This window comes from Enterococcus larvae (assembly GCF_017830045.1).
Taxonomy (GTDB): Bacteria; Bacillota; Bacilli; order Lactobacillales; family Enterococcaceae; genus Enterococcus_L; species Enterococcus_L larvae.
Genome location: NZ_JAEDXU010000001.1, coordinates 576,716 through 634,386, shown reverse-complemented (window position 1 = coordinate 634,386; position 57,671 = coordinate 576,716). Strand labels below are relative to the sequence as shown.

The following is a 57,671-nucleotide window of genomic DNA, read 5'->3' as shown; positions in this document are numbered from 1 at the left end:
TAAAAATGTGGGATAACGTTCATTGGCGTTATCCCACATTTTTAATCTGAATAAAGGGTTGCCCCTTGAAATAAGCCGAAGTATACTTCGGCTTATTTCGTGTAGTGTTCTGCTGTGTACAGCTAAATCTGTTTTTTTATTCCATTGATTTATGACTCAAGAATAGTCAGGTGAGCTGTATCATAAACAACTTTTGCATAGTTGGATTTGATCAGTTCTTTTTTTAGGGTATTTCCAGTCCGTTTTTCAATGGTACTGCGATAGATATTTCCCTTTCGGTAGACGATACCCTGTTCACGACTGAAATGCTCATCTTCTACTTTTATATGGTAACTATAAGGCTGTTCATTTTCTGCGTAGAGTCTTCCATACAAATAGGCTTCATCTGTGTAAGTAATCAGCTGGTAAGTTTGATTTGTCGTATTCTTAAATCGATAATCCAAGTAATTATAAACAATAGATGTTCCTGTTCCAAAGGGAATCACACGGCCAAAATCGGGAAAAAGATCTAAGCCATCATGATGGTGATGTTCGATGATCTCAAATGGAGTGTGTAGAATGATCCAGTGAATTAAGTTGGTAAACTGACACATACCTCCCCCGACACCGCTGATGGATTCTTCTTTGCCTAGCATCAATCCTTCTTTATAACCATCTTTCTCTCGGCAGGGACCAACAAGTTGCCAGAAAGAAAAAACTTCCCTAGGCTTGATTAAAATACCTGAAATTTTTGGTGTTGAAATCGCTAAATTTATTGCTTTATTATTTTGTAAATGCAGATCGACATTTCCCAGCTTTCTTCGAATCAATGATTGGTGCTTATAAATAAGAACAGGTAATTTTGACTCTCTTTTTTCAAAAGCAAATGTATGATTGCTATATTTATCTTGCAGCGTTCTCTGTACTCTATTTTTGAACAGTGAAATTCGATAAGTAGTTGGTGAAATCTCGCAAAATAATTTTCTTCCCATGGTAAAACCCTCCAATTAACCTTTTCCATTTTCAACAACAGTATTACATTTCATTACGAATAAGTCAATTATATTACGAGAATATTTCTGGGAGAATATATTCAGTATAATAATTGTTTACTTGAATCTTCTTTTAGAAGCTAGTTTACTTTTACCGACGTCATCCATATTAAAGTAAAACACCGGCAGGACAGGGCTGAGGAGTGATTTTTCTTAAATTGAAAACAAAAACAAAATGGGGTACTTTTGTTCGGCTTCTTTTTTAGGTATAATGGAAGTTATCGGAAAGAAAAAGGGAGAGCCATTTCCCTTTTACCAAGAATGCTAGGGAACTGGCCATCGGACCACTGGAAAAAAGAAACAAGGAAGTTACCTGACTTGTTTCCTCAAAAGAAAAAAGGAGAACCATTACTCTGGCGTAAACAAGAACCTAGAAGTAGTGGCTATCGGACCACTGGAAAAAAGAAACAAGGAAGTTACCTGACTTGTTTCCTCAAAAGAAAGAGGGAGAACCATTACTCTGTCATAAACAAGAACCTAGAAGTAATGGCTATCGGACCATCAAAATAAGGAAACAAGGAAATCATTTGACTTGTTTCTTCAATAGAAAGAGGGAGAACAATGGCGCAGAAAAAGAAAACAAAAAAGCAACTAAAGCAGCAAGAACAGCTGCGTTATATTTTTATCGGTATCTTCTTCGTATTTTTTGGATTATTTGGGATACTGAAATTAGGGTTTTTAGGCATTTTGATTGCTAATGGGCTACGTTTGATTGTGGGGAATACTTTTTCTGCAGCAGCGATCCTACTGATGTTATATGGATTTTCTCTGATTCTGTTCGGCGATAACTTTCCTGTCAAATCGCCTCGAAAAGTTATCGGAGGAGGCTTGATTTATCTAGGAATATTATTGTTTATTCATGCTTATTGGTTTAGAAATATCGGCAGCAGCAATCCAGATATCTTCAATACTACGTGGGATTTTCTGAAGATGGATTTGACCAGAAATGTAGTTAGAGAAAATGTTGGTGGAGGTATGGTGGGCGCAACTCTTTATACGATGACTCACTTCCTTGTTGCTCAGTTCGGCAGCTATTTAGTCGCAGTCTTGTTGATTGCATTAGGTGGATATATGATCAGTATGCTTGATTTTCAGCAGATTCTTAACGGTATCCAGTGGTTCCGTCAAGCGTTGGGGAATCTGTTCGCAAAAAGTGATGAACGTTTGTCGGCACAATCTGAAAAGCGTGCAGAGAAAAGGAAGTTGAAGGAAGCGGAGAAACAAGAACGAGCTAAGGAAATGGCGGAGCAGTGGATAGAGAAGAATCAGGTCAGACCTCATACTCCAGGCGAACAGCTTGCGAAATCTGAGAGAGAGCAGTATGAAGTACCGGAACAAGAACCGGAGCAGCTGACCCTTGTACCAATCGACAGCTTTCAACAGCAGGAGCAGGGATTCTATGAAGAGCAGTATGATGAGTCCCATCATCCGGCAGATATGGAAGAGCCGCTTGAATATGAAGACAACACAGATTTAGAGTTTGAAATTGCCGCCGAAACAGAGGACAGAGACTATCAGCTGCCGTCTCCGGATTTACTGGATTCGATTCCAGCGGCAGATCAAAGTGATGAATACCAGAAAATCGAGAAAAATATTTCTGTTCTTGAGCAAACCTTCCGCAGTTTTAGCGTGGATGCAAAAGTAGTAAAAGCAAGCCTTGGGCCTTCTGTAACGAAGTTTGAGATTCAACCGGCAGTGGGTGTCAAGGTCAGTAAAATCGTTGGTTTAACAGACGATATCGCATTGGCTCTGGCTGCGAAGGATGTACGGATGGAGGCCCCGATCCCTGGTAAATCACTGATTGGGATCGAGGTACCAAATAGCACAGTAAGTACGGTTTCATTTAGAGATATTGTTGAAGCGCAACCGAGTCATCCAGATAAATTGTTGGAGGTTCCATTGGGAAGAGATATTTCCGGAATGGTTCAATCCGCAGATTTAACGAAAATGCCTCATATGCTGATTGCAGGATCAACAGGAAGTGGTAAGTCCGTTGCGATCAATGGAATCATCACCAGTATCTTGATGCGGGCGAAGCCCCATGAAGTGAAGATGATGATGATCGATCCGAAAATGGTAGAACTAAATGTATATAACGGTATTCCGCATTTGCTGACACCTGTTGTGACAAATCCGAGAAAAGCTGCTCAAGCCTTGCAGAAGGTCGTACAGGAAATGGAATTCCGGTATGAAAAATTTGCAGCAGCAGGCGTCCGAAATATTTCCGGATATAATAATTTGGTTATTCAAAAAAATCTGGAGGATGGTGATAATCGTCCGATTTTACCGTTTATTGTGGTAATCGTTGACGAGCTGGCTGACTTGATGATGGTTGCCAGCAACGAAGTGGAAGATGCTATTATTCGTCTGGCACAGATGGCTCGTGCTGCTGGTATTCATATGATTCTTGCGACACAGCGTCCAAGTGTAGATGTTATTACAGGAATTATTAAGGCCAATGTCCCTTCACGAATGGCTTTTGCAGTCTCCAGCGGGACTGACTCACGAACAATTATCGATAGTAATGGTGCAGAAAAGCTGTTAGGAAGAGGGGATATGCTGTTTCTTCCTATGGGAGAAAACAAGCCGATACGTGTTCAAGGTGCTTTCATTTCTGATCAGGAAGTCGAGCGTGTCGTTGCCTTTGTTACTGAGCAGCAAGAGGCAGAATATCAGGAAAGCATGATGCCGACAGAAGAAGCTGTTGTAAGCGGGAGCAGTGATAATCCACAGGATGAGCTGTATGGAGAAGCTAAAGCATTAGTTATTGAAATGCAGACTGCAAGCATTTCACTACTGCAGCGAAGATTCCGAATCGGCTATAATCGGGCAGCACGTCTGATTGACGAGCTGGAAGAAAATCATGTGATTGGGCCATCAGAGGGAAGTAAACCGAGAAAAGTTTTTGTTGAGGCAGAGCCTGAAGAAGAGCTTCCGGAAAATGATCCGGAGCAGCTGTAACAGTGATGGAAAAGAATAAATGAGAAATGACTGAGAGATGTAATGACACTTTCAGTTATTTTTTTTTGATATTTTGCGATTGCTCATTTATTGAAAAGGGTTGTTTTTTTGTTGCTGTTACTAGGCTAACGAAAAATATTTTATAAGAGGAATTGTTGAATGAATGTTATTCTTTACTTTTGGATAAGCGAAATGAGCAATAGCTTCTATTTTCCAGAAAAAATATATTTAACGGAATTGCAATCCTTCTCATTTATTGTATGATTAGTATAAGAGCACAAAAACACATTTTGGTTGGTAGTCCAAAAGCAGTTTCTGTCAGTAACCTTCCCTCCTGGGTCGTCCATTGTTCTTTTTTTATCATGTGAATGCTGTAAAAGATTTTATTATACGAGAAGCGACTGTTGCCTTGAAACACAGGTAAAGGTATTACCGTATAAGCTCATTTCTTTAACAGGATTTATCTATAAGGAGGAAGCACCATGGATTTAACAATTTATTTTGATGGGCAGTATTGGAGTGGGTTGGTAGAATATCGAGATGCACAGGAACATTTAAGAGTATATCGGCATGTTTTTGGCAGAAAGCCAAGTAATCAGGATATCTACACGTTTATTTATGAGACATTGCCGAATATACTAGAAAAAGATTGGCATAGTGAAATCAAGTCCGAGAAGGATGAGAGGAAAAGAATCAGTCCTAAACGAATGCAGCGAATAGTACAGAAACAGAAAAATAAGCCTGTATTGTCAACAAAAGCTCAGCAAGCGATGACGGAGCAACGAGAGGCAATGAAGCTGGAACGAAAACAGAGGCACAAAAGAAGAAAGCTTGAAGAAAAGCAAGTCATTTTTGAAAAGAAGCAGCAAAAGCGGCATGAGAAGAAAAAAGGACATTGATTAAGTAGTTATTGATGTTCAAATGGCTGTTTGCTTGATTTTTTTATAAAGGTAAAGAGAGTCTTGAGAAGCAAGGGTATGGGGACCGAAAAAATTTTAACAAGTAATGTGTGTAGTCTAAAGAATACGCGGACCAAGTAAAAATTGAGGTGGAAGATAGTGAGAAGAAAAAGTGTACTGTACATGGATGTAGCAGAGCAAATAAAAGCGGATATTCTGAGCGGAAAGTATCCGGTGGGTTCTTTGCTGCCGACAGAGTCTGAACTTGAAGAGATTTTTGAGGTTAGTAAAATCACAGTTCGTCGTGCGATAGAAATTTTGGCAGATGAAGAGTTGCTGGAGAAAAAGAGTGGAAAGGGTACGACCGTTTTAAGCAATAAGCCATACAATAAGCTGTCTAAGGCTGGAACCTTTACGGAGTATCTGCATGATTCAGGACTCAATATTGTTAAGAAAAATATCCAGTTGGAGCATGTGACTTTGGAAAAAGGGACACCGATCTATGAATGCTTAGGAGAAACAGCAGTCAAGTTTTCACGGTTATATTTATTGGATGAGCAGCCATATATTTATTTTGAGTATTTTCTTCCGAAAGAGCTTTCTGATGTATCAATAGAAAAGTTCGATAAAGAATCATTGTACCGGATACTTGATCAGCATCATATTGAGATTTTCCGATTTGAAGACAGCTTTCAAATTGTTCAGCTGACACCAAAACAGCAGGAGCTGCTGCAAACAACAGAAACAATGGCGATGAAACGGATTCGTCGTTCCTTTGGGAAAAAGAATCAAGTTGTTGAGTTTTCAGAAGCGCTATACAATACTGCAATGCATCCATATGTGATAGAGTACGAGGCATAGTCTGAAGCTGAAAAACAATTTATTGAAGAATCATTCTTTATTGGTTTTTATGTAAAAATCAAAATAGAACCTTGAGCAATCGTCAACAGCTCAAGGTTCTATTTTTGCATGAAATGGATTTGGAAAAGATTGCCATTCATTTCGATTGTATAAATAACTATAAATGATGGCAGCAGAAAAGTAAGTCCAGCCTGGTGCAGTCATTTAAGCAATTATAGAGTCAGTAAATCATTAGGAGTTAAGTGAACGTTACGAAAATTCGAAGGCTGATTTCATGAATTTCCCCTTACTTCTCGAAGCAGAGTACTTTTGTCGCAACCTTATTGTGACGTGACAAAACTGTAAGTCATCTGTTATCTATATCAATTGTTCTCAGTTGGTGTTTATCTTAGAATGAACGAGAAAAGAAATGGAGTGGAAAGAAATGCTGAAAATTGAAAATTTAACAAAGACCTATGGGGATGAAATAAAATATCAGGCCTTGAAAGGTCTTAACCTTACCGTAAATGACGGTGAATTTATCGGAATTATGGGACCTTCTGGAAGTGGGAAAAGTACATTTTTGAATTTAGTCGCAACCATCGACCAGCCAACATCTGGAGAAATTATTCTGAATGAAAAGAATCCTCATAAGATGGATCAGGAAACTATTGCGAAATTTCGAAGAAGAGAACTGGGCTTTATATTCCAGAACTTCAATTTGATGCCGACCTTGACTGTGGAAGAAAATATCATTCTGCCATTGACTTTGGATGGTGAGAAAATCCCAGTAATGAAGCGAAAACTACAAGCACTTGCAGATCGTCTTGGGATAGCACCACTACTGAAAAAAAGAATTGCGGAGATTTCAGGTGGTCAGGCACAACGTGTGGCAGTTGCTCGTGCGATGATCCATCAGCCTCAGCTGCTTTTAGCAGATGAACCAACAGGAAACCTTGATACAAAATCTTCTAAGGATGTTATGGGACTTTTACAGCAATTGAATCGAGGCGAACAAGCAACGATTTTGATGGTCACTCATGATCCACTAGCAGCAAGCTATTGTCAACGAATTGTTTTCATCAAGGACGGCCAACTGGTTAAGGAAATCAGACAGACAAACGGTCAAAAGCAGTTTTATGATGAAATCATGGGAAATCTGTCAGAGATTGAAGGTGTCGGCAATGAATTTTAGACAGTTCGTCATTCGAAATACGATGAGGAACAAGCGATTGTATATGGCCTATTTCCTTAGTACATTGTTTGCGGTCATGGTGTTCTTCACGTTTACCGGCTTTGCCTTTCATCCAGCGCTATCTGATGGCTTGAATGCTAGTGCTCAAAAAGGGATGTTGGCAGCGGCAATTATTATTTACGGTTTTTCATTTTTCTTTGTTCTATATTCTATGGATGTATTTATCCAGTCAAGGAAAAAGGAGTTCGGCTTGTTGATGATTCAAGGGATGAGTCCTAGACAGTTGAAGCGAATGGTATTTATTGAAAATCTGGTTATTGGTTTTTTTGCAACGATTGTCGGCAGTATTGCCGGGATATTTTTCTCCCAGTTTATCCTGTTCATCAGTAACAAGCTGATTCATGTGAGTCTCGCGTTTTATTTTCCTTTGCAGGCGCTGCTGATAACAATCGCTTCATTTACGCTGCTGTTTCTATCGATCTCTTTCTTTATCCAGTTCCGTTTACCAAAGCTTAGTCTACAGACTCTGTTGAAGGCAGGTGATTTAGGTAAAGGGTCACTTAAAGGATCATTCGTCAAAGGAATACTAGCTATTCTATTGATCGGAGCAGGCTACGGTGTTGCCTTACTTGTTCCTGGTCAGTTGGTACCAATTGTGATGATCCCTGTTATCTTCTTAGTGGTAGTTGGGACAAGATTCTTGTTTAATCAGTTAAGTGTTTGGAGTATTGAAAAGCTGAAGAACAACCAAAAGATTTTCTGGAAGAAAACAAATATGGTGGTTTTTTCTGATTTAGCTTTTCGTATGAAGGATAATGCCCGTTCCTTCTTTCTGGTTTCAATCATTTCAACAGTTGCTTTTGCAGCAATCGGTACACTTTACAGCTTCCAACAGATGGTTCTTGAATCAACAAATGCGATGCCCTATGAGTTCCAATTATCAGGAGAAGAAGGCGAGACAGCTCCGATTCTAACAGAATTTTCTACCTTACTGGAGCAAAAGGGGATTCAAACAGAACGAGGCGATTACAAGATCTATACCGATCAAAACCAAGTCAGCTTTATCAAAGAAAGTGAATACAATCGATTGGCTGAAATTGCAGGAGAACCAAAGGTGGAAACTGATGGACAAGCTGTCCAATTGGTTTTTGACACTCAATACAACGATGGAGTTGATGTTGGAAAAATTAATCAGGTTGTGCTTCCTGATCAGCAAACATTAGCAGTAGCTAAATCTGAAAAAGAGAAAGTCCTGGCTGTTTTCGGAACGACGGTTCTTGTTCCTGATTCAGTGAACCTAGAAGGAATTCCCTATACTGTTGGAACAGTGTGGGAGCCGAAAGATGTGTCTCGTGAGCAGTTGATTGCATTAGGAAAGACACAGGAGGGCAACTATCAGCTGTCAGCTAAAACCTATATGACACAAACGATCATAGACAGCTATAAACCCATTCTATTTGTCGGCGTGTTCATCGGCATCGTCTTCTTCGTTTCAGCAGGAAGCTTCTTGTATTTCCGTTTATACAGCGACATGGATGTGGATGTAGAAAAATTCAAGATGATTTATAAGCTGGGACTGACAAAGAAAGAGCTGAAAAAAATGATCAATCAACAAGTCGGTATCCTTTTCTTTACACCAATCATCGTTTCAGTGATTCATGGAATTGTCGCATTGACAGCGATGTATCATATATTCAATCAGACGATGCAGCTGGCAGGCTGGCAGGTGTTGGGTGCATTCATTCTGATACAGGTGGCATATTACTTGATTGCCAGAGTATTTTATTTCAAAAAGGTGTATCAAATGGTACAGGCATAAGACAAGTTGATTTGTATCGATTTTAGAGAAGCTCTTTTGATATCGTAAATAAAGGAAGTATTGATTTTAATAAATACGGCTCAGAACAATTTTCAGTTTGATGATTGTTTTGGGCTTTTTTATTTTATGAAAACTCTATGAAAATTTAACATACCGCCTGTTGCATTGCCTGAGAGAATACGTTATAGTAATGAAACGAAGTCTTGAGGAAAAGAGGAAAACAAGTGGAAAAGATCTCCATCTATGGATTAACAAAGGAAGAATTGATCAACTGGTTTATTGAGCATGGTGAAAAGAAATTTCGTGCTACACAAGTATGGGAATGGCTGTATATCCAGCGTGTTCGAGCATTCAGCGACATGACCAACCTGTCAAAACAGCTGATTGCTGTTTTGGAAGAGAATTTCATCATCAACCCGTTAAAGCAAGTGATCATTCAAGAATCACAGGATGGAACGGTAAAATATCTTTTTGAACTTCCTGACAAAAACATGATTGAAACAGTATTGATGCGTCAAGAATACGGTCTCTCTGTTTGTGTGACTACACAGGTCGGCTGTAATATTGGCTGTACCTTCTGTGCCAGTGGCCTATTGACGAAGCAACGTGATTTAACTGCCGGAGAAATTGTCGCTCAAATCATGGAAGTACAGCACTACTTTGATGAACGTCAAAAAGAAGAACGTGTCAGTCACGTTGTGGTTATGGGGATTGGCGAGCCGTTTGACAACTATGATAATTTGATGGATTTTCTGCATATCATCAATGATGCAAAAGGATTGGCTATTGGAGCTCGTCATATTACAGTTTCTACTAGCGGGTTGGTTCCAAAAATCAATGAGTTTGCGGACAACGGACTACAGGTAAACCTAGCTATTTCACTTCATGCGCCGAACAATGAAGTGAGAACATCAATGATGCGGATCAATCGGAGCTTCCCAATAGAAAAACTGATGGCTGCAGTCGATAACTATCTGGAAAAGACAAATCGACGTATTACGTTTGAATATATTATGCTGAACAATGTCAATGATCGTCCAGAGCATGCACAACAGCTGGCGGACTTACTGAAGAACAAGAAAAAGCTGACGTATGTCAACTTGATTCCATATAATCCAGTTAGTGAACATGACCAGTATAGTCGTAGTGCAAAGGCAGACGTACTGAAGTTCTATGATATCTTGAAGAAAAACGGTATCAACTGTGTGATACGTAAGGAACATGGAACAGATATTGATGCCGCTTGCGGACAGTTGAGAAGTAAACAAATCAAAAAGAAGGTCACTGCAAAGTAATTAAATAATCAGCAAAGCAGAAACAGCTGTCTAGGTATTCTCAGGATTTTGGAATACTTAGATAGCTGTTTCTTTAGTTTTTACAATTGTTTTTCGCATCCATAAATCCTATTAGAGGAACGGCAATCATATATTTTTTGAACAAAGGTCATTTTTTTTTGTGATGATTTGTTAATAGTATTCATATAATTTGAAGGCATCCAATCCGTACATGCCAAGCCCCAAATCTACTGTAGTGATATAATCGAAACCACATTTTTCGTACAAACGAATCGCAGGAAGGTTGTTTTCATAGACATCCAGCCGTATGGCTTTCATATTCTGTTTATGAGCTAGGTCTATGGCTGCTTTCAGCATTTTTTCTCCAATCCCTTGACCTGAACAGCTCGGATGAACAACAAAGGTATGTATGATAAATACTTCGTCCTTCTTTGCTGGAATTCCCCATCTGGCCTCCTGATAGGCTGGCTCAGGCTTGTGGTTCAGAATGATCGTTCCAGCGATTCTATTTTTTTGTCTGATGACATAAAGCGTTCCGGCAGTAATCCCATCAGCAGCTGTTTCTCTGACAGGATAGTTTCCCTTGATCCAGCCTGGATAGTTGATGTTCTCATTGAGAGAATCAATCGTGGCATTATAAAGCTGCTCTAGTTCATCAAGGTCATTTAAGTTAGCCTGTTCCAATTTGAAGGTCATAAGCATCTCCTTTCTGCTATTTTAGATAAAGTATACAGAAAGATAGAGACTATCGAAAGGGGAATTAGCAGGCCCTATGAAAATAATAGAAGAGTTCGGACATAAAAAAGAGGCTGTGCCAAAAGTGAGATGCCCTGAGAATTAAGAAGAAGTATACGAAAATAGCTTTTCCTATTTTCAGTATCCAAGTAGGTACTTTGCCACATCAGAACTACTGCAGTAGTTCTGATGTGTTAAAGCAATTTCGGCTTAATTCCGAAGGAACAGTTTTTGGCTCGTCATTTATTCGTGTTTAGGGTGTGAGATAATTTCTATTTCGATTATTGTCTTGCGCTCCAAAGCCCCTGCGTGCTTCGAGGATCGGAACAACGTGTAGTCCTTCAATTAAATTTCAATCTGAATCACGTGTACACCGGCCTTCTCAAAGGCTTTGATTGCTTCCGGCGGCGCAAAGCTGTCTGTGATCAAGTAGTCGATATCCTTGATACTGCCGCTGGTAAAGTTTGAAGAAAAGCCGATTTTTCGATAATCAGCAACAACAATAACAGGTCCCTTTGTCCGTTCAATAATCAGAGAATTGATTTTCGCTTCATGGAGTACAGGGGTCGTAATGCCGTTTTCAAGACTCAAACCGGAACAGCCAATGATTGAGATATCCGAAGACATCTTAGAAAATGACTCGATAGCAATATCACCCACAAGGGCTTCTTTAGGGAAACGAATCTCTCCACCGGAAAGAATGACTGTTGAATTTGGGTGGTGATCGATATTAGCAATTTTGACATTATTGGTGACGATCGTGACACGCTTTTCTTCCAGCTTTTTGATTGCAGATAGAGCAGTGGAACTAGTGTTGATAAACAACGTGTCACCTTCATTGACAAATGCAGCAGCTCGTTGAGCAATCGTGCATTTGAGCACCTCCAGCTCTTTATTATAGATTTCACCATTCTCTTTCTGGATGATCTGAGCTTTTCCGTGTTCCCTGAGAATCAATCCCATCTTTTCCAAAGCAGTCAAATCTCGTCGTATGGTGATTTCCGACACGCCTAATGTTTCGCTGATTTCCTTGACTGATACAGTCAGCCTTTCTTTTAGAAGATCCATTATTTGGTCTCGCCTGTCATGGATCACTTTGTAAGAACTTTTCATCGATTTTCTCTCCTTACCTTCAAGCCGTTTTTATATGTAACGTCTGCCCAATGGAGCGGGCTTCTTTTATGCGTCTGTTTCCCTCTGATGGATTACCGGCACCAATTTGACTGCGCCCTATCATATAAAAGAGATACGCCTGTTCCCGATTATTCAAGAGACTGATATCCACCTGCTCAAAGGATTCAATGCTCTTTCTATTTCTTCCTTGCAGGTATAACTTGATTCCTTCGATTTCATACCAAGAGTATAGCCCGCTTAACTGCTTTTTCTTCAAACCTTTTAATTTGACCATAGCATTCAGTGTTTTCTCTGCTTGTTTCTTTTCATTTAAAAAATAATAGCAATGCAGTTGGGTATGATAGTAGATAAATAGATAATCATAGGTAGATCGGAAAAAAGCTTCATGAGCAGCCAAATGATCCAAACAAGCCAGATACTCACCTTTATCCAATAGTAAAAGCGCATCGAAAATATATAAGGAACGAGTGAAGCCGTGGAAAAAATCCTTTTCCTGCAGCTGCTGTTTTAGAACTTCAGCTTGAGGGATCGAACAATCGATCGTTAAGGCATAGATCATATGATCGTATTTTCTCTTTAAGTACTCGAACAAAAGGACAACACTTAGAACCATTCCTCCAATGACAGCAAAAATCACTTTTGTACCAATCTGTTCAGTTGTAATGATTAAGTTAACAATATATCCGGCAAAAATCAAATAAACACACCATAGCATAATTTTTTTCCCACTATAAATACCAGTCCATAATAGTTTTTTCATTTTCCTCACCTCAAGTGTAATAATAGCATAAAACAATCCTAAAATGTTATAACGTTAATTAAATGATCTAAAAACATATGATAAAATATATAAACGATCTTAAAAAGATTCAACGATCTTATAAAAAGATTGAAAACGGTTCATTTTATTGTAGAATAAAGCTGTAAACGAAATATGAACAGAAAGAAAATAATGGAGGTAGCATATGGCAACGATTCATGATGTAACAAAAGAGAGCTGGATTTTAAGTACATTTCCGGAATGGGGAACATACCTGAATGAAGAGATTGAACGAGAAGAAGTTCAAAAGGGAACCGTCGCAATGTGGTGGCTGGGCTGTACAGGTATTTGGTTGAAATCCCATGAAGGAACAAACATTCTTTGTGATTTATGGTGCGGTACTGGAAAGCAAAGTCATGGAAACGGCAAAATGAAAAAGGGACATCAGATGATGCGTATGAGCGGTTGCGAAAATATGCAGCCTAATTTGCGAACACAGCCTTTTGTGATCGATCCATTTGCGGTTAAGGACGTAGATGCCTTGGTTGTAACACATATTCATTCCGACCACTTAGATATCAATACAGCTGCGGCTGTTCATCAAAACTGTCCTGAGGCACGTTTCATCGGACCGCAGGAAGTAGTGAATACTTGGTTGAAGTGGGGAATCCCAGAAGAGAAAACATTGGTTGTCAGACCAGGGGATCGTGTTGCTGTTAAGGATATTGAAATCGTAGCATTGGAAGCCTTCGATCGGACTGCTTTAGTTACTTGTGAAAATCCGGAAGTAACATTGAAAGGAAAAATGCCTCAGGACATGGACGAGATTGCTGTCAACTATCTATTTAAGACATCTGGCGGGAATATTTATCATGCAGGTGATTCACATTATTCCAATATGTTTGCCAAGCATGGCAATGAGCATACGATTGATGTATGTTTGGGTGCTTATGGAGAAAACCCTCGTGGAATCACAGATAAAGTAACCTCTGTTGATATGCTGAGAATGGCGGAATCTTTAAATGCCAAAGTTGTGATCCCTGTGCATTATGATATCTGGGCAAATTTCATGGCTGATCCCAAAGAAATCACTGAGATTTGGAAATTTAAGAAAGATCGCTTGGATTATCAATTTAAGCCATTTATCTGGCAGGTTGGCGGTAAATTCACTTACCCGAATGATAAAGATAAAATGGAATTCAATTTCTATCGTGGTTTTGATGATGTCTTTACAGTAGAAAACGATACACCGTTCCCATCTTTCCTATAAGAAAGAAGAAGCAATGCGGATTGTTGGATGTTAGTTGGACGACGGAGATAAGAACGGCTTGCAAGTGATTGCAGTCGTTCTGGTTTCCAATAAAAAATGGAAGGGGATTCACAATGCTGAAGTATTTTTATGAGAATGATTTGATACGTTTTAGCGACAGAGTACCGGAAAACTGGGAAGATGCAGTGAAGATCAGCTGCGAAAATTTCTTGGAAAAGGAAATCATCAACCAGACATATGTAGATGAAATTATTGCCTGTGTGAAAGAATTTGGGCCGTACATCGTTATCGTACCTGGGGTAGCAATGCCGCATTCATCAGAAAAAAGTGAAGGTGTTTTTGGAACGGGTATCGCATTTACTAAAATGCCGGAGGACGTTGTTTTTGAAGAAGGCAATCCAGAGAAAAATGCCAAGCTGTTTTTTACTTTAGCAGCGAAAAACGGGGAAGAGCATGTGCAGAACATCGCGAATCTTTCCGAGATGTTGATGGTGGATGGACTGATCGAAGACTTATCAGCAATAGAGACGATGGAAGATTATAAGCAGGTCATGGGGAAATATCAATTATAAGAAAGAAGGGGTAAAATGAATCAGGTTTTAGATTTTTTATTAGGCATTTGGGATTATTTTGCTGCGAACATTCTGACGCAGCCGGCATTTTTGATTGGATTTATTGTATTATTGGGCTACATGTTGTTGAAAAAGCCATTTTATGAGAGTGTTGCAGGATTTTTGAAAGCCACTGTTGGTTACCTGATTTTAAGTGTTGGTTCTGGCGGATTAGTTAATAATTTCCGACCAATTTTAGTAGGACTGAAAGAGCGATTCAATTTGGACGCAATGGTTATCGATCCATATTTTGGTCAGAACGCGGTGACTGCAGGGATTGAAGAGACATTTGGAAGAACCTTCAGTGACACGATGATCTTGTTATTGATTGCATTTGTCATGAATATCCTTTTGGTTCGCTTCAAAAAATATACAAAGCTGCGGGCTGTTTTTACAACAGGGAATGTTCAGATTCAACAGGCGGCAACGGCATTCTGGCTGCTGCTATTCTGTTTCCCTGATTTAGGACGTGTAGAGATTCTCTTAGTTATGGGTCTGATCCTTGGCTGTTATTGGGCAGTGGGATCAAATCTGACAGTTGGCATCACGCAAGAATTGACCGAGGGCGCTGGTTTTGCAATTGCCCATCAACAAATGTTTGGTATTTATATTTTTGCCCGCTTAGCTGAGAAGATGAAGAAGGGAAAGAACAACAAACGAATCGAAGATATCAATTTCCCAGGATTTCTTTCTATATTTAATGAGAATATGGTGTCCACTTCTATCCTGATGCTGTTCTTCTTCGGTGTCATCATGCTTGTTTTGGGACAGGATTACCTGATTAGTGCCGAATTTATGGTTGAAGGACAAAGCTTCTTCTTCTATATTCTGCAAACATCGTTATACTTTGCTGTGTATCTGGCGATTTTGCAATTGGGTGTACGAACCTTCGTTGATGAACTGACAGCTTCCTTCCAAGGGATTTCTAATACGCTGCTTCCAGGTGCTGTACCGGGAATCGATGTATCTGCTTCTTTGGCCTTTGGGTCTTCAAATGCAGTAACGATTGGCTTCCTGTTTGGTGCATTGGGTCAATTCTTGACTATTGGATTACTGATTCTATTTAAGTCTCCAGTCATCGTGATTGCCGGCTTTATTCCGTTGTTCTTTGATAATGCTGCAATTGCATTGTTTGCAAATAATCGTGGTGGGGTCAAGGCGGCTTGTATTTTCCCATTCCTTTCGGGGATCATTCAAGTAATCGGTTCAGCATTGATTGCTTCCTTTGTCGGTTTGGCACAATATGGCGGCTATCTGGGAATGTTCGACTGGGCAACAGTTTGGCCGTTAGCGACTGTCATCATGAAATTCTTGGGTTATGCGGGAATTGCTGTTGTTGTCTTAGCTTTCCTTGCGATTCCTCAACTGCAGTATCGAGCAAATCCAGAGGGTTACTTCTTGATTGTTGATGACTACGATGAGTATGTTAAAAAAATGGCTGCTTGATGCAGCTGATAAATAAAAAATAATTTTTAGGAGGATTTTATAATGAGAGTATTAGTATCATGTGCAAATGGATCTGGAACGAGCTTGATGATGATGAGAAGTGTGGAAAAAGGATTAACGGAAATGGGCTTTAAGATTACTAAAATCCACCATTGTTCGATTGCAGAGGGAAAAAGTTCAGCAGCACAATATGATGTTGTATTCACACCAATGAATTTTCTGAATATGTTTGATGCAGTCAAAGAAAAGGGCATCACGGTTATTGGTATTCGAAATGTAATGTCTGCAAAAGAAGTGCAGGAAAAAGTAAAAGAAACAGAGCTTGAGGCAAAATACAAATAGAAAAAATATAACGAATGGGCGTGGGACAATGAGTGAAATGACAACTGTCCTACGCTCTAAAAATTAAATAGTTGCGCATTCAAAAAGCATGAGCTTAGCTGTAATGCTTATATGCTGCGGATAGAAAACAGATCCATTTTAAAACAGTAGAAAACTCAGGAGGATGATTTAATGGGATTACCAAATTTGCAAGTAGCGTTAGACCACTCTGATTTACCAAGTGCATTGGCGGATGTAAAAAATGTCGGAGATATTGTTGATATTCTTGAGGTGGGAACAATTTTGTGCCTACAGGCTGGTGAGGAAGCGATTCGTTGTGTACGGGCGCTGTACCCGGAGAAAAAAATCATTGCAGATACGAAATGTGCAGATGCAGGCGGGACGGTAGCGAAGAACTGTGCAGATGCTGGTGCAGACTGGATGACAGTGATTTGTTGTGCAACCATTCCTACAATGGCTGCCGCTGCGAAAGAAGTAGAAGAGGTTCAGGTTGAGCTGTATGGTGATTGGACCTATGAACAGGCACAAAAATGGTTGGATGCAGGAATTTCTCAGGCTATTTATCATCAAAGCCGTGATGCACTTTTTGCCGGGGAAACGTGGGGCGAAAAGGACCTGTCTAAGGTCAAAAAGCTGATTGAAATGGGCTTTAGGGTTTCAGTAACAGGTGGATTGGATGTAGATACGTTGAAGCTGTTTACAGGTGTGGACGTGTATACCTTCATTACAGGCCGTGGGATCACTGCGGCAGAAAATCCGAAAGCTGCTGCACAAGCCTTTAAAAATGAAATCAGCCGTATTTGGGGGTGATGGAATGGCAACGTTAGGAATTTATGAAAAGGCTCTTCCTAAAGGGATCAGTTGGGAAGAACGACTGGTGTTAGCAAAGAAGCTGGGTTTTGACTTTGTAGAAATGTCGATTGATGAAACGGATGAAAGATTGTCCCGATTGGAATGGAGCAAGGAAGAACGAAAACAGATCATTGATGCAATCCATGAAACGGGTGTAAAAATCCTATCCATTTGTTTGAGCGGTCATCGGCGCTTTCCTTTTGGATCAAAAGATGAGGCCGTTCGTGAACAAGCATTGGAAATTATGAAGCAGGCAATCGATTTGGCTTCTGATCTGGGGGTTCGAACAATCCAGCTTGCCGGATATGATGTGTACTATGAAGAGAAAACAATTGCTTCGAGAAACTATTTTATCGAAAATTTGAAAAAAGCTGTAGGGATGGCTGCTTCTAAAGAGGTAGTTTTATCCATTGAGATCATGGATGATGCTTTCATCAATTCGATTTCAAAATTTTTGAAAATAAAAGAGCAGATACCCTCGCCCTATTTGCAAGTTTATCCGGATTTGGGCAACCTATCTGCCTGGCCGGAAAATGATATCGGCTATGAGCTGGAGCAGGGGATCAGTCAGATTTCAGCAATTCATTTGAAGGATACCCTAGCTGTAACTGATGAATTTGGCGGGAAGTTTAAAGAAGTACCATTTGGAGATGGCTGTGTGGATTTTGCCGGTTGTTTGAAAACCTTGAAACGATTGGATTATAATGGGCCGTTTTTGATTGAAATGTGGAGTGAAACTAGTGAGATGCCTGAGCTGGAAATAGAAAGAGCGAAAAACTTTCTTTTCCCATTTTTAAAGGAGGCCGGATATTTTGAATGATGAACAGATAAGAAAAATGAAAGAACGTGTATTCATAGCTAATCTGGCGTTGCCAAAAGCGGGACTTGTAAAGCTGACTTGGGGAAATGTCAGTGAAATCGATCGGGATCTAGGTGTAATCGTCATCAAGCCTAGCGGTGTTCCTTATAGTAAAATGAAAGCAGAAGACATGGTTGTGACGGATTTGGATGGCAAGCTGCTGGAAGAAGGTATGAAGGCTTCGTCAGATCTTTCGACACATGTGATTCTCTACAAAGCCTTTAAAGACATTGGCTCTGTTGTGCATACCCATTCTAAATATGCTGTGATGTGGGCTCAAGCTGGAAGAGGGCTTCCAGCTTATGGAACGACTCATGCAGACACATTCTATGGTTCAGTTCCCTGTACGCGGCAGTTGACAGCAGAAGAGGTGAATAGAGCCTATGAAATAGAAACAGGGCATGTTATTGTGGAAACTTTCCAAGAGCAGAAACTCGATCCTCTGGCAGTACCAGGTGTTCTTGTTTATGGGCATGGTCCATTTACTTGGGGAGCAAATCCTCAAAAAGCAGTTGAGAACAGCATCGTTTTAGATGAAATTGCGGAAATGGCATTGCAGACAGAAGGAATCAATAGCAAGATCAAACCAATCCCACAGTACCTTTTAGACAAGCATTATTTCAGAAAGCATGGAAAAAATGCTTATTATGGTCAATAAAATCACAAAAAATAACTTTCGTTTTATCAAAAATATATGACTTATGTGTAAAAGTTTGAGAAAATGGATTTTTGAATATCTGCTATAATGTAGGAGATCTAGTGCTTTGTCTTAGTATAAAGCCTGAGCTTTTATCTGACCCTTTCAGATAAAAGCTCTTTTCTCAAAAATTTCAATAAATCAAACAATTTTTGAAAGTTACAAACATAAAATTTCTAGTATAATATAAATATAAAAGCAATAAACTATTTTGGGGAAGATAGTGCATTAAAACTCTTAGTAATATGGCAGACGTCATTTCGATGGCGTCTGCCATATTACTTTTTCCAGAAGTATCAACTTTTTGATTGAAAAAATATGCAGAGGTTTTAATAATAAGATAATTGAAGTATTAAGTTTTAAATGGAACTATCTTATTTTTCTCTTAATCAAATAAGTAGTTTTGAGGAGCATATTTTTCGATTACAGATAAGAAGCTATATAGAATAGATGAGCGAGTCATTTGAGGGATTGGAAACAATTTTTAGCGATTGAATTATCGAAAAGCGTGAGGCAGATATTGTCTCACGTTTTTTTGTTGGAATCAGCTTTTTTTTACGTATCTTACTTTAAGGAGGAAGCGATGGATATAAAAGATTTTTCCAAAGAGCTCATTGAGTGGGGCGTTCATAATCAGGCACAGGATTTATATATCCTACCTGATCGTGATGGGTATGATGTCTTGTTCAGGATCGCTCATCACAAAAAAAAGTACAAGCAGTTATCGAAGGAATATGGAGAGAAGCTGATTTTTCACTTTAAGTTTATCGGACAGATGGATGTTGGAGAAAAAAGAAAGGCTCAAGTGGGAGCTGTTACTTATCTGATCGATGAGCAAGAGAGAAGGCTGCGGCTTTCCACAGTAGGAGATTTCAAACAACGTGAAAGTCTGGTCATCCGTTTTCTGCATTTCTTTGGGGATAGTCAAGAAAGGTATTTACTGCCTTATCAGCTCTCAGAAATCAGAAATGGTGTAAAGAAAATGGGGCTGCATCTATTTTGCGGACCTGTAGGCTCAGGGAAAACGACATTGATGTACAAGCTAGCTAAGGAGAATCGACGTAATAGCCAGGTGATTTGTATTGAAGATCCAGTTGAAATTGAAGAATATTCATTTTTACAGCTGCAGACAAATACAAAAATCGACCTGACTTATGATGTGTTGATCAAGGCGTGTCTCAGACATCGACCAGATATCTTGATCATCGGAGAAATCAGAGATGCTTTGACTGCTCAGGCGGCAATCAGAGCAGCTTTGACAGGGCATACAGTTTTCGCAACAATCCATAGTAGAGGGATCAACGGTGTGACAGAACGATTGATTGAATTAGGTGTGAAGGAACGAGAGTTGGAGGAATGCTTGAAAAGTGTTGTTTATCAGCGCTTGATTTCATTTTCATTGAAAGAAAATAATGAAACGGCGCTGTTGATGGAGTATTCACTTTCAAGAGCAGATAGCCCTTCATGGAATGAACTGCTAAGAAAGGTATGGGCGTATGGGTTTATTGACAAGAATACATTTTTCCAAGAGCAAAGGAATTAGTTTATCTAAAAAACAGTCAGCTGATTTTTTCAAGCTATTAGCAGAGCTGCTTAAAAATGGCTTTTCTGTAAATCAAAGCTTCTCATTTATGAAGAAAGCAAAAATATTCCCACAAAGTATCATTGAGTTTCTGATTACTGAGCTGGAAAAAGGGGAGGAGTTGACACAATCGTTGATGACTCTTGGTATTTCCTCGGAGATCATCACACAGATCGAGTTTGCGCAAAGCCACGGGAATCTGTCTGGCACGCTGCAGGGGATAGAGAAGCACCTTATTACGCTTCAAAAGCAACGGGAGAATATGGGGAAAATCCTAGTTTACCCTTTGATTTTATTGATGTTTCTTTTTTCTGCATTACTGGGTATGCGTCAATTTTTATTACCTCAGCTGCAAATGAGCGGATTGACGGCTACCGATAATTTTGGTGTGCAGATTGTTCAGGGGAGCCCCTATTATATAGGCGGTTTTGTTTTGACGATGGTCGTACTTTCCTTCAGCACACAGCAATTCCTTAAAGGAAAAACAGCTTTTGACCGAGCGATTCTTCTAGCTAGGGTTCCTTGGTTTCGTTCTTATTATGTACAATATCTTTCCGGCTTCTTTGCATTAGAATGGGGAAAGCTTTTTGATCAGGGGATGGAGATCAAGCATATCATTGAGCTGATGAAAAACCTGGTGAATGACTCATTGATGAAGGAACTGTCTGAAATCATTGAAGCAAAGCTGACAGAGGGAGAAGCATTTTACCAGCAACTTGAAGGATTCCCCTTTTTTGCAGATGAGTTGGCGCTGATCATTCAGCAAGGAGAAATGAAAGGGAATTTAGGAAAAGAGCTGTTGATTTACAGCGGTATTTGCCGACGCAGTTTCTTTACAAGAATCGAGAAGCTGATCCAATGGTTTCAACCAATCATTTTTTTGATTATTGCAATAGCTGTCGTAGGAATCTATGCAGCAATGCTATTGCCGATATATGGAGGGATAGAAAATTTATGAAGAAAAAACGAGCACTAACAAAAGGACAAGAAAAATGTTTGACATTAATTAAACGGCCGTTGAAAGGCTTCACACTATTAGAAATGTTGATTGTTTTATTAATCATTTCTGTATTGATTCTTCTCTTTGCACCAAATCTGTCGAAGCAAAAGGATAGCATTGATAAGAAGGGAAATGCAGCAATCGTTAAAGTTGTCGAAACGCAGATGGATGTTTATCGATTAGAAAATGATCAGGTTCCAACCGTCGAGACGCTTCTTTCAGAAGGCTATATCACACAGGAGCAGTATGATAAATACAAAGCAAATAAATGATTATAAGGGATTTACCATGGTAGAAACACTTCTGGTTTTATTAGTAACAACCTTTTTAATTGGTCTGCCTTCGCTGTTGATTGAAAAGAGTCAAAAGAATATCGTGGTAAATCAATTTTTTGCAAGCTTTGAAAAGCATCTGCTTCATACACAGCAGCTGGCAATTACAGGAGAACAAGACACATCCATTATCTTTTCAGAGGGAAGCGATGAGGTGTTGTTTTACTTTGATCAAACCAAGGAAACCTTACGAATACCAGAAGAACTGAAAGCAGCAGGGCCGGAGAAAATCGTCTTTAAGCAAGGGACAGGAAACAATGGCCGGTTGTCCAAATACAGTTTTGAATGGAAAGACAAAAAGAAACGAATAGACTATCAGTTTCAGATGGGGAGCGGGCGATATGTTAAAAAGATCATTGCGCTTTAAAGGATATGTTTTTGCGGAGAGCTTGATTGCTTTATCGATGCTGACAACAGTAATTGGCGGACTTCTTTCTGCCAACAGTTTTCTTTTTGGAAAGGCGACAGCATTGAATGAACGTCTGGCTATGCGACGGGTTCTCTATGAAGAAGTAAGATATTACGAGAGATATGAAGGAGCGTCGGAGCAAAGAATCACTCGTGAAGGGAAGCATTACGTGGTAATGATTATTCAAAACGAGAATAAACTGATAAAAGCGGAGATAAGAAATGAAGCAGAGACCTTTATTATTGAACTCAAATAACCGTAATAATAGTTACGCAGGCTTCACACTTCTTGAATGTTTGCTGGCTCTTTTTCTTTTTTCGGTCATATGTTTACTTGGGTACGGCTATATCAAAAATGCGCAAATAATAGGAAGACAGCTTCAGAATACCTCTGAAAAGGAATGGCATATTTTCCTGATCCAGTTGGAGAACGAAATTAGGGGGTATGATCTTGTGTCGGTACACTCGGACTACTTGACACTTTACGATACAGAGAAGGAGTACGCAGTTCTTATAGAAATGAAGCAGAATAAAATCATTAAATCGGCAAATGGCGGTTACCAACCGCTATTGACTAGAGTTGAAGCGGCGACATTTAGGCAGGAGGAAGGAGGCATTGTCCTTCAATTAAGTTTTGAAAACGGAAAAAATAAAGAAGCAGTACTGATTCTATGAAAGGAGGATTGTCTGTGAAAAAAAATCAGGGGAGCGTCCTTCTTGCGGTTCTCCTTTTTTTCTATTTATTCAGCTTGTTTTTCTTATTGATGGTCATTGACTATCGCCTGACTCACTCCTATTCAGAGAGCACGCAAAATTTTTACACAGCAGCAATCATTAAAGCGATGTTTCTGTCTGATTTTACAGATGAGGGAGAATCTGCAGGCAGGCAAAGTTATTCAGAAGGGACAGTTGAATATTGGAGAGAAGAAGAAGTCGTAAAATTGATAATAACTGTAGCGGGAAAGCACTATACCTTTCATGAAAAATTAGAGGGGCAGTCATCAGACTAAGAGTTTGTGAAATGTGTATCAAACAGGATGAGAAAATAACTAATACAGACTGGCAGATTACCTTAAAATAATGAGGATTTCTTTATGAAACCTGTATTTACAATGCGAAAAAACTGAATTTACAAATATTGCCATAAAATTGATTGATTATTATGCGTTTTTTAGATAAAATAGAACAGGTATAAAAGTTGTTATATTTTTCTAGAAGTTGAGGTGTTTTTTTGTTTTCTGAGAAAATGGAAAAGGCTTTCGAATTGATGGAGCAGGCAATACAGTTATTGAAGAAATCTTTGGATACTTCTTACCTGGATGCTTATATTGAAAACGGAGATAATCTGCTGGATGATTTCCAGATTCGTGTTCTTGATGGGAAACCTGATGAAGAAACAATATTAAAATTAAAAGAAATTTACAAAGAACTTCAGCAAATTGATTTGGAGCCTGAAGAATTTCGTCGCCTTACTCAGTTGTTGCTGCTGAAAGGAAACAAAGAGGAACCTGTACAGGCGAATCATCAGCTGACACCTGACAGCATCGGTTTTCTATTTGTCTATTTGATGGAGCAGTTTTTTTCACAAACTAGCCAATTACAGATTTTGGATATTTCCTCCGGAATGGGGAACTTACTGCTGACAGTTTTGCTGAATTTGAAGCTATCCAAAAAAGCAGTTATTGGTTATGGTGTGGATGTTGACGATACCTTATTATCCATTGCTTCAGTAAATAGCGGATTAACAAGTGTTGATATGAAGCTCTACCATCAGGATGGACTTCAAGAATTATTGATCGATCCTGTAGATGCTGCAATCAGTGATTTGCCGATCGGCTATTATCCTAATGATGAAAAAGCTGCAGGATTTACAGTTGCTGCGCCAGAAGGTCATACCTATGCCCACCATCTGTTGATGGAGCAAGCAATGAAATATGTGAAGCCGGATGGTTTCGGTCTTTTTCTGGTACCAGCTAATATTTTTGAAACCGAGCAAAGTGATAACCTGAAGAAATGGATTCAGGAAAATGTGTTTTTACAAGGTGTGATCCAGTTGCCGGATGCGATGTTCCAGACAGAGCATTCAAGAAAAAGTATCCTGATCATCCAGAATAAGGGTGAAAACAGTGCCCAAGTGAAGGAAGTTTTACTTGCTAAGCTTGCATCATTGAAAGAACCGGAAAAGGTCACTCAATTTTTTCAACAATTTGAAGCTTGGAAATCTTCAAATTTGAAATAAACTACTTACAATAAACTTAAAAGAGGAGAGTATCATGTCTAAAACAATTGCAATCAATGCCGGAAGTTCAAGTTTGAAATGGCAATTATACATTATGCCTAGTGAAGAAGTTATCGCAAAAGGGATCGTTGAACGAATTGGTTTGAACGACTCTATTTTTACAATCAAATACGGTGAAGATCAAAAGTATGAAGAAATCATCGACATCAACGACCATGATGTAGCTGTAAAAATGCTGTTGGACAAATTGATCGAATTGAACATCTTGGCTTCTTATGATGAAATTACCGGCGTAGGTCACCGTGTAGTAGCTGGTGGGGAAGACTTTAAAGACTCAGCTATTATCGATGATGAAGCATTGGCTAAAATCGAAGCTCTGGCTGATTTAGCTCCTCTTCATAATCCAGCTAACGCAATGGGAATCAAAGCATTCAAAAAAATCCTGCCTGATATCATCAGTGTAGCTGTTTTTGATACTGCATTCCATACAACAATGCCTAAGCATAACTACCTATATAGTATTCCAACTGAATATTATGAAAAATACTCAGCTCGTAAATACGGCGCACACGGAACAAGTCATATGTATGTTTCTCAGCGTGCTGCTGAAATGCTGGGTAAACCAATCGAAGAATTGAAAATCATTACTTGTCACTTAGGTAATGGAGCTTCTATCACAGCAGTTGACGGAGGAAAATCTGTAGACACTTCTATGGGCTTCACTCCTTTAGCAGGTGTAACAATGGGTACTCGTTCCGGCGATATCGACCCTTCATTGCTTCCATACTTGATGGATAAATTAGGCTTGACAGATGTGAAAGATATGATCGATATTCTAAACAAAAAATCTGGACTGTTTGGCTTAACTGGCATTTCAAGCGACATGCGTGATTTGGAAGCCAACATGGATAAAGAAGAAGTTCAGGTTGCTTATGATGTGTTTACTGACCGTATCCGTAAATATATCGGAAGTTATGTGACTGTATTGAACGGTGTAGATGCAATCGTATTTACTGCCGGTATCGGTGAAAATGACTCTCATGTCCGCAGCGAAGTAATCAAAGGAATGACTTGGTTCGGCTGTGAAATCGATCCAGAGAAAAATAATGTACGTGGAAAAGAAACAGTGATTTCAACAGATGATTCAAAAGTGAAAGTTCTGTTGATCCCAACTGATGAAGAATTAGTAATTGCTCGTGACGTTGAGCGTTTGCGTGGATAATAACCAAAAGAACAAGGCGACTGCTTCAGAAGCAGTCGCCTTGTTCTTTTGGTTAAATGATTCCTCTTTTCTTATAACAGCTATGAAGAAAATGAAAAATCGACTCTTGAACAAGTTCAAAATCAAGCAATTCAAATCTTAATACCCAAGAGAGGGAAGTCAAAAAACGATTCCAACAAATGTTGCGATTATTTTGATTTAAGACCGTTTGATTATTTTGTTGAATCCAATGATTCAGCTCATCCTGAGACAGTAGTTCTTTCTTTATTAGTACAATAATAGCAGGAACCATTCGACTTTCCTCTTCCCAAAGAAAATCATCGATATCGAATATGGCGCGTGTGAGGATGCTCAGGATTTGTTGGGCTATCGTTTCTGTTGCTTGCTTAGAGCGTGCGACAGCTGCCAGTAAATCAGCACCGTGGGCAAAAGCATGTGCCCAGCCTTTGACAGGTACTAATCCACGATTATCCTTCTCTATCTCCATGTAATTCAATGATTCTGCAATGAGCTGTTTCTCCATCTCAATTTTCAGCCAGTTGTTCTTATAATGATCATCCAATAGCTGTACAAGAAGTAGTGCGGTGAAGCTTCTTGTAAATGTATCATCTGTCTGTTCCTGTTCAATTCCTTGATAAAGGAGTTTTCTAGCAAAAATTTCATCCAGCAGCCACTGCTTTTGATTGTTCGTCATTCGATTATTCTCTAAGAGTATGCACCACCCGCTGTAGATGGTTTCCCGCAGCTCCTCAGAGAGTGAGCCTATATGCTGAAGCATAAAGTGAATTAGCTTATCAGAAGCAGGTTGATTACTTTCCAATTGTTTAGTGACAAAAATTTGTTCATCCATGTGTGTGGTCCTCCGTTATTCCTACTACTGATAGTATATCAAATGAAAAACAGTAAGGGACTGAATAATGAGGAAAAAACGGCCAAAAACACTTAATTTTCGATAATAAGCCAGTTTTGAATACCTATTAGAAGTATGTGTTACATAATAAAGCATAAAAAAGAAGGGCCCCATTTCGGAAACCTTCTTTTTCAAATGAATCAGATTATTCTTTCTCTTCTTTTGGTACGTTGTTTTCTAAATCTGTTCGAACGACTAACACATCACAAGTTGAGTGACGGATAACATATTCAGAAACAGAACCGATAAACAGACGTTCCACCGCATTCAGACCAGTTGCTCCGATCATGATCAAATCAACATTGTGATCTTCCGGCAGTTGTTTCGCAATGATCACTTTAGGCGATCCATATTCAATAACTGTTGATACTTTTTCACAGCCATGCTCTTCAGCCTGTTTTTTGTAGTCTGCTAAAGTTTGTTTGGCCATTTCAGTTGCTTGCTCAGCCAACATTCCATCAAATGAAGAAATAGACTGGAACGCACGTGTATCGATAACGTGAGCTAATAATAGTTCAGCATCGTTTCGCATAGCAACATTTACAGCTTTTTGATACGCAAGTTCAGCTTCAGCAGACCCATCGACAGCAACCATGATTTTATTATAATTTTGTAACAAGGGGATCACTCCTTTTCTATTAAATAACTATTTTTCTTGCCTCACTTTTATTGTAGAACAAAACTTTAAAAATTCAAACCAAAAAGAGAAGAACAATCAAATTTTTTTTGCAAAGGACAAGCCGAAAATCGTTGAAAGAATCATTAATATCATGATGTAAAGCAAAGAAAAGTAGAAATGATTGAACACAGCAACCGGTATCCCGATAAGCCCTATGATCAGGAACAAGCGACTAAAGGAGTGGAAATAGTCTGCTGGAATCTCCTTGTTGAAGGCCGAAGCCAGCTTTGGAAAGCTTTTCTTGATATAAAAGCTGACAAAAATTGAAAGCAGAGCAGCTGCAAAAATCAGTAGTTGAATAGCCATGATCATCCTCCAAAAGATAATAAAAAAAGGTGCAACATCAATCATCTGATAAATGCTGCACCTATAATAATTTCAAAAAAAGGAAAATCCGTCGATGCCGTTATTTGTCCTATAGTATTGATCCCGCACTTAGCAGGTGGGTTCCACGATCCATGACTTCGAGCTACCAAATGAAAAGGCTTGCTACCTGTCTAGATACTAGTCGGATCCCGAGATATCAATAAAATGTTCGGTCAACACACAAAAAAGACAACACGCACATCACAGATTAACCATCTTTATAATAGCATAGCTTTTTATAATGGGCAATGAGATTGCCTTTATAAAATTTAGGATTTTTTCTTCCAGTTTTTGATATTATTGTATTGCTGATGTAGTGCTTGTTCGTACTTTCCAGTATCGATCGGTTCATAGTAATGAGCGTGTTTCAACTTATCTGGCAGGTACTGCTGATTCACCCAAGCATTCTCAAAATCATGTGGGTACTGATAGCCGATCCCTCTACCTAGCTCCTTGGCTCCTGAGTAATGACTGTCTCGTAAATGATCTGGAACTTCCCCGGCATTGCCAGCTTCTATATCAGCGATAGCACGACTCAGTGCGGAGTTGGCAGAATTAGACTTCGGTGAAAGACAAAGCTCTACAACAGTCATTGAAAGAGGCATGATTGCTTCTGGAAAGCCCAATTTTTCAGCAGCCTGCACAGCAGTAACAGCTCTGGCTGCAGCCGCTGGATTACCCAGCCCGATATCTTCATAGGCAACGACCATCAGTCTTCTGCAAATGATTGGCAGATCCCCTGCAACAACCAAACGACCTAGATAGTGTAATGCAGCATCAACATCACTGCCGCGAATGGATTTTTGAAAAGCTGAAATCACATCATAATGTGCATCGCCATTTTTGTCATGAGTAAGAGCTTTCCTCTGGACGCATTCTTCAATGATCGACAGCGTGATGAAAATTTTCCCTTCTTCATTTTCTTTCGTTGATCTGACAGCCAGTTCCAAACCATTGAGTGCGCTTCGTAAATCACCGTTGGTTGCTCTGGAAAGGTGTTGTAACGCTTTAGGATCGAGGACAGCAGGATAATCACCCAGACCGCGTTCCGTGTCTGTTAGGGCCTTCTCAATGGCAATTTGGATATCTGTCTCACTGAGCGGCTTTACTTCAAAAATCTGAGTTCGACTGCGAATCGCAGGATTGATCGTAATATAAGGGTTCTCAGTAGTAGCACCAATCATAATGATTCGACCGCTTTCCAAGTGGGGAAGAAGGAAGTCCTGTTTGGTTTTGTCCAGTCGATGAACTTCATCAAGTAGAAGAATGACAGTACCGCTCATTTTCGCTTCCTCTGCTACGATCTGCAAGTCCTTTTTCGTATCAGTCGCAGCGTTCAGCATGCGAAAAGCATAGTTAGTGGAGCCGGCAATCGCACTGGCAATACTTGTTTTTCCTGTGCCGGGAGGACCATATAGAATCATGGAGGAAAGCATACGAGCTTCAACCATTCGTCGAATGATTTTCCCTTCCCCGACTAAGTGGGTCTGACCGACCACTTCATCTATATTTCTAGGTCGCATCCGATAAGCAAGTGGTTTTTGCATAGATAAACTTCCTTTCTGAGAAGTAGTATTGGGCATATTTGACAATGCCTTGATGTAATTTCGTTTGATAATAAGTCAATGCTCGTTTAGCATGACTACTTATGTAAGAATCTGACTGCTGAACAGCTGCTTTCAAATAGGGAATAGCAGGAAGGTATTGATGGAAAGCAAACAAGTAAGAGATTTCCTGTAAAATATACATATTATCTGTTTCAAAGAAGCTCAACAGCTCATCAAGATACTGCACTGGCATCAGATACCATGCTTGAAAAGCTGTTTGCGCATAAAGCTCTTCATCTGTGATCAAATCAAGTGATTCGAGTAATTCTATTGCAGCTGCATAATTCGCTTTTAAAGCTTTATCGGTTTGGACTTTTAATGGGTAATCCGCTTTATAGGGTTCTAAATGATCGACCGGACAAAGTCGTGGAATTTCCAGCTCATCAATCGTTTCGTTTTTGATTTTACTGATAAAAGATGTGACATCAATATATAAAGGAGCATAGAAGGTTTCGCCGTGATTCAAAATCATTACTCTACCTCTCATAGGGCCACGAAAAAATAATCCAGCATAATTACTGCTCTCATCAGTCCATAAAAAACAAACATCCGGCAGCCATTCACTCATGTAATTTAAAGCTGAATGCTCTTCCTTTGTTATCGGATGGATCGAATAACGCTCGTGAACAGTAAGAAATTCAGAAAAACAGCTGATTTCCTTATTGCTGAGTCCATAGCGCGTTAAAGTGTCCAAATCAATAAATGAATGACTTTCTGATGATGATTCCAACGATGAACTTGAATGATCCTTTGGTGACACGGTCTCAATCAATGTCTTGAAAAAGCGCATGATACAATCCTTTCATATAGGAAATATTCCTAATAAATGTACTTTTCTTCAGTATACCATGTTTTTGTAAAAGAACATATATTCGTATTTGCAAATATGATACAATGTAAAAGAAAATTTAATGACACAGCAAAAACTTGCCGAATCATGTGCGGAATGATTTAATGCGTTCAAAACGTTGATAAACATGCTGTTTTCATGGCTTATTTGCTGAGGATTGTGTATGATAGAGAGTGGTAGAAAATGAATGAATTGATCAATTATTTTAGAAATCATAAAACGGAAGAAATCGCCCAATATCTTCTTGGCATGTATCTTGAGCATGAGACAGAAGAAGGGCTTCTGGCTGGCTATATTGTTGATGCAGAGGCCTATTTGGGACCGGAGGATGAAGCGGCGCACAGCTTTGGAATGAGGGACACACCACGCTTGAAGGCGATGTATGATATCCCCGGAACGATTTATCTATATACGATGCATACGCATTTGATTTTGAATATGGTAACTGGTGAGAAAGGGCATCCGCAAGGGGTCATGATTCGAGGGCTTCAACCAGTCAAAGGTCTTGAAGAGATGTCGAGAAGACGTGGCGGAAAAGCTGGATTGGATCTATCCAATGGTCCGGGGAAATTAGTTGCGGCTTTAGGAATCGAAAGGGATCTGTACGGACAGTCTATTTTCAACAGCTCGCTGCATCTGGTTCCTGAGAAAAGAAAGCATCCAAAAAAAATTCTTGCGCTGCCTCGGATCGGTATCCCGAATAAGGGAATCTGGACGGAGAAGCCTTTACGGTATGCAGTAGCAGGGAACCCATATATATCTTTACAGAGAAAAAGTGAAATCGATAAGCATTCATTCGGTTGGAAGGAAGGTCAATGATGAAAAAAGAAACAATACTAGATTATTTAGACAAACAGCTTAATGAAAAAATCAGCGAGTTTGATACAGCAATTGATTGGGATACTCGTAATCATACGATCGAGGTCATCGTGCGGTTATTTGCAGAAAACAAGGATGGAGAAGCAATCGATGATGCTGAGGGTGTTTTGTCAGAAGAAGAAGTGATCGAGTTTGAAGATGGTGTGATCTTTTATAATGAGCAAAAGACGAAACAGCAGCCAGATCCAGAGGACTACTTAGCGATTATTCCTTTTGATGGGAAAAAGGGACTGCATAAATCAGTGATCGATGGTATGCTGTCTTATTTGAATGAGGTCTTGATCGATGGACAGGATGAACTGTTTGACTTTCTGACCGACCCGGAAAAGGACAGCTTTGAGCTCGTTTGGGAAACAGAAAAATTCAATCAGGCAGTGGAACATGCGGCTTCAGAAAATGATCCGTATCTACCTTATCCTAGTTATTAAGAAGGCGGTATAGAAGATGAAATGGACTGAAGTAAAAGTTGAAACAGCCAGCGAAGCAGTTGAAGCAGTTTCCAATATCATGATGGAAGCAGGAGCTAGCGGTGTGGCGATCGAAGATTCACTAGATGTAGATAATTTTGAAAGTGATCGATATGGAGAAATCCTGGATAAGGACCAGTTTACTCATATCAAGGATGGCGCGTTGGTTATGGCATATTTTCCTGAGACGACATTTTTACCGGAAATCCTTCCCTTTATCAAAGAAGAGATTGCTCGATTACCGGAATTCGGCTTGATGATTGGAAAAAATGAGATAACTGTTAGTGAGGTTGCCGAAAATGACTGGGCGACTGCCTGGAAAAAATATTATCATCCGGTAAGAGTGACGCGTTATTTGACGATCGTACCAAGTTGGGAAAAATATGAGGCTGTGAATAAAGATGAAAGCATCATCACTTTAGATCCTGGAATGGCATTTGGGACAGGAACACATCCAACCACTCGCTTGACTTTACAAGCGATGGAGACAGTGTTGAGAGGTGGAGAGACGCTTCTTGATGTAGGGACCGGATCAGGCGTATTGAGTATTGCTGGGAAATATTTGGGAGCTGAAGCTGTTCATGCCTTCGATCTTGATGAAGTGGCAGTGACGGCGGCAAAAGAAAACATGGCCATGAATCCAGTTGCAGCAGATGTTCAGGTGTCTGCGAACAATCTGTTGACGAATGTTGCTATTGAAGCAGATGTGATCGTTGCCAATATTTTGGCAGATATTATTGTTTTGATGATCAAAGACGCATATCGGTTGCTTAAGGAAAAAGGGACATTTATTGTTTCAGGAATCATTCATGAAAAGAAAGACATGGTACTTGCCAAGATGACAGAAACAGGATTTATTGTCGATCAGATTTTTCAGCAAGGCGACTGGTATGCAATCATATTAAAAAAATCAGAGGACGAGTAAGATGCAGCGTTATTTTATAAAGGAAACATATGAAGCTAAATCAGAATATTCTGTTGCAGGAGAGAATTACCACCATATCGTTCGTGTGATGCGGATGAAGCCGGAGGATCAGTTGTTTTTGGTTTTTGATAATGGTGTGGTGATTCTAGGTGAAATCAGTTCTATTGATGAACAGGAGGTACTGATTCGAGAGCTCTCCAAGGAAGACGGAGATAAGGAGCTTCCTGTTAATGTGACGATTGCCTGCGGTTTGCCGAAAGGGGACAAGCTGGAGTGGATCATACAAAAAGGAACAGAGCTTGGCGGTCATGGTTTTATCGGATTTCCAGCTAAAAATTCGATTGTGAAATGGGATCATAAAAAGCGTGGAAACAAGGTGAAACGTCTGGAGAAAATTGCTCAGGAAGCAGCAGAGCAGTCTCATCGCCAGTTGATGCCTGAAGTCCGTTTATTGGAGAAAGAGCAAGAACTGATCGATAGTTTTTCTACTTATGAGAAGGTTCTTATTGCTTATGAAGAATCAGCAAAGCAAGGGGAGCAGAGTCTGCTTGCAGAAACCTTGAAAACGTTAAAACCCGGTGGGAATTTATTGATCATTTTTGGTCCTGAAGGAGGATTTGCTCCGGAGGAAATAGATGTGTTTAAAGAAAATGGAGGAGTCAGTTGTGGACTTGGTCCGCGTATTTTACGGGCAGAAACTGCACCACTGTATGCGTTGAGTGCTGTGAGTTATCAATTGGAAATGTTGTTATAGGGGGTTGTTATGGGGATAGATTTGAATCGAATATCTGTGATGCTGTTGGACCCAACTATGACAGATCAACAGTTGAAGGAAGAAATATTATTTATACGGAATTATCAGGTGCGGATGGTCATTGTTCTTCCATGTAACGTGGCAAGAGTAAAACAGCTTTTATCAGGAACAGCTATTCATGTTGGCAGTATCGCGGACTATCCATTAGGTGCGGGTACGTTAGGAAAGCAAGCATTTGAAACTGGTGAGCTGTATAAGAATGGTGCTACAGAGGTTCATATTACCGCTACTTTGGAAAACCTGGCAGTAATCAAGCAGACTTATCAAATGCTGGCGCCGTTGGCTTTTGGAAAAGGAGCTTTGGGATTCTTTATAGACATAGAGGAAATGACCGAAGAGGAACGAGGTAAAATTGCCTTTCAAATGAGCAGAGTGAATGTCAAGGTTCTTTCATTGGGTTATGCTCTATCTGTGGAAAAAGCTCTATTTTACACAGGAATATTCAGAGCTGTAAAAGAAAGACCGCTTCACATACAACTCAACGTCGATTCGCCAACCTTGTTGGAGATGGAGATTTTACTTCAAGGCGGAGCGAATACGATCGGTGTAAACAATCCTAGAGAAATCCTGCCTTTATTTGATTGAGCCGTTGAAATCAAGGAATTGAAAATCTGAGAATTTCAGGTATAATAAAAGTGTTGAAAGTGCTGCTGCTTCAAGTAGTACTTTTCTTTTTTATCAAAAATCATTTTTTCGATAAATCGTTTTTGTACATATTGAAGAAGTTGCGATAGAAGTAGAGGATAACGAATCAAGGGAATGAAGAATCAGAAAAAATTTGACCGGTTTCCTCCCCAGCAATAAAGGAGTACCATTACTCTAGTGTAGGAACCTCTAGAAGTAATGGCTAACGGACCACCAAAATGAAGAAATCGGGAAGTTACCTGACCGGTTTCCTCCAAAGTAATAAAGGAGTACCATTACTCTAGTGTAGGAACCTCTAGAAGCAATGGCTAACGGACCACCAAAATGAAGAATCAGGGAAAACTTTGACCTGATTCCTCCCCAGTTATAAAGGAGTGAGAATTTTGCCAAAGGAAGATATTTTAACGGGTCCTGAAGTCATCGGGATCGTATCGAAGTATATGTCGAAGGAACATACGGCTTTTGTTGCAAAGGCCTATAAATATGCTGAAAGAGCGCATGAGGGACAAGTCAGAAAATCAGGAGAGCCGTACATCATCCATCCAATCCAAGTAGCGGGTATCCTTGCAGAGCTTCATATGGACCCTCATACGGTAGCGACTGGATTTCTTCATGATGTTGTAGAAGATACAGAAGTGACCTTAGAAGATCTGAAAAATGATTTCGGTGAAGATGTTGCCATGCTGGTCGATGGAGTAACAAAGCTTGGGAAAATCAAGTATAAATCTCATGAAGAACAGTTAGCTGAGAATCACCGGAAGATGCTGCTGGCAATGGCCCAGGATTTACGTGTCATCATGGTGAAGCTAGCTGATAGACTCCACAATATGCGTACGTTGAAGCATCTGCGTGATGACAAGCAGCGTCGAATTGCACAGGAAACTTTGGAAATCTATGCACCGCTTGCTCATCGCTTAGGGATGAGCAGAATCAAATGGGAACTGGAGGATACAGCATTACGCTATATCAACCCGAAGCAATACTATCGAATCGTCCATTTGATGCAGACGAAAAGAGAAGAGCGGGAAGAATACATCACAGAAGCGGTAGGTGATATCAAAAAGGCTACCGAAGATCTGGAAATCTATGCAGAAATATACGGCAGACCCAAACATATTTATTCGATCTATCGGAAAATGAAGGATCAGAAAAAGCAGTTTACAGAGATTTATGATTTGCTTGCGATTCGAGTGATCGTTGATTCAATCAAGGATTGTTATGCGGTGTTAGGTGCGATCCACACGAAATGGACACCAATGCCCGGACGCTTCAAGGATTATATTGCCATGCCGAAAGCCAACATGTACCAATCGATCCATACTACGGTCATTGGACCAAAAGGAAACCCTGTAGAAGTGCAGATCAGAACACATGAGATGCATCAAATCGCTGAATTCGGGGTTGCTGCGCATTGGGCGTATAAAGAAGGTAAGACAGATAAGGTTGAAGAGGATGAAGACAGTAGACAACTGAGCTGGTTCCACGAAATTTTGGAGCTTCAGGATGAAAGCTTCGATGCTTCAGACTTTATGGAGAGTGTCAAAGGCGATATTTTTAGTGATAAAGTATATGTGTTTACACCAACAGGCGATGTGACCGAGTTGCCGAAGGGATCAGGACCACTTGATTTTGCCTACAGCGTGCATACGGAAATTGGAAATAAAACGACAGGTGCCAAGGTCAATGGGAAAATGGTCCAGTTGGATTATACGTTGAAAAATGGAGATATCATCGAGGTTCTGACGTCTCCAAATTCCTTTGGACCAAGTCGTGACTGGCTGAAGATGGTAAAAACAAGCAAAGCCAGAAACAAAATCAAACGTTTCTTTAAGGTCCAAGATAGAGAAGTTAATATTATCAAGGGGCATGATGCCATCAGTAAGTTTTTAACTGAGCATGGTTTTACACCAAAGGAATTTTTAAGCAAGTCAAAAATCGCTGAAGCAATTGAACGCTTCAACTATCAGACAGAGGATGATCTATATGCTGCTGTAGGATATGGAGAAATCAGCGCACAAGTTGTTTCAAATCGCTTGACTGAGAAAGAACGAAAAGAACAGGAGTTGGAACGTCAGAAGCAAGAAGCGGAAGAATTGATGAGCCAGCCTGTCAAAAAGGAATCCGAAAAGGTCAAAGTTCGCCATGAAGGCGGGATCGTCATCCAAGGGATCGATAACCTTTTGGTTCGCTTAAGCCGCTGTTGTAATCCGGTGCCGGGAGATAAAATCGTCGGGTATATCACGAAAGGTCGCGGTGTTTCTATTCACCGAGCGGATTGTCCGAATGTGCAGCACCAAGAAGAGCTTGCAGAGCGAATGATTGAGGTAGAGTGGGAAGACACTAATAATATTAAACAAGAGTATGATGCTGATCTGGAAATTTATGGGTACAATCGCAGCGGACTGCTGAATGATGTGTTGTTGGCTGTCAGCACTATGACCAAGAACCTTGTAAGTGTGGAAGCGAAGCCGACTAAGGATAAAATGGCTGTGATCCATATTACTGTAAAAATTCAGAATCTGTCTCATTTGAAGACGATTGTCGATAAAATCAAAAATGTACCGGATGTTCATAGTGTTCGACGTACAAATGGCTAGGAGGAAAACATGAAGGCTGTGATTCAACGTGTTTCTCATGCAAAGGTCGAAATCGATGGGGAAATGATCGGGCAGATCGACTCAGGCTTTATGATCTTACTGGGAATCCATACAGAAGATACATTGGAAGATGTGGCGTATTTGGTACGAAAAATCAGTAAGCTGCGTGTTTTTGAAGACTCCGAAGGAAAGATGAATGAAGATATTCAATCTGCCGACGGGAAAATATTGAGTATCTCACAGTTTACGTTATATGCGGATACCAAAAAGGGAAATCGTCCCAGCTTTATTTCAGCAGCAAGACCTGAACAGGCAATTCCGTTATATGAAGCGTTCAATCAACAGCTTCGAGAAGCTGGAATCGCTGTTGAAACCGGTGAATTTGGCGGTGACATGGACGTTACACTGACAAATGACGGACCAGTAACAATTGTGATCGATACAAGAGAAAAATAGACGACTGCCTTCTGCTCACGAGGATTCGTGGGTAGAGGGTGGTTTTTATTTTTGAAGGAGTTCTATTTTAATCACGATGAATCAGGTATAATAAACTATCGGGTAAACGGTTACAAAAATGGAGGTTGTTAAATGAAACAATACAAAGAGGATTTATTGCCGTTATTGGATAAACTGCCAATACCGGAATTGACACATACAATGAGTGAGGTTATAGAGTGGGTAGAGCCATTTCTGACAGCCTCTGAGTTGGTGGAGTTCCAACAGCTTACTGAGCGTTTTGAAGCAGAGGAAGGAAAGAAGCTTCAAGAGGATCTTCAGCGTCATGAGCAGGAAACAGAGGGAAGTTGGTTGGCTGGCTTTTGGCAGGAAAGCTATTTGAGTGGTTGCGGCTGTGTTCAGAGTGAGACGAATTTTGGCTTGACGATCAGAAATGAACTGCACGAACATCTCGCTTCTCATGCCGAAAAGGCGACACAGCTGATTTATCAGTTGACGAAGATCTACCTTGCTTTAGCTGAAGGAACGTACCCGTTAGAATATACGAATAAGCAGAAAAACATAGATATGTCCTATTATGGGAACCTTTTTGGCAGCTGTAGAAATCCGGGAGAGAATAGGGATTTCTTTTTTAAAAGCAGCATAGCGAATAGACATATGATTGTAGTGAATAAGGGTAATTATTATCAGTTAGAGGTCATTGATTCAACAGGAAAACAATATTCACCGGAGAAAATTATTGAAACAATTGAGCATATCCTGACGGAAAAACATATTGCTCAAAAGGGAGAAGAAAATCTGGCGTATATGACAGGTGTCGAAAGAAAGACTGCATATGCCGTTTATCAACAATTGAAGGCTGTTGGACATAATAGCCAAAATTGCGATTTGATTGAAAATGCTCTTTTTGTCTTGAGCTTTACAGATGGTAAGGATGGATCTATTGAAGAACGGATAGCAACGATGCTGTTGGATGGACAGGATCAGATTTTTACCAAAACATTGCAGGCAATCATTACAAGAAGTGGATCGATTGGGTTTAATGTAGAGCATACGGCAGTTGATGGTGTACCAACCATGAATATATTGACAAAGGCATTTGATGCGATCAAGGATCAGAAACCAATCAATAGGAGAGAAGGATCGACAACGCTGGCAAAAAGACTTTCCTGGCAGTTTACCCCTGAGCTGCTGACAGCTTTAGAGGAATGTCGCGTGAGGGTGGAGGAAGAAGCTCAGACATATCGAATCCACCATCGATTGATAGAGAGTATTGGAAAAAATCGTATCAAAGAATTGAAAGTAAGTCCGGATGCTTATTTCCATATGGCTTTGGCAGTAGCGCAAATGGCTGTTTTTGGTCGTTTGGAATCAGTTTATGAGCCTGTGGCAATGCGCAGCTTTTATGAAGGCAGAACAGAGTGTGCCCGCTCGCTGAGTAAGGAGAAGAAGGGTTTTGCAGAAGCCTATCTGAACACAGAAGAATTACTGGAAAGAGATATACTGGCGGAGCTATTCTTACAGGGAGTTTCTGCCCACTCTGAGCGAATTTTCAAGTGTCAAAGCGGGCTAGGGGTTGAGCGTCATTTATTTGGTCTACAGAAAATGGTTGGTGAGAAAGTTGAAGCAAGTTACTTTTTTGAGTCAGAGCCTGTAAAAAAACTCACACGCAACTTTATTTCAACAACAGGGATTCCAAGTGACTTATTGGAGGCCTTCGGTTTTTGTCCGGTAGAGGAAGATGGGTTCGGTCTGTATTATGGGATACTTGATGATCGAATCGTGTTGACTGTTTCTTCAAAACAAGAGCTGGCAGAAGAAGGAAAACAGCTGCTTCAAAAACTGGAAGAGTGCTTGTTAGAGCTACCAGGATTACTTAATGGATAGAGAGGCTCTACAAAAAAACGAAGCAGTAAGAAAGACCACAAAGAATAGTGGTTGTTCTTACTGCTTCGTTTTATTTTATTTTTTCCACATGCAAAGCGAGATCTTTTGCTAAGAAAAATGGACGTAGATAGGCAACGGTGTTGGATAAGGGCAGAACATCCTTGCTTAAATGGATACCGATTTCCTCTTCTAAATATGCCCGTCGCAAACTGATTCGTTTCCACAACTCAGGATACTGTTGTTGAATGTCCCTTTGTAACTGTTCATCGGCTAAGGCAACACACTCTTCTGCGCTGACACCGGTATAGCCTGCAACAGAAGGAATGATATCAATCTGTAACAGCATCCCGCTTTTCAACGTTTGTCTTGACTCAGGATAGATGGGCGATGACATCCATTCTTCGTCAGCAACCAAGTGTCCGGGATTCAGGTGCCAATGATACCTTTCTTTAGGGAAAACGTCTTCGATTTGATGGTAAAATTCTCCACCGACAGCTCCTATCTGGATGTTTTCCAGCCAATAGACGACAGTATTAAAATAAGGTTTAGCCAATCTATCCAAATAATCTTGTTGATTTGACGGCAGCTGTGCTTCTGATTCGATCACAAAACCGGTACGACTGGAAAGCCCACCCTTGAAGGCAGTTGTCAGAGATAAAGAGTCTCCTAATGTTGTCTGTTTACCTGTGGGGTAAATATTAGCCTTTTCAAAGCGTTGACCAGCTGCAGCAATTGTTACCACCGTGTTCGGTTGTCCTTGAGCAGTCAATAGATTTCCTAAGGCTATTTCGCTGACACCAATCTCAACTGTGTCCATGGTCTGCAGTATACAGGAAGAGGATAGATTTGCACCATATTCATAATGAGCGATCTCATTTGCATTGTTGGTGCTTCGAATACCAGTCTCGCCATCAATAAATAAATGAGCGCTGTTAACTAGCTGAGTTTGATCGGATACCGTATTTTTGATTGCTTCAACGATGAAATAAGGAAGATCAAAATATTGAGAAGGAACACTATTTTTAGGTGTAAACATTTTCCAACCAACCAAACCTATTTTATTCTTTTTATCAACGTCTAAATCTTTAAAAAGCTCTTCGAGCGGCTGTTCGTTATCCATTGGCTGGTTTGGTAAAGAGAAGAGAGGAGAGTGCTTCAACTCGGCCGGGATTCGAGAAAATTTAGCCATTTTCAAATTTTCATTTCCTAAAATCAGTGTGCAGCCTCCTGAACGCTCTACCAACAGTAATCCTTCTTCAAAACGAGGAATAAATCCAGTTAAATATTCAAAATTACCGCCATGTTCTTTATCCGCATAGATGATCAACAAATCAAAATTTTCATTAGCCATAACTTTCAATAGCTTCTCTTTTCGGCTTGTCATAGTCTCATCAGTTAGTAATGTAGGTGAAACTTCAGGGAAAATAGTTGGACTTTTAACGTTTCCTAATGTAATAGTTTTTTCAGTCATGGTGTGCGTTCTCCTTTGATTGATCTGTTACGATCAGCCTTATATTATTTGATTCCAATGCTTTCAGTAATGTATCCTCAGGTGCTTTATCAGTGATGAGTATATCGATTTCTGCTAGAGAACAAACTTTAAAAAAGCCAATTTTATCCAGCTTTGTATGATCAGCTAAAGCAATCACTGTTTTTCCTTGCTTGACCATCTGTCTTTTGGCTAGACCTTCTTCTTGCGTATGGATAAATACGCCGTCTGACGAAAGGGCAAAGACGCCCAGTAAGGTGTAATCTGTTATATATTGTTGGATGCCGATTACTGTTTCAGCACCTGACAGGAAAAGCTGCTCCTTGTGTAGATTACCGGGAAGAAGGCTGACTCCTGCTTTATCATTTTTTGCCAGCAGTGCTGCGTGTGTCAGTGAGTTAGTGATAGCAGTGATTTTCTTACTTTGTAAGGGCTGAATTGCAGCTTCCACAGTTGTTGATGAATCAAAGAGTATCGATGAGCTCTCTTCGATAAGCTCAGCTGCCTGCTGTCCAATCATCTGTTTCACTGCGTTTGACATATGTGAACGTTCATTATAATCGAAAATAACTGCTTCTTTTTTTGTAGAGATAACCCCGCCGTGGATACGACGCACCAAGTTCTGCTGCTCCAGACGAATCAAATCTCTTCGAATGGTATCCTTTGATACCTGTATTGCTTCAACCAATTCATCGATTGTTGCACGCTGGTCATCTTCAAGGATTTTCATAATGCGCTCTAATCGTTCTTCAATCAACATAGACATTCCTCCTCAGAAATAAGTTAACATGATTTGCATTATTTTGCAAGTTCGTTTTGTTATAAATGCAAAATATTGCATATAGGCTATAAAAAAAGATTTGGACAAACGATCATGTCCAAATCTCTAATTTTCGATTCGTATTGTTATTGAATCAAGCTTCCATTTCTTCCAGTTCAAGACTCAGCTCTTCCCACTCATTCAACTGCTCTTCTTGTTCTGCTCGTTTTTCTTCCAGTTCTTTATTCAGTGCCATCAGCTGAACGTGATCTTCTACCATTTCAGGGCGACTCATTTCTGCTTCCAGCTCATCGATACGTTCATCCAGCACTGCAAGATTCTCTTCGATTTGAGTAATCTTTCTTTTTAGATTCCGCAGAAGCTTTTGGGCTTCCTTATTCAGGTAAAAATCATTTTTAGTAGTGACAGCCGTTTGTTCTTGTTGTTGATCTGCTGCTGCCAGTGCAGCCAATTCTTCTTCTTCTTTTTTCTTCTCTAGGTAATAGTCATAATCGCCTAGATAGAGTTTACTGCCGTTTTCAGAAAGCTCAATGACCTTTGTTGCGATTCGATTGATAAAGTAACGGTCATGGGAAACAAAGAGCAGCGTACCTTCGTAATCGATCAGAGCATTTTCCAATACTTCCTTGTTGTCAATATCAAGGTGGTTCGTGGGCTCATCAAGAATCAGAAAATTTTCTTTATCCATAGATAGTTTGGCTAATGCAACACGGGCCTTTTCGCCGCCACTCAACAGAGGAATCGTTTTTTCAACATCATTACCGCTAAAGAGAAAGCTGCCTAGTACATTGCGGATATCCTTTTCAGGAATCGTCGGATGCTCGTCCCATAGTTCAGCAAGCACCGTTTTATTTCCATGAAGATTCGCCTGTTCCTGATCGTAATAACCAATCGATACATTTGTCCCCAATGAAATAGAGCCTTCAATAAAAGGAAGCTTACCAATGATCGACTTCAGCAGTGTTGATTTGCCGATTCCGTTGGGTCCGACTAAAGCAATTGCTTCCTGCCGACGAATATCCATATTGATTGGAGAGGAAAGGACCGTTTCATCATAGCCAATGGCACCGTCCTCTAATTGCAAGACAACATTTCCTGATGTCTTTTCAATACCAAAAAGAAAATTAGCAGACTTTTCATCTCCTTGTGGTCGATCCAGCCGATCCATTTTTTCTAATGTTTTTCTACGACTTTGTGCGCGTTTAGTTGTAGAAGCACGTACAAGGTTACGAGCAACGAAGTCTTCCAGCTTTTGGATCTCCGTTTGCTGTTTTTCAAAGGCCTTCCATTCACTCGCCAGCTGTTCTGCTTTGAGCTTCAGGTATTTAGAGTAATTTCCTTTGTAATAATGCATTTTTCTTCTGCTTAGCTCGTAAATCTCTGTCACTACCTTATCCAGGAAGTAACGATCATGAGAAACAATCAGCAGAGCACCGGAGTAATTAGGCAAATAGCCTTCCAGCCAAGAAAGTGTTTCGATATCCAAGTGATTGGTAGGCTCATCCAGAATTAAAATATCTGGTTTTTGCAACAGCATACGTGCAAGTGCCAGTCGTGTTTTTTGTCCACCGGACAGGGCGTTGATTGGGCGATCATAAAAGCTTTCATCAAAGCCAAAACCATGCAAGACAGAACGAATTTCATTTTCCATACCATAGCCGTTATTATCAGCGAATTCCTGCTGCAGTCGATCATATTCCTTCATCAAATTTGGATACTCCATTGCTTCAGGATCAGCCTGACTGATCAGCTGTTCCAATTCCCGCATTCGGTTTTCCATCGCAATAAGCGAGGAGAAGGCTTGAAGCATTTCATCCCAGACATTCTTATCAGATGCTAGTCCAGTGTCCTGAGCCAAATAGCCAAGGGTAGCTGTTTTACTTTTTGCGATTGTTCCGGCATCTGTTGGATCGATGCCTGCAATGATTTTTAGGAGCGTTGATTTTCCAGCTCCATTTCGACCGACCAGTGCAATTCTGCTGTTGTCGGCAATTTCCATTTGTATGTTTTCAAACAAAGTCTCAGCCCCGAAATAGCGGGCGATTTGATTTGCCTGTAGTAAAATCATAATTATATCCTCATTTCATCTTGATCCTTCTCAGTTTAGCATAAAATATAGAAAAATTCAGGTCTGTAAAATGATACAGTCTGAGAATATGTTTCATTTTGGAAATAAAACTGATTTTATGAGCAGTAACGTTGCTTTTTCTCTTGTAGAACTGCTATTATTAGAGATGGAGATATAGAATAGTTGGAGGTATGAATGTGAAAGAACAAACGATACCAAAAGCCACTGCTCGGCGGCTTCCTTTATATTATAGGTATTTACGTATTTTATACGATGCAGGTAAAAGTAAAGTTTCCTCAACGGAATTGAGTGAAGCTGTTCAAGTAGATAGTGCGACGATCCGTCGGGATTTCTCGTATTTTGGTGAGCTTGGAAAACGTGGTTATGGTTACGATGTTGAGAACCTGATGAACTTTTTTGGAAAAACTTTGAATGATGATGAGCTGACTAACGTCGCTTTAATAGGTGTTGGTAATTTAGGAAGCGCATTATTGAAGTATAAGTTCCATCAAAGCAACAGTATTCGTGTGAGCTGTGCCTTTGATATCAATGAAGAGATAGTAGGCAGGATCGTAGATGGTGTACCAGTCTATCCAATTGATGACATGTTGGAGCAGATCAAGATCCAGCAGATCGAGGTGGCGATTTTGACTTTACCTGCCAGAAAAGCACAGGACATTGTGAATCAATTGGCAGAAGCTGGGATCAAAGGGATTTTGAACTTTACGATCGCTCGTCTAGCAGCTCCGTCAGATGTATTGATCCAGAATGTGGATTTGACGAATGAACTGCAGACATTGATTTATTTCCTTCACAACGATGGTCTTGTTGAGACTGAGGAAAAAGAGAACTAAAGAAAGCGAAAACGGCTGAAGCAAATTGCTTCAGCCGTTTTATATAGTCTATTTCTACTAGTCTTTTCTATTTCGGTATTTCAACAATACCATAATGAACAATCAGCTGGACGACAACGACCAGTGTATTCATTCCGCAATGACTGATGACTGATGTCCAGATTTTCCCAGTCAGCTTATAAAGGATCGAAAAGAATAATCCAAGGAAAAAGTAGACAAAAAAGTTTCCGTCAAAGTGAATAATTGAAAATAGTGCTGAACTGATCAACGCAGCTGGCCAGAAACCTGTTTTTTCAAAGGTAAACAAATCCGTCAATGAACGTCTGAATACAAATTCTTCCATGATCGGTCCGCCGATTACTGTAGCTAGAATGAATAATTTATTATCGACAATTATGGAGATAATGCTCTCCGTATTTTCTGAGCTTGGTTCAGTATTCGTGATCGCTGTTTGAATACCCATAATTATTGCTTGTAAAAATATGGCAATCAAGATACCGCTGATACCAAGTAGAAGAATGAAAACCGGAGAGGAAAGTTTACCTTCTTTTTCAACTAATGTTGGTTGCTTGTCTCTGAAATAAAGAATGATCATTAGTACAGCGCCAAGGATATAAGCGATGGTTGAGGCTGTGATGACCACCTGTTGAGAAAAAGATGAGACCAGTAGTGGTGACAGATATACTGCCAAATAAAGTAATACAATCGAGATACTTGTCTTTTTTGCAGACATGAAGACGCCCCTTTCAATTTTGACAATTACTTAAAAGTATAGCATAGAGAAAACAACTTCTGTATATAAATCGTGTAAAAGACTCTATTCATAAGAAGTTATCATTATATAGGCAGGATTATTTTTTTCGGTATCCTAAAAGCAGAAAAATAAAAACGCCGAAAAAGAGTGCTTCCCATATAGTTGTTGTCCATGTAAATTTCTTATCTACTCCAAAAAAGAAATTTCCAATGTTTGCGACAAATAGGTATAGGAAAGTTAGCCCTAAAGTTTGAGACAGTCGATTTTTCATTGCACTTCCTCCTCTCTTTTTTTTTAGAAACGCTTAAACCGAAAGGGATGATTTAAGTAAGACGATTTATTTATATGAAGGATGACGACAAAATTTACTATAGTATTGATACTTTAAGCCTTATGCTATTGATTACAAAAAAGAGTTTACTGATTTTATTTTACCATGAAGCAGTTAAAAGAACGTAACAGAACGATGCTTAGAAGTAAGAGTATAAAGAAAAAATTTTTTTCCATACAAAAGACTTGCAATGCAAATAAGAAATGAGTATTATAAATAGTGTGAGTTAGCACTCTCGATATAAGAGTGCTAATATTAAAAACTATTTTTATTATGGAGGGATTTATTGTGTTAAAACCATTAGGCGATCGCGTGATTCTTGAAGTCGCTCAAGAAGAAGAAAAAACAGTAGGAGGCATTGTTCTAGCTTCAGCTGCAAAAGAAAAACCGCAAAACGGAACAGTCATCGCAGTGGGAGAAGGCCGTGTTCTTGATAACGGTACAAAAGTTCCTGCAGAAGTTAAAGAAGGCGATACTGTTATGTTTGAAAAATATTCAGGAACAGAAGTCAAATATGAAGGAAAAGAGTATTTGATCGTTTCTGGAAAAGATATCATTGCAATTGTCGAGTAAATCTCGATATTTCATAGTATTCAATAATTAAAATCAAAGATAAGGTGGGAAAATAATCATGGCAAAAGAAATTAAATTTGCAGAAGATGCGCGTGCAGCAATGCTTCGCGGTGTAGATATTTTAGCTGATACAGTCAAAGTAACCTTAGGACCAAAAGGACGTAACGTTGTTTTGGAAAAATCTTATGGTTCACCACTGATCACAAATGATGGTGTAACAATCGCGAAAGAAATCGAATTAGAAGATCATTTTGAAAATATGGGAGCAAAACTTGTTTCAGAAGTTGCTTCTAAAACAAATGATATCGCTGGTGACGGAACAACTACAGCAACTGTCTTAACACAGGCAATTGTTCGTGAAGGTCTGAAAAACGTAACTGCCGGAGCAAATCCTTTAGGCATTCGTCGTGGGATTGAATTAGCAACAAAAACTGCAGTAGAAGAACTGCACAACATTTCAACAGTTGTGGATTCTAAAGAAGCGATTGCACAGGTTGCAGCTGTTTCTTCCGGCTCTGAAAAAGTTGGTCAGCTGATTGCGGATGCAATGGAAAAAGTCGGCAACGACGGTGTTATCACGATTGAAGAATCAAAAGGAATCGAAACAGAGCTGGATGTTGTTGAAGGAATGCAGTTTGACCGCGGCTACCTTTCTCAATACATGGTGACAGACAACGATAAAATGGAAGCTGTTTTAGAAAATCCATATATCCTGATCACTGACAAGAAAATCTCAAATATTCAGGACATCCTTCCATTATTGGAACAAATCCTGCAGCAATCACGTCCGCTATTGATCATCGCTGATGATGTAGATGGAGAAGCATTACCAACATTAGTGTTGAACAAAATCCGCGGAACATTCAACGTTGTTGCCGTAAAAGCACCTGGTTTCGGCGATCGTCGTAAAGCAATGCTTGAAGATATCGCTACATTAACTGGTGGTACAGTGATTACGGAAGATTTAGGCCTTGAATTGAAGGATACAACAATTGAAAACCTTGGAAATGCAAGCAAAGTCGTTGTTGATAAAGACAATACAACAATCGTTGAAGGTGCTGGAAGCAAAGAAACAATTGATGCGCGTGTTCAATTGATCAAAAACCAAATTGCTGACACAACATCTGATTTTGACCGTGAAAAACTACAAGAACGCCTAGCTAAATTAGCTGGTGGGGTTGCAGTAGTTAAAGTTGGTGCGGCAACAGAAACAGAATTGAAAGAATTGAAACTGCGTATTGAAGATGCATTGAATGCCACTCGTGCGGCTGTTGAAGAAGGTATGGTATCCGGTGGCGGTACTGCACTGGTAAACGTGATTGGAAAAGTTTCAGAAGTTGAAGCTGAAGGTGACGTGGAAACAGGTGTGAAAATCGTTATTCGTGCACTGGAAGAACCAATTCGTCAAATCGCAGAAAATGCTGGATATGAAGGCTCTGTGATTGTTGATAAACTGAAAAACATCGAATTGGGAACAGGATTCAATGCCGCTAATGGCGAATGGGTAAACATGGTGGAAGCTGGAATCGTTGACCCAACAAAAGTAACTCGTTCTGCACTGCAAAACGCAGCTTCTGTCGCAGCATTATTGCTGACAACTGAAGCAGTTGTTGCAGATAAACCAGAACCAGCAGGAGCAGCAGCCCCTGCAATGGACCCATCAATGGGTATGGGCGGCATGATGTAACAGACTAGAAAAGACGAAAGAACCTTGTTAATTCAAGGTTCTTTTTTTGTTTTCTAGCTCTTTTTAGCGAAAAGGGACAAGGAAGGGGCTGTGTTTACATCGGAATGGTCGACTCGATCCATTATTGCTTTCAAAGGAACATTAAGCTCAGATAGAAGCGATACATGGCTATGCCGAAATATATGAGAAGTGGGCTTTTTCTCAAAATCCAATTCTTTCTCAATTCTATGGAGAAGAGCATTTAGGCTATGAAGCGATAATGGAGTTCCATTATTTGAGATAAAAATATATGATTATGTGTACATGTTTTCAATGATTTTATGTACAAGCTCCTCATCGATGTTTCTGATTAAAACATTTTTAGTAATGTATTTTTCGTATAATTATATTTATATATATCAAAAAATCCTGTATAATATTTTATGAAACACAATAATCTGATAAAGGAAGTGTTTTAAATGAAAAAACAATTGAAAATTATTGGTGGAGCAATGCTGCTTGGGGCAGTTCTTTTTGGGGGAATGAGCATTAGAGGAGGCGCAGCAGCTAATGATCCATATGTCTATTTTTCTGACGAAAATCTAAGATATATTTTAGTGAGAAATTTAGAGCAAGAAAGTGGTTTGGAAATAGTCAATCAATTACCAACAGCAAGTCAAATTCAAGAATTTAAAGGAGACAGTTTTTCATGGGAAGTGGGGAAAAGTATTGAAGGATTACAATACCTGCCTGAAACTGTGACGAAGATTATTGGGAGTGAGTCAGATACAGTAGATTTATCTCCGATTTATGAAGGAAGAAATAATTACACCGGAAAATACGGTATGGAGCACCTGAAAGAAATTACCATAAACGCTGCCTTCGTAAAAGATGAAAGAGAGTTAGAAAGTATTGCTAATCTAGAAAATTTAGAGCGCTTAAAAATATATGATACCAATGATAGCTTCAACGATTTTTCAGATGGGTTGTGGATAAGCAATGATAATCTGGAATATTTAAGATATTATGGTGGAGGAGATTATCCGACACAAACAATGGATAAAGCGTCAACCGAATTTTCGTTGATATCTCCAATTCTTATAAATAATTATGGGGTCCTCAAGGGTGGTACAGTAACATACACATCCACAAATAATGGATTTTCAGTTGATGACAACGTCTTGAGATGGGAATTACATCCTGGTGATTGGGGTGAACGCAGCATCGATTTTACTTGGAAATGTGAGTATAAGGAAAATGGAAAAGACTTCGAATTAACTGGAACAGTGTATATCCCATTAAATAAAATCTAATAGTTAAAAATAGAATAGTTTTAAGACCTCCTAACTGGGGTCTTTTTTTGTTTTTAAGTTGAATAAAAGGAGTTAAAGCTAAAAAAATTATAGGGAACTTAGTCTGATCAGGACTTCCTTCTTTTATTTTTTCGTGACATGTCTATAAATTGATAAGGTTATTGTAATACTGCGTATATTAAAATAGCTTCCCTTTTAGGAAGCTAAATCTCTATCCGTTACTTTGACTACGGCATCTGCGGTTTTATCAGAATTTATAGGAAAAATGCAAACTTCAGTGACAAGGTAATCACCTTCTAGCTCGTTGATTTGAATATAATCACCAATGCGAGGGATTATAGGGAATACGACACCGTATTCCCCTTTAGCATGTTGTACGTTAACGTAGAATTCCATAATAGTACCTCCTTATTTCACTATTGAGAGGCTGGGAAACACAAAGCCTCTTAGCTGCTATTGTAGAGTTGAATTGATTAAATGTAAAGTATGTTAAATGTGCGATTTTTAGTCCCTCTTGATTAGTTCTGTGTATGTTAAAAAGCAGTGAGATATACTCATTATCTTTAATAGTATTAACCAAACCACAATGGGAACATAATAGCACTAGTTGCTGTGCCTTTGTAGATTTCCGCATCTTGTTTTAATTGGTAATACAGAGTAATAAGTGCCTTAGGGAACTGATCTTTATAAGAGAGATAGTATTGCGGGAGTGTGTTGCAAAATTTGGAGGCAACTAATTTTGTGTTCTGGCTTTTTTCTAAATCTTTTGCTGCTTCAAAAACAATATCTTGAAGCTCGGACACTCTTTTTACACCTTCATCTGAATAAGCAACAGTTAATTGATTCATCATCTTTTCTATTTTATTCTCGCTCATAAAAATCCCTCCTTGAACGAAGAATAGCACTAAAGTGGGGGAAAAACTAGCGGAACACTACAATCTTACAATAGTGATAGATTGAATCTGCTTGATAATAAAAAATCTAAAAGTTTACAATGGGTAACAGGAGTTTCAGTTGATTTGAAAAAGTGGAAGAATACTGGTATTATCTGCTGAATCTGTAGAGGATTATATAAGTCAAATGATTTTAACTTTATTATAGTATGAAATGTCAAAGGAGAAAAAATAGTTAGGTAGAAAGGATAAAAGGCATGCTGCAAACTTATACGAGTGTTTACTTGGCTAAACTGGAGAAACAAACTTAATATAGTATTACTTATTTTTTTATCAAAAAACGTCATTGATCTGATAAAAAATGAAATGGAAACCTGACCACTTATGTGGTATCATAATGCTTGAAATAATATTTTAAAGGAGAGAAAAAAATGAAAAAAAGATTGGTTGGTCTATTGTTTTCTACATTATGCTTGTCTATGGCTGTAGCGCCATTGACAACCTTTGCTGAAGCAGGTATTTCTGAGGAACAGTTGCTAGTACCTCGTTCACTTCTGAATCAAAGCTATTCCTTACTTACACCTGATTCCTATCGATTGGGAATTGATGACTACATCACTGGATTAAGTGATAGCACTATAAAAAAAGTAGCTCTTTATGTAAATGGCAGCTTTGCTCGTAATGGTGTTGTCTATTCAGATGGCAGCTTTGAGATTGAAGCAAGTGATGTCATCACCTCTATCAATGATGATGTGGAGATTGTCGGTATGGATAGACGTAATAATGAGCTAGAGCGACAGACAGTATCTATTGAACAGGAAAATATTCTTTTGAGTGCTGAAGAGTATACACTATTTGATAATGAAATACGTGGTGTTGCAGGCAATAATATGGGCTTAGTTAGTTTGTTGGTCAATGGTGATTTGATGCGTTCTGTTGCAGTCAATAATGACGGTTCTTATACAATCCCTGTGGAATCCGGCGATATCATTGAGCTTGAGGATCATGTAGAGATTGTTGGTTCATTATTTGGTAAGGAGCTTGCTCGAATCGTTATCCCTGTTAACGCTGTTGACTTAAGCGCTGCAATTAATACGTTTGCTAGTGGAATTGATAATACAGTTACTGGAACGATTACTGGTAATGGATTGGCAAAAGCAAAAACAGCACGATTATATGTGAATCGTCGCCGTGCAAGTGAAGTAGTAATAGATGAGAATGGCGGTTTTTCTTTGGCAACAGAGCGTCTTTCTCTGACTTTTAAAGATGATGTGAAGGTTGCTGTATTAACAGAAGATGGCGAGGAGCTTGGCCGCTATCAAGTGAATGTGGCACAAGAATTAAGCGACATCTTTTCCGATACAGAGTTTGTGCGTTATATGATTATGATGCTAAATAGATATGAGAATGGGAATACTATGGTAACAAAAGATGATCTTGCTGAACTTACTAATCTTAGCTTGATAGACAAAAATTTGGTACGTAACTTAACTGGTATTGAATATTTAACAGGATTAACAACATTATATCTAGGAAACTTCCATGGAAGTAGACCAGGAGATGATAATAGTTGGGTTATCGATTTTGATTTACTTAGTAATTTGACGAATTTAGAGCATGTAACGATTCATGGTTCTGGTGATTTACAAAATCTAGCTTGGCTTAAAAATCTAAAAAAATTGACACACTTAGAGTTGCCTTACAATCCATATCTTAATAATCTACAGGGGTTGGAACAATTAACTAATTTAGAGTACCTTAACCTAAATGGTAATGACTTAGAAGATATTTTACCTGTAGCTGGGTTAATAAATCTTAAATATCTTGATTTGAGTAGTAACAGTTTTGAAGATATTTCTCCTTTAGCTGGGTTAGTAAATTTAAAAGAACTACGAGTTTATAGTACACCTATTACTAACTTGGATAGCTTAAGTCATTTGACAGATTTAGAGATTCACAATTAGAGAAGAAATATTTAAATATTTTTGGTAATGATCCAATATACAAAAACCTCCGTCAGAATCCATCTTGACGGAGGTTTTTACTTATTTAAGACTAAACGGCAGTTCTTCTTCTGTATACTTTCTAGGATTCGGAACGATACCCAATTGATAATTGACTGTACCACCTTGTATCAGCTCTTCATGGGAGAAGAACAGTGATGTATAGGTATTGTCGTTTCGCTTCACTTCATGAACAAATTGCTGTTGTACATGATTTGGCGAGCTGGTAATTGTTAACGTTTCTCCGTTTGATAAATGGAGTGCTGCTTTATCAAACAATGGAATACCAATCACATACTCACCGCTTCCGGCAGTCACTGGATAAAAGCCGAGTGAACTGAAAATGAACCACCCGGAGATACTGCCATTGTCCTCATCTCCAGGAAAGCCCTGTGGAGTATCATCAAAACATTGAGTCATCAGTTGTTTGATCATTGGCTGAGCCATTTCCGGTTTTCCTAGATAGTTGAACAAGTAAGGAAAATGGAAGCTTGGCTGATTAGATAAGGCTACTTGACCGAATTCGATAGCTGCCATTTCACTCATTTCATGGATTTCAAAGCCGTAACCACCAGTATGATAAAGAGGTTTTTGATTACATAGTTCAATCAGTTTTTTCTCATACTTGTCCTTTCCACCGTGAGCATCGATCAATCCGGCAAAATCATGATAGACAGCATAGCTGCTTTGCCATGCACTGCCTTCTGCATAATCAGTTCCCCAGCGATGAGAATTGAACTCCTCTCGGAAATTACCTTCGGCATCTTTCGCCCGCATAAAACCTGTTTCTTTATCGAAAATATGAACATAGTTTTTTGCATGATCTTTATACTCAGAAACGTCATTATCATTCAGTACTGATCCGACTTGATAAATACAGAAGTCACTATAACAATAATCCAATGTATGGTTGACTGATTCATGATAAGTGCTTGGTACATAACCATATTTCAAATAGTCATAGGTTCCGCGACGACCGTAATTCGCATGATCACTTTGATCTGTTGCAGCTTTTTTCATTGCCTCTAGAAACTCGGGCATCAAATCAGGACGAATTCCTTTGACCGCAGCATCTGCAATCACTGCATCAATAAGGGTTCCCGGCATCATGCCCCGTTCATCTGGCGAAAGCCATTTTGGTAGAAAGCCCGTTTCTTTATAGCTGTTTAAAAAGCCTTCCAGCATTTCCCCATATTTATCAGCGGCAATCAATGAATAAAGAGGATAAACTGTTCTGAAGGTATCCCAGAAGCCGTTATTAGTGTAGAAAACACCTTCACGAACCACTTTGTTGAAGGTATCGTAATGAATTGGCTGGTTGTCTTCACTCCATTCATAGAACGTCTGCGGAAACAGGAATGTCCGATATAGACAATGATAGAATGTAGAAACCTGCTGCTTGTCATGATGGGTGATCTCAATCTTATTCAGATACTCTTCCCAGGCTGATTGCGCATTGTTTAGGTAATCGCTTTTACTTAAACTTAATTCTCTGGTAAGGCTCAGCTGTGCCTGTTCTTCTGAGATAAAAGAGGTACCTAGGCGGATTTCCAGATCAGAGGAATCTCCAAGTCGTAGAATGACAAAGCCATCCTCGCCGCTGTCAGCTCCTTCAATAGCTGTGAATCCTTCTTCTGCATATAAAGCAAAATGGAAGGTGAAGTTTTCATCTTCACAGCCGGAAAAATTGATGATTTGCCCCAGAATTGTTTTTTTATTTAATTGTTTCAGTTCATAGCGTCCTGGTAGAGATAATGCTAAACCACCGTTTTTCTGAATACCGGATAAAGAAAGAAGTCCGCCGTACATACTGGGAATCAGCTGTGATTTGATTTGGTAACGACAGCTGGTGATTTCCAAACAAGCTGGATTAAAGGTGCTTTCTTCCGGCCGATAAGAGCTTTTAGCATGAAAAAGAGTATTTTCACTAAGCTCTCCGCTAATAGGTAGTAGAACTAAGTGACTAAAATCACCCATCCATGGGCTTGGTTGATGGGTGATGCGAAAGCCTTGGAAGGTATGATCATTTGGATGGAACCACCAGCTGCCTTTTTGATTTGTTGTTTGGGGAGCAAAAAAGTTCATACCGAATGGAACTCCGGTATACGGCAGGCAGTTCCCGTGAGAAAAGCTGTATTGATTATCTGTTCCATGTCTTGTGTCAATAGTTGAAATTTTCATGACGAATTGAGCTCCTTATTCATTGGTAGTAGATTGTCGTAAAACAAGCGTTACTGGAACTTTTTCATCAGGAGTCGCTGTATGCTGGATCAGGGAAATGATTTTCTCACCGGCCAATTTTCCCAACTCCGCAAAATTCTGAGCAATAGTCGTCAGCGGCGGATCAACTAAGGAAGCTGCTTGAACATCATCAAAACCGATCACAGAAAAATCTGTTGGAATCTGATAACCATCGTGCCTCAATTGCCGCATTAGCTCAATAGCCACCAAATCATTTTCGCAAATTGCCGCTGTCAGTTGGTTTGACTGAATATAAGCAATCGCTGTTTTGAGCGTTGCTTCAGGATCGTCCAGCTTAGTTCGGAATGTCAAATCGCTTTTTTTCAGACAATCAACATAGCCTAAATACCGTTGTCTGACAGACTGCGGATGATGAGCTTCTCCAAAGATATAGCCAATTTTTTGGTGTCCATTGCTGATCAAATGGCTGGTTGCCAGCTGTCCGCCCTGAAAATTATCTGACAGAACAGCAGGGAAAGTAAAGTCGTATAACTTCTTATCCAATGTGACAACAGGAAAGTCAAGGGCAGACAACTCAAAAAGCAAGTCTAACTGCGCGTCAGTGGTAACCGCATAATAAATCAGTCCATCAAATTCCTGCATGATCATCTGTGAAGATTGCTGTTCCAGATAGTCGGAAGGAGTCATCAATAGCTCATAAGAATGCTCCTGAATCACAGGATAGATTCCTTCCGTGAAATTTCCCAGTGACAGATCATTGGCAAAGGGCAAGACAAAAAGAATCTTTCCAGTTTGTGTGTCTTCTACGCGGCGATTTTTCACGAAACTGCCGCGACCCTGTTCACGATAAATATAACCTTCATTTTCCAGTTCAGTCAATGCACGTTTAGACGTGATACGGCTAACCTGATATTTTTCAGAAAGTTCCATTTCAGTAGGTATTTTACTCTCCGGAGCTAGCTTTCCGGATTCAATCATTTGTCGAAGATCTTCATAAATTATTTTGTATAAAGGTTGTTTCATAATCGATTACACCTCTTAAGTTGATATATCATATTTTGATGATAACACATCAATAAAAAAATGAAAACCCTTTTAAATTTTTAATTAAGTGCTAGACAATCAGAAAAAATAAGGATATACTGAGTGTGAAAAAATGATATATCAAAAATAAGGATAGGTGATAATATGGTATATAAAAGCATACCTAATTCAGTAGAAAAGTTTATGGAAACTATTACAGAAAAATGTGGTGCTGAACATAGTGATTGGGCGGAAAACTTCAATGCAGCATTTGCCAACACACTTTTGACGACAGTGAAAAGACATTCTGACGGCACGACATTTTTGCTGACTGGAGATATACCGGCGATGTGGCTGCGGGATTCAACAGCACAGGTGCGACCATATTTGGTCATTGCCAAAGAGGATGAAGAGCTGGCTGCTATGATCAGCGGGTTAGTTAAGAAGCAATTTTACTACATCAATATCGATCCATATGCAAACGCTTTTAATGAAGAAGCAAATGGCGCAGGACATCAATCGGATCATACAGCAATGAATGACTGGATTTGGGAACGTAAATATGAAATTGATTCGCTGTGTTATCCGGTACAGCTAGCTTATTTACTTTACAAGAATACAGGCTCTGTAGATCAATTCAATGAGGATTTCGTTGAAGGCGTGAAGAAGATCCTAACGGTTTTTCGTACGGAACAGGATCATGCCAGTTCTCCATACCATTTTGTTCGAGATACGACAAGATCAGAGGATACATTGATCAATGAAGGCTTAGGTGCTGAGGTTGTACCGACTGGAATGACATGGTCGGGATTCAGGCCAAGTGATGATGCATGTAAATATGGCTATCTAGTACCGTCCAATATGTTTGCAGTAGTGATCCTTGGTTATGTGGAGGAGCTGTTCACGACAGTGCTCAAAGATCCTGTACTGGCTAAAGAAGCTGGGGCATTGAAACTTGAGATTGAAAAGGGGATTTCTGAACATGGAGTGACCAAAAATCAGGAAGGAAAAGAAATCTTTGCTTATGAGGTCGATGGAAAGGGCAACGCGACAGTAATGGATGATAGTAATGTTCCCAATCTGATTGCTGCTCCATACCTTGGCTATATATCAGAGGATGACGAACAATACCAAAACACTCGTCGAACGTTGCTAAGCAAGGAAAATCCTTATTTTTATGAAGGAAAATTTGCTAAAGGAATTGGGAGTTCGCATACACCGGAAAACTATATCTGGCCGATTGCTCTGGCAATGGAGGGGATGACAACCTCAGATAAGAGTGAGAAGGAGCGTATTTTAGATCTTCTGACTGCGACAGATGGCGGTACACATTTGATGCATGAAGGCTTTGATGTGAATGATCCGAATCAGTATACAAGAGAATGGTTTTCTTGGGCGAATATGATGTTTTGCGAGCTGGTCATGGATTACTTTGATATCCGAGTGGAAAAATGGAGGAGCGGAGAAAGAGAGGAATGAAGCACATGAAGAAAAAAGTCTATATCGTATCCCACAGTCATTGGGATCGTGAATGGTATATGCCCTATGAACAGCATCATATGCGTCTGGTTGAATTGATGGATGATCTGTTGGAATTATTTGAAACAGATCCGTCATTCAAAAGCTTTCACTTAGACGGTCAGACTATTATTTTAGATGATTATTTACAGGTTCGACCAGAAAAACGGGCAGCTGTTCAAAGAGCTATTGATGAAGGGAAGCTTCAAATCGGTCCATTTTATATTTTACAGGACGATTTTCTGATCAGCTCTGAATCCAACACACGGAATATGTTGATTGGGATGGAGGAAAGTAAAAAGTGGGGTACGCCAGTTGCTCTGGGCTACTTCCCTGATACTTTTGGGAACATGGGACAAACACCACAGATGATGCTGCAGGCTGGACTGGAAAGTGCCGCTTATGGTCGGGGAGTAAAACCAATTGGCTTCGACAATGAAGTACTAGCAGATGATCATTTTACTTCTCAATATTCTGAGATGCTTTGGGAAGGGCCGGATGGCAGTAAAATTTTCGGTCTATTGTTCGCGAACTGGTACTCAAACGGTAATGAGATCCCTGTCGACGAAGAAGAAGCAAAAGCCTTTTGGGATCAAAAATTGGCTGATGTTGAAAAATTTGGTTCAACCAATCATTACTTGATGATGAATGGAGTGGATCACCAGCCTGTCCAAAAAGATGTGACAGAAGCGATTCGCACAGCGAACAGGCTGTTCCCGGAGTATGAGTTTATTCATGCCGGGTTTACAGAGTATCTTGAGGCTGTTCAAAAGAATTTGCCGGAAGATATCGGAACAATCACTGGAGAGCTGACTAGCCAGGAGACAGATGGCTGGTATACCTTAGCAAATACAGCTTCTTCCAGAGTCTATTTAAAGCAATGGAATACACGAGTTTCCAGACAGTTGGAAAATATCAGTGAACCTTTAGCATCGATGGCCTATGAGCTGACAGGGCATTATGACCATGACATGCTGGATTATGCTTGGAAAACGTTGATGCAAAACCATCCTCATGATAGTATTTGCGGCTGTTCCCTCGATGAAGTTCATAGAGAGATGATGCCTCGATTTGAAAAAGCGAATGAAGTCGGAAAATATGTAGCCGAAGAAGCCGTAAGAAGAATGACAGAAGCGATGGATACATCGGCATTTCCAGAGGATAGTAAGCCGTTTGTGATTTTCAATACAGCTGGCATGAAACGATCCGGTATCGCGACAGTGGAAATCGAACTGGAACGAAAAACGTTTAAAGAAGGTCTTCCTGCAAAGCTGTATCAAGAATTAAAAGAGCGACCTTCAAAAAGCTATCATGTTGTTGATCCATCTGGTAAGGTCGTCAATGCAGTAATCAGTACAGAAGAAGTTTTGTTTGATTATGATCTACCTAAAGATGCATTCCGCATTCCCCACATGAAGCGCTTCGTCACAGTTACTGTAGAGATATCTGATATGGCAGAGTTCTCCTGGGAAACGCTGGCTCTTGTTGAAGGAGATGCACGTACGGAAAAAGAATATCTGGTGTCTAATGACGGCAGGATTTTAGAAAACGAAGCTGTAAAAGTGACGATCAATGAAAAAGGCAGCTTGACG

At 39.6% G+C, this 57,671-nt stretch carries 55 protein-coding genes, 1 other RNA gene and 1 pseudogene (1 of these 57 cut by a window edge); 37 read left to right on the top strand and 20 right to left on the bottom strand.

The window, feature by feature from the left end; translation table 11 throughout:
• Positions 1-149: 149 nt before the first annotated feature.
• A complete protein-coding gene (locus tag I6N96_RS03050; protein WP_209556017.1) occupies positions 150-971 on the bottom strand; it encodes a VanW family protein in 822 nt (273 codons plus the stop codon).
• A gap of 621 nt (positions 972-1,592) precedes the next feature.
• Between I6N96_RS03050 and I6N96_RS03045 the strand changes: the two genes are divergently transcribed.
• From I6N96_RS03045 to rlmN, 6 genes are all read left to right on the top strand, one after another.
• Positions 1,593-3,992, top strand: coding sequence for an FtsK/SpoIIIE family DNA translocase (locus I6N96_RS03045; RefSeq protein ID WP_209556016.1), 2,400 nt, complete (start codon positions 1,593-1,595; stop codon positions 3,990-3,992).
• A gap of 482 nt (positions 3,993-4,474) precedes the next feature.
• Complete coding sequence (locus I6N96_RS03040; protein WP_209556015.1) at positions 4,475-4,891, top strand: YjdF family protein; 417 nt, start codon at positions 4,475-4,477, stop codon at positions 4,889-4,891.
• Positions 4,892-5,050: 159 nt separating this feature from the next.
• The gene (locus I6N96_RS03035) at positions 5,051-5,752 is read left to right on the top strand and encodes a GntR family transcriptional regulator (RefSeq protein ID WP_209556014.1); all 702 of its coding nucleotides are present in this window, start codon (positions 5,051-5,053) and stop codon (positions 5,750-5,752) included.
• Between the two features lie 424 nt (positions 5,753-6,176).
• Positions 6,177-6,926 carry an ABC transporter ATP-binding protein gene (locus I6N96_RS03030; RefSeq protein WP_209556013.1) on the top strand — a complete coding sequence of 250 codons (750 nt, stop codon included), beginning with the start codon at positions 6,177-6,179 and terminating at the stop codon, positions 6,924-6,926.
• Positions 6,916-8,745, top strand: coding sequence for an FtsX-like permease family protein (locus I6N96_RS03025; RefSeq protein WP_209556012.1), 1,830 nt, complete (start codon positions 6,916-6,918; stop codon positions 8,743-8,745). The genes I6N96_RS03030 and I6N96_RS03025 overlap by 11 nt, the downstream gene beginning before the upstream one ends.
• 224 nt (positions 8,746-8,969) lie before the next feature.
• Positions 8,970-10,040: a dual-specificity RNA methyltransferase RlmN gene (gene rlmN, locus I6N96_RS03020; protein WP_209556011.1), complete on the top strand. Its 1,071-nt coding sequence runs from the start codon at positions 8,970-8,972 to the stop codon at positions 10,038-10,040.
• Positions 10,041-10,211: 171 nt separating this feature from the next.
• Here rlmN and I6N96_RS03015 read toward each other — a convergent pair whose 3' ends face one another.
• The 3 genes from I6N96_RS03015 to I6N96_RS03005 form a co-directional block, all read right to left on the bottom strand.
• A complete protein-coding gene (locus I6N96_RS03015) occupies positions 10,212-10,736 on the bottom strand; it encodes a GNAT family N-acetyltransferase (protein ID WP_209556010.1) in 525 nt (174 codons plus the stop codon).
• Positions 10,737-11,120: 384 nt separating this feature from the next.
• Positions 11,121-11,888 (bottom strand): DeoR/GlpR family DNA-binding transcription regulator, encoded by a 768-nt coding sequence (locus I6N96_RS03010; protein ID WP_209556009.1) that lies wholly within the window; start codon positions 11,886-11,888, stop codon positions 11,121-11,123.
• Between the two features lie 19 nt (positions 11,889-11,907).
• Entirely contained in the window at positions 11,908-12,669 is a 762-nt protein-coding gene (locus I6N96_RS03005; RefSeq protein ID WP_209556008.1) for a hypothetical protein, read from the bottom strand.
• A gap of 205 nt (positions 12,670-12,874) precedes the next feature.
• Here I6N96_RS03005 and ulaG point away from each other — a divergent pair, with 205 nt between their 5' ends.
• The 16 genes from ulaG (at position 12,875) to I6N96_RS02925 (ending at position 25,529) form a co-directional block, all read left to right on the top strand.
• Complete coding sequence (ulaG, locus tag I6N96_RS03000) at positions 12,875-13,939, top strand: L-ascorbate 6-phosphate lactonase (protein ID WP_209556007.1); 1,065 nt, start codon at positions 12,875-12,877, stop codon at positions 13,937-13,939.
• Between the two features lie 113 nt (positions 13,940-14,052).
• Positions 14,053-14,511 carry a PTS sugar transporter subunit IIA gene (locus I6N96_RS02995; protein ID WP_209556006.1) on the top strand — a complete coding sequence of 153 codons (459 nt, stop codon included), beginning with the start codon at positions 14,053-14,055 and terminating at the stop codon, positions 14,509-14,511.
• Positions 14,512-14,526: 15 nt separating this feature from the next.
• Positions 14,527-15,996, top strand: coding sequence for a PTS ascorbate transporter subunit IIC (gene ulaA / locus I6N96_RS02990; protein ID WP_209556005.1), 1,470 nt, complete (start codon positions 14,527-14,529; stop codon positions 15,994-15,996).
• A 42-nt stretch (positions 15,997-16,038) separates the two neighbouring features.
• On the top strand, positions 16,039-16,338 hold the full coding sequence (locus I6N96_RS02985) for a PTS sugar transporter subunit IIB (RefSeq protein WP_209556004.1): 300 nt from the start codon (positions 16,039-16,041) through the stop codon (positions 16,336-16,338).
• Positions 16,339-16,509: 171 nt separating this feature from the next.
• Positions 16,510-17,148 (top strand): 3-keto-L-gulonate-6-phosphate decarboxylase UlaD, encoded by a 639-nt coding sequence (locus tag I6N96_RS02980; protein WP_209556003.1) that lies wholly within the window; start codon positions 16,510-16,512, stop codon positions 17,146-17,148.
• Positions 17,149-17,152: 4 nt separating this feature from the next.
• Positions 17,153-18,010: an L-ribulose-5-phosphate 3-epimerase gene (locus I6N96_RS02975; protein ID WP_209556002.1), complete on the top strand. Its 858-nt coding sequence runs from the start codon at positions 17,153-17,155 to the stop codon at positions 18,008-18,010.
• Positions 18,000-18,707: an L-ribulose-5-phosphate 4-epimerase gene (locus I6N96_RS02970; RefSeq protein WP_347339061.1), complete on the top strand. Its 708-nt coding sequence runs from the start codon at positions 18,000-18,002 to the stop codon at positions 18,705-18,707. The genes I6N96_RS02975 and I6N96_RS02970 overlap by 11 nt, the downstream gene beginning before the upstream one ends.
• A gap of 622 nt (positions 18,708-19,329) precedes the next feature.
• A complete protein-coding gene (gene comGA, locus I6N96_RS02965; RefSeq protein WP_209556001.1) occupies positions 19,330-20,289 on the top strand; it encodes a competence type IV pilus ATPase ComGA in 960 nt (319 codons plus the stop codon).
• Positions 20,243-21,286, top strand: coding sequence for a competence type IV pilus assembly protein ComGB (gene comGB, locus I6N96_RS02960; RefSeq protein ID WP_209556000.1), 1,044 nt, complete (start codon positions 20,243-20,245; stop codon positions 21,284-21,286). Before comGA ends, comGB begins: the two co-directional genes overlap by 47 nt.
• The gene (comGC, locus tag I6N96_RS02955; RefSeq protein ID WP_283811156.1) at positions 21,283-21,600 is read left to right on the top strand and encodes a competence type IV pilus major pilin ComGC; all 318 of its coding nucleotides are present in this window, start codon (positions 21,283-21,285) and stop codon (positions 21,598-21,600) included. The genes comGB and comGC overlap by 4 nt, the downstream gene beginning before the upstream one ends.
• A 16-nt stretch (positions 21,601-21,616) precedes the next feature.
• Positions 21,617-22,027 (top strand): competence type IV pilus minor pilin ComGD, encoded by a 411-nt coding sequence (gene comGD / locus I6N96_RS02950; protein ID WP_209555999.1) that lies wholly within the window; start codon positions 21,617-21,619, stop codon positions 22,025-22,027.
• The gene (locus I6N96_RS02945) at positions 22,002-22,325 is read left to right on the top strand and encodes a type II secretion system protein (RefSeq protein WP_209555998.1); all 324 of its coding nucleotides are present in this window, start codon (positions 22,002-22,004) and stop codon (positions 22,323-22,325) included. Before comGD ends, I6N96_RS02945 begins: the two co-directional genes overlap by 26 nt.
• Complete coding sequence (comGF, locus tag I6N96_RS02940; RefSeq protein WP_209556216.1) at positions 22,291-22,743, top strand: competence type IV pilus minor pilin ComGF; 453 nt, start codon at positions 22,291-22,293, stop codon at positions 22,741-22,743. The genes I6N96_RS02945 and comGF overlap by 35 nt, the downstream gene beginning before the upstream one ends.
• 14 nt (positions 22,744-22,757) lie before the next feature.
• The gene (gene comGG, locus I6N96_RS02935) at positions 22,758-23,078 is read left to right on the top strand and encodes a competence type IV pilus minor pilin ComGG (protein WP_209555997.1); all 321 of its coding nucleotides are present in this window, start codon (positions 22,758-22,760) and stop codon (positions 23,076-23,078) included.
• Positions 23,079-23,299: 221 nt separating this feature from the next.
• Positions 23,300-24,307: a class I SAM-dependent methyltransferase gene (locus I6N96_RS02930; protein WP_209555996.1), complete on the top strand. Its 1,008-nt coding sequence runs from the start codon at positions 23,300-23,302 to the stop codon at positions 24,305-24,307.
• 34 nt (positions 24,308-24,341) lie between these two features.
• On the top strand, positions 24,342-25,529 hold the full coding sequence (locus I6N96_RS02925) for an acetate kinase (RefSeq protein WP_209555995.1): 1,188 nt from the start codon (positions 24,342-24,344) through the stop codon (positions 25,527-25,529).
• A gap of 52 nt (positions 25,530-25,581) precedes the next feature.
• Here I6N96_RS02925 and I6N96_RS02920 read toward each other — a convergent pair whose 3' ends face one another.
• The 6 genes from I6N96_RS02920 to I6N96_RS02895 all read right to left on the bottom strand — a co-directional run bounded on the left by I6N96_RS02920 (position 25,582) and on the right by I6N96_RS02895 (position 29,881).
• Entirely contained in the window at positions 25,582-26,379 is a 798-nt protein-coding gene (locus I6N96_RS02920) for a DUF2785 domain-containing protein (protein WP_209555994.1), read from the bottom strand.
• Positions 26,380-26,584: 205 nt separating this feature from the next.
• Positions 26,585-27,058, bottom strand: coding sequence for a universal stress protein (locus tag I6N96_RS02915; RefSeq protein ID WP_209555993.1), 474 nt, complete (start codon positions 27,056-27,058; stop codon positions 26,585-26,587).
• A gap of 96 nt (positions 27,059-27,154) precedes the next feature.
• Entirely contained in the window at positions 27,155-27,424 is a 270-nt protein-coding gene (locus I6N96_RS02910) for a hypothetical protein (protein ID WP_209555992.1), read from the bottom strand.
• 81 nt (positions 27,425-27,505) lie between these two features.
• Positions 27,506-27,697, bottom strand: a non-coding RNA gene (gene ssrS, locus I6N96_RS02905) — 6S RNA.
• 56 nt (positions 27,698-27,753) lie between these two features.
• Entirely contained in the window at positions 27,754-29,031 is a 1,278-nt protein-coding gene (locus tag I6N96_RS02900) for a replication-associated recombination protein A (protein ID WP_209555991.1), read from the bottom strand.
• Entirely contained in the window at positions 28,997-29,881 is an 885-nt protein-coding gene (locus I6N96_RS02895; RefSeq protein WP_209555990.1) for a hypothetical protein, read from the bottom strand. Before I6N96_RS02895 ends, I6N96_RS02900 begins: the two co-directional genes overlap by 35 nt.
• A gap of 243 nt (positions 29,882-30,124) precedes the next feature.
• On the opposite strand from I6N96_RS02895, the pseudogene I6N96_RS02890 reads away from it, so the two are divergent.
• The 8 genes and pseudogenes from I6N96_RS02890 (at position 30,125) to I6N96_RS02855 (ending at position 38,611) form a co-directional block, all read left to right on the top strand.
• Positions 30,125-30,803 (top strand): annotated as a pseudogene (locus I6N96_RS02890) (DNA-3-methyladenine glycosylase).
• The gene (locus tag I6N96_RS02885; protein ID WP_209556215.1) at positions 30,760-31,248 is read left to right on the top strand and encodes a DUF3013 family protein; all 489 of its coding nucleotides are present in this window, start codon (positions 30,760-30,762) and stop codon (positions 31,246-31,248) included. Before I6N96_RS02890 ends, I6N96_RS02885 begins: the two are co-directional and overlap by 44 nt.
• 16 nt (positions 31,249-31,264) lie before the next feature.
• Entirely contained in the window at positions 31,265-32,212 is a 948-nt protein-coding gene (gene prmA, locus I6N96_RS02880; RefSeq protein WP_209555988.1) for a 50S ribosomal protein L11 methyltransferase, read from the top strand.
• 1 nt (position 32,213) lies between these two features.
• Positions 32,214-32,966: a 16S rRNA (uracil(1498)-N(3))-methyltransferase gene (locus tag I6N96_RS02875; protein ID WP_209555987.1), complete on the top strand. Its 753-nt coding sequence runs from the start codon at positions 32,214-32,216 to the stop codon at positions 32,964-32,966.
• A 9-nt stretch (positions 32,967-32,975) separates the two neighbouring features.
• Positions 32,976-33,611 (top strand): deoxyribose-phosphate aldolase, encoded by a 636-nt coding sequence (locus tag I6N96_RS02870; protein ID WP_209555986.1) that lies wholly within the window; start codon positions 32,976-32,978, stop codon positions 33,609-33,611.
• A 443-nt stretch (positions 33,612-34,054) separates the two neighbouring features.
• A complete protein-coding gene (locus I6N96_RS02865) occupies positions 34,055-36,268 on the top strand; it encodes a RelA/SpoT family protein (RefSeq protein ID WP_209555985.1) in 2,214 nt (737 codons plus the stop codon).
• Between the two features lie 9 nt (positions 36,269-36,277).
• Positions 36,278-36,724 (top strand): D-aminoacyl-tRNA deacylase, encoded by a 447-nt coding sequence (dtd, locus tag I6N96_RS02860; protein ID WP_209555984.1) that lies wholly within the window; start codon positions 36,278-36,280, stop codon positions 36,722-36,724.
• 132 nt (positions 36,725-36,856) lie between these two features.
• The gene (locus tag I6N96_RS02855) at positions 36,857-38,611 is read left to right on the top strand and encodes a choline/carnitine O-acyltransferase (RefSeq protein ID WP_209555983.1); all 1,755 of its coding nucleotides are present in this window, start codon (positions 36,857-36,859) and stop codon (positions 38,609-38,611) included.
• 70 nt (positions 38,612-38,681) lie between these two features.
• Here I6N96_RS02855 and I6N96_RS02850 read toward each other — a convergent pair whose 3' ends face one another.
• The 3 genes from I6N96_RS02850 to I6N96_RS02840 form a co-directional block, all read right to left on the bottom strand.
• Positions 38,682-40,082 carry a M24 family metallopeptidase gene (locus tag I6N96_RS02850; protein ID WP_209555982.1) on the bottom strand — a complete coding sequence of 467 codons (1,401 nt, stop codon included), beginning with the start codon at positions 40,080-40,082 and terminating at the stop codon, positions 38,682-38,684.
• Positions 40,075-40,860: a DeoR/GlpR family DNA-binding transcription regulator gene (locus tag I6N96_RS02845; protein ID WP_209555981.1), complete on the bottom strand. Its 786-nt coding sequence runs from the start codon at positions 40,858-40,860 to the stop codon at positions 40,075-40,077. Before I6N96_RS02845 ends, I6N96_RS02850 begins: the two co-directional genes overlap by 8 nt.
• 154 nt (positions 40,861-41,014) lie before the next feature.
• A complete protein-coding gene (locus I6N96_RS02840; RefSeq protein ID WP_209555980.1) occupies positions 41,015-42,949 on the bottom strand; it encodes an ABC-F family ATP-binding cassette domain-containing protein in 1,935 nt (644 codons plus the stop codon).
• Between the two features lie 197 nt (positions 42,950-43,146).
• On the opposite strand from I6N96_RS02840, the gene I6N96_RS02835 reads away from it, so the two are divergent.
• On the top strand, positions 43,147-43,803 hold the full coding sequence (locus I6N96_RS02835; RefSeq protein ID WP_209555979.1) for a redox-sensing transcriptional repressor Rex: 657 nt from the start codon (positions 43,147-43,149) through the stop codon (positions 43,801-43,803).
• Between the two features lie 67 nt (positions 43,804-43,870).
• On the opposite strand, the gene I6N96_RS02830 is transcribed toward I6N96_RS02835, so the two are convergent.
• Both I6N96_RS02830 and I6N96_RS02825 read right to left on the bottom strand, forming a co-directional pair.
• Positions 43,871-44,536: a CPBP family intramembrane glutamic endopeptidase gene (locus I6N96_RS02830; protein WP_209555978.1), complete on the bottom strand. Its 666-nt coding sequence runs from the start codon at positions 44,534-44,536 to the stop codon at positions 43,871-43,873.
• A gap of 118 nt (positions 44,537-44,654) precedes the next feature.
• Positions 44,655-44,828: a hypothetical protein gene (locus I6N96_RS02825; RefSeq protein WP_209555977.1), complete on the bottom strand. Its 174-nt coding sequence runs from the start codon at positions 44,826-44,828 to the stop codon at positions 44,655-44,657.
• A 348-nt stretch (positions 44,829-45,176) separates the two neighbouring features.
• Between I6N96_RS02825 and groES the strand changes: the two genes are divergently transcribed.
• Both groES and groL read left to right on the top strand, forming a co-directional pair.
• The gene (gene groES, locus I6N96_RS02820) at positions 45,177-45,461 is read left to right on the top strand and encodes a co-chaperone GroES (RefSeq protein ID WP_209555976.1); all 285 of its coding nucleotides are present in this window, start codon (positions 45,177-45,179) and stop codon (positions 45,459-45,461) included.
• Between the two features lie 58 nt (positions 45,462-45,519).
• Positions 45,520-47,148, top strand: a complete 1,629-nt coding sequence (groL, locus tag I6N96_RS02815; RefSeq protein WP_209555975.1) for a chaperonin GroEL — start codon at positions 45,520-45,522, stop codon at positions 47,146-47,148.
• 53 nt (positions 47,149-47,201) lie between these two features.
• Here the strand turns inward: groL and I6N96_RS02810 are convergent, their stop codons facing one another.
• Positions 47,202-47,429, bottom strand: a complete 228-nt coding sequence (locus I6N96_RS02810) for a tyrosine-type recombinase/integrase (RefSeq protein WP_347339060.1) — start codon at positions 47,427-47,429, stop codon at positions 47,202-47,204.
• Between the two features lie 177 nt (positions 47,430-47,606).
• Here I6N96_RS02810 and I6N96_RS02805 point away from each other — a divergent pair, with 177 nt between their 5' ends.
• On the top strand, positions 47,607-48,440 hold the full coding sequence (locus tag I6N96_RS02805) for a hypothetical protein (protein ID WP_209555974.1): 834 nt from the start codon (positions 47,607-47,609) through the stop codon (positions 48,438-48,440).
• Positions 48,441-48,635: 195 nt separating this feature from the next.
• Here the strand turns inward: I6N96_RS02805 and I6N96_RS02800 are convergent, their stop codons facing one another.
• A complete protein-coding gene (locus tag I6N96_RS02800; RefSeq protein ID WP_209555973.1) occupies positions 48,636-48,836 on the bottom strand; it encodes a hypothetical protein in 201 nt (66 codons plus the stop codon).
• A 176-nt stretch (positions 48,837-49,012) separates the two neighbouring features.
• Entirely contained in the window at positions 49,013-49,315 is a 303-nt protein-coding gene (locus tag I6N96_RS02795; RefSeq protein WP_209555972.1) for a bacteriocin immunity protein, read from the bottom strand.
• Between the two features lie 449 nt (positions 49,316-49,764).
• Here I6N96_RS02795 and I6N96_RS02790 point away from each other — a divergent pair, with 449 nt between their 5' ends.
• Positions 49,765-51,297 carry an immunoglobulin-like domain-containing protein gene (locus I6N96_RS02790; protein ID WP_209555971.1) on the top strand — a complete coding sequence of 511 codons (1,533 nt, stop codon included), beginning with the start codon at positions 49,765-49,767 and terminating at the stop codon, positions 51,295-51,297.
• Positions 51,298-51,378: 81 nt separating this feature from the next.
• Here the strand turns inward: I6N96_RS02790 and I6N96_RS02785 are convergent, their stop codons facing one another.
• Both I6N96_RS02785 and I6N96_RS02780 read right to left on the bottom strand, forming a co-directional pair.
• Positions 51,379-53,517, bottom strand: a complete 2,139-nt coding sequence (locus I6N96_RS02785; protein ID WP_209555970.1) for a GH92 family glycosyl hydrolase — start codon at positions 53,515-53,517, stop codon at positions 51,379-51,381.
• Positions 53,518-53,532: 15 nt separating this feature from the next.
• Positions 53,533-54,561, bottom strand: coding sequence for a GntR family transcriptional regulator (locus I6N96_RS02780; RefSeq protein ID WP_209555969.1), 1,029 nt, complete (start codon positions 54,559-54,561; stop codon positions 53,533-53,535).
• 165 nt (positions 54,562-54,726) lie between these two features.
• Between I6N96_RS02780 and I6N96_RS02775 the strand changes: the two genes are divergently transcribed.
• Positions 54,727-56,040: a glycoside hydrolase family 125 protein gene (locus I6N96_RS02775; protein ID WP_209555968.1), complete on the top strand. Its 1,314-nt coding sequence runs from the start codon at positions 54,727-54,729 to the stop codon at positions 56,038-56,040.
• Between the two features lie 5 nt (positions 56,041-56,045).
• A protein-coding gene (locus I6N96_RS02770; protein WP_209555967.1) for an alpha-mannosidase crosses the window boundary here: on the top strand, positions 56,046-57,671 show its 5' portion. 1,056 nt of this gene lie beyond the right edge of the window; 1,626 of the gene's 2,682 nt are visible here — the first part of the coding sequence; it begins with the start codon at positions 56,046-56,048; the stop codon falls past the right edge of the window.

What these genes read in the sequence shown, in the direction of transcription:
- I6N96_RS02895 (WP_209555990.1), bottom strand. Translation starts at nt 29,881, where the DNA reads ATGCGCTTTTTCAAGACATTGATTGAGACCGTGTCACCAAAGGATCAT.
- I6N96_RS03030 (WP_209556013.1), top strand. Translation starts at nt 6,177, where the DNA reads ATGCTGAAAATTGAAAATTTAACAAAGACCTATGGGGATGAAATAAAA.
- I6N96_RS03025 (WP_209556012.1), top strand. Translation starts at nt 6,916, where the DNA reads ATGAATTTTAGACAGTTCGTCATTCGAAATACGATGAGGAACAAGCGA.
- I6N96_RS02845 (WP_209555981.1), bottom strand. Translation starts at nt 40,860, where the DNA reads ATGTTGATTGAAGAACGATTAGAGCGCATTATGAAAATCCTTGAAGAT.
- I6N96_RS02825 (WP_209555977.1), bottom strand. Translation starts at nt 44,828, where the DNA reads ATGAAAAATCGACTGTCTCAAACTTTAGGGCTAACTTTCCTATACCTA.
- I6N96_RS02775 (WP_209555968.1), top strand. Translation starts at nt 54,727, where the DNA reads ATGGTATATAAAAGCATACCTAATTCAGTAGAAAAGTTTATGGAAACT.
- comGD (WP_209555999.1), top strand. Translation starts at nt 21,617, where the DNA reads ATGGTAGAAACACTTCTGGTTTTATTAGTAACAACCTTTTTAATTGGT.
- I6N96_RS02855 (WP_209555983.1), top strand. Translation starts at nt 36,857, where the DNA reads ATGAAACAATACAAAGAGGATTTATTGCCGTTATTGGATAAACTGCCA.
- ulaG (WP_209556007.1), top strand. Translation starts at nt 12,875, where the DNA reads ATGGCAACGATTCATGATGTAACAAAAGAGAGCTGGATTTTAAGTACA.
- I6N96_RS02910 (WP_209555992.1), bottom strand. Translation starts at nt 27,424, where the DNA reads ATGGCTATTCAACTACTGATTTTTGCAGCTGCTCTGCTTTCAATTTTT.
- I6N96_RS02830 (WP_209555978.1), bottom strand. Translation starts at nt 44,536, where the DNA reads ATGTCTGCAAAAAAGACAAGTATCTCGATTGTATTACTTTATTTGGCA.
- I6N96_RS02795 (WP_209555972.1), bottom strand. Translation starts at nt 49,315, where the DNA reads ATGAGCGAGAATAAAATAGAAAAGATGATGAATCAATTAACTGTTGCT.
- comGA (WP_209556001.1), top strand. Translation starts at nt 19,330, where the DNA reads ATGGATATAAAAGATTTTTCCAAAGAGCTCATTGAGTGGGGCGTTCAT.
- I6N96_RS02780 (WP_209555969.1), bottom strand. Translation starts at nt 54,561, where the DNA reads ATGAAACAACCTTTATACAAAATAATTTATGAAGATCTTCGACAAATG.
- I6N96_RS02980 (WP_209556003.1), top strand. Translation starts at nt 16,510, where the DNA reads ATGGGATTACCAAATTTGCAAGTAGCGTTAGACCACTCTGATTTACCA.
- I6N96_RS02840 (WP_209555980.1), bottom strand. Translation starts at nt 42,949, where the DNA reads ATGATTTTACTACAGGCAAATCAAATCGCCCGCTATTTCGGGGCTGAG.
- I6N96_RS02900 (WP_209555991.1), bottom strand. Translation starts at nt 29,031, where the DNA reads ATGCAAAAACCACTTGCTTATCGGATGCGACCTAGAAATATAGATGAA.
- comGF (WP_209556216.1), top strand. Translation starts at nt 22,291, where the DNA reads ATGAAGCAGAGACCTTTATTATTGAACTCAAATAACCGTAATAATAGT.
- I6N96_RS03045 (WP_209556016.1), top strand. Translation starts at nt 1,593, where the DNA reads ATGGCGCAGAAAAAGAAAACAAAAAAGCAACTAAAGCAGCAAGAACAG.
- I6N96_RS02805 (WP_209555974.1), top strand. Translation starts at nt 47,607, where the DNA reads ATGAAAAAACAATTGAAAATTATTGGTGGAGCAATGCTGCTTGGGGCA.
- comGC (WP_283811156.1), top strand. Translation starts at nt 21,283, where the DNA reads ATGAAGAAAAAACGAGCACTAACAAAAGGACAAGAAAAATGTTTGACA.
- I6N96_RS02850 (WP_209555982.1), bottom strand. Translation starts at nt 40,082, where the DNA reads ATGACTGAAAAAACTATTACATTAGGAAACGTTAAAAGTCCAACTATT.
- groL (WP_209555975.1), top strand. Translation starts at nt 45,520, where the DNA reads ATGGCAAAAGAAATTAAATTTGCAGAAGATGCGCGTGCAGCAATGCTT.
- I6N96_RS03015 (WP_209556010.1), bottom strand. Translation starts at nt 10,736, where the DNA reads ATGACCTTCAAATTGGAACAGGCTAACTTAAATGACCTTGATGAACTA.
- dtd (WP_209555984.1), top strand. Translation starts at nt 36,278, where the DNA reads ATGAAGGCTGTGATTCAACGTGTTTCTCATGCAAAGGTCGAAATCGAT.
- I6N96_RS02800 (WP_209555973.1), bottom strand. Translation starts at nt 48,836, where the DNA reads ATGGAATTCTACGTTAACGTACAACATGCTAAAGGGGAATACGGTGTC.
- I6N96_RS02885 (WP_209556215.1), top strand. Translation starts at nt 30,760, where the DNA reads ATGAAAAAAGAAACAATACTAGATTATTTAGACAAACAGCTTAATGAA.
- I6N96_RS02790 (WP_209555971.1), top strand. Translation starts at nt 49,765, where the DNA reads ATGAAAAAAAGATTGGTTGGTCTATTGTTTTCTACATTATGCTTGTCT.
- I6N96_RS02870 (WP_209555986.1), top strand. Translation starts at nt 32,976, where the DNA reads ATGGGGATAGATTTGAATCGAATATCTGTGATGCTGTTGGACCCAACT.
- I6N96_RS02985 (WP_209556004.1), top strand. Translation starts at nt 16,039, where the DNA reads ATGAGAGTATTAGTATCATGTGCAAATGGATCTGGAACGAGCTTGATG.
- ulaA (WP_209556005.1), top strand. Translation starts at nt 14,527, where the DNA reads ATGAATCAGGTTTTAGATTTTTTATTAGGCATTTGGGATTATTTTGCT.
- I6N96_RS02995 (WP_209556006.1), top strand. Translation starts at nt 14,053, where the DNA reads ATGCTGAAGTATTTTTATGAGAATGATTTGATACGTTTTAGCGACAGA.
- I6N96_RS02875 (WP_209555987.1), top strand. Translation starts at nt 32,214, where the DNA reads ATGCAGCGTTATTTTATAAAGGAAACATATGAAGCTAAATCAGAATAT.
- I6N96_RS03050 (WP_209556017.1), bottom strand. Translation starts at nt 971, where the DNA reads ATGGGAAGAAAATTATTTTGCGAGATTTCACCAACTACTTATCGAATT.
- I6N96_RS02785 (WP_209555970.1), bottom strand. Translation starts at nt 53,517, where the DNA reads ATGAAAATTTCAACTATTGACACAAGACATGGAACAGATAATCAATAC.
- I6N96_RS03005 (WP_209556008.1), bottom strand. Translation starts at nt 12,669, where the DNA reads ATGAAAAAACTATTATGGACTGGTATTTATAGTGGGAAAAAAATTATG.
- I6N96_RS02920 (WP_209555994.1), bottom strand. Translation starts at nt 26,379, where the DNA reads ATGGATGAACAAATTTTTGTCACTAAACAATTGGAAAGTAATCAACCT.
- I6N96_RS02945 (WP_209555998.1), top strand. Translation starts at nt 22,002, where the DNA reads ATGTTAAAAAGATCATTGCGCTTTAAAGGATATGTTTTTGCGGAGAGC.
- prmA (WP_209555988.1), top strand. Translation starts at nt 31,265, where the DNA reads ATGAAATGGACTGAAGTAAAAGTTGAAACAGCCAGCGAAGCAGTTGAA.
- I6N96_RS03010 (WP_209556009.1), bottom strand. Translation starts at nt 11,888, where the DNA reads ATGAAAAGTTCTTACAAAGTGATCCATGACAGGCGAGACCAAATAATG.
- I6N96_RS03040 (WP_209556015.1), top strand. Translation starts at nt 4,475, where the DNA reads ATGGATTTAACAATTTATTTTGATGGGCAGTATTGGAGTGGGTTGGTA.
- I6N96_RS02975 (WP_209556002.1), top strand. Translation starts at nt 17,153, where the DNA reads ATGGCAACGTTAGGAATTTATGAAAAGGCTCTTCCTAAAGGGATCAGT.
- I6N96_RS02925 (WP_209555995.1), top strand. Translation starts at nt 24,342, where the DNA reads ATGTCTAAAACAATTGCAATCAATGCCGGAAGTTCAAGTTTGAAATGG.
- comGB (WP_209556000.1), top strand. Translation starts at nt 20,243, where the DNA reads ATGGGTTTATTGACAAGAATACATTTTTCCAAGAGCAAAGGAATTAGT.